At 60.3% G+C, this 45,787-nt stretch carries 44 protein-coding genes; 21 read left to right on the top strand and 23 right to left on the bottom strand.

The genetic code is table 11. The features are described from left to right. From tag to ACIOMO_RS26360, 3 genes are all read left to right on the top strand, one after another. Nucleotides 1-543: DNA-3-methyladenine glycosylase I (tag, locus tag ACIOMO_RS26370; RefSeq protein ID WP_401244401.1), on the top strand; the 543-nt coding region annotated here is incomplete at its 5' end. Between the two features lie 40 nt (nucleotides 544-583). Next, entirely contained in the window at nucleotides 584-1,471 is an 888-nt protein-coding gene (locus tag ACIOMO_RS26365) for a lysophospholipid acyltransferase (RefSeq protein ID WP_008084359.1), read from the top strand. 107 nt (nucleotides 1,472-1,578) lie between these two features. Then, nucleotides 1,579-1,818 (top strand): PilZ domain-containing protein, encoded by a 240-nt coding sequence (locus tag ACIOMO_RS26360; protein ID WP_053125318.1) that lies wholly within the window; start codon nucleotides 1,579-1,581, stop codon nucleotides 1,816-1,818. Between the two features lie 4 nt (nucleotides 1,819-1,822). Here ACIOMO_RS26360 and ACIOMO_RS26355 read toward each other — a convergent pair whose 3' ends face one another. The 5 genes from ACIOMO_RS26355 to def all read right to left on the bottom strand — a co-directional run bounded on the left by ACIOMO_RS26355 (nucleotide 1,823) and on the right by def (nucleotide 6,499). Further along, nucleotides 1,823-2,137, bottom strand: coding sequence for a tetratricopeptide repeat protein (locus ACIOMO_RS26355; protein ID WP_401244399.1), 315 nt, complete (start codon nucleotides 2,135-2,137; stop codon nucleotides 1,823-1,825). 131 nt (nucleotides 2,138-2,268) lie between these two features. Continuing rightward, on the bottom strand, nucleotides 2,269-3,645 hold the full coding sequence (trkA, locus tag ACIOMO_RS26350) for a Trk system potassium transporter TrkA (RefSeq protein WP_053125322.1): 1,377 nt from the start codon (nucleotides 3,643-3,645) through the stop codon (nucleotides 2,269-2,271). Nucleotides 3,646-3,667: 22 nt separating this feature from the next. Next, nucleotides 3,668-4,978 (bottom strand): 16S rRNA (cytosine(967)-C(5))-methyltransferase RsmB, encoded by a 1,311-nt coding sequence (gene rsmB / locus ACIOMO_RS26345; RefSeq protein WP_212545436.1) that lies wholly within the window; start codon nucleotides 4,976-4,978, stop codon nucleotides 3,668-3,670. Further along, nucleotides 4,975-5,934 carry a methionyl-tRNA formyltransferase gene (gene fmt / locus ACIOMO_RS26340; protein ID WP_401244397.1) on the bottom strand — a complete coding sequence of 320 codons (960 nt, stop codon included), beginning with the start codon at nucleotides 5,932-5,934 and terminating at the stop codon, nucleotides 4,975-4,977. Before fmt ends, rsmB begins: the two co-directional genes overlap by 4 nt. Before the next feature lie 58 nt (nucleotides 5,935-5,992). Further along, nucleotides 5,993-6,499 (bottom strand): peptide deformylase, encoded by a 507-nt coding sequence (gene def / locus ACIOMO_RS26335; RefSeq protein WP_053125329.1) that lies wholly within the window; start codon nucleotides 6,497-6,499, stop codon nucleotides 5,993-5,995. A 162-nt stretch (nucleotides 6,500-6,661) separates the two neighbouring features. Here def and ACIOMO_RS26330 point away from each other — a divergent pair, with 162 nt between their 5' ends. The 3 genes from ACIOMO_RS26330 to ACIOMO_RS26320 all read left to right on the top strand — a co-directional run bounded on the left by ACIOMO_RS26330 (nucleotide 6,662) and on the right by ACIOMO_RS26320 (nucleotide 9,481). Next, entirely contained in the window at nucleotides 6,662-7,687 is a 1,026-nt protein-coding gene (locus ACIOMO_RS26330; RefSeq protein WP_053125331.1) for a LysM peptidoglycan-binding domain-containing protein, read from the top strand. Nucleotides 7,688-7,767: 80 nt separating this feature from the next. Further along, nucleotides 7,768-8,868 carry a DNA-processing protein DprA gene (gene dprA, locus ACIOMO_RS26325; RefSeq protein WP_401244395.1) on the top strand — a complete coding sequence of 367 codons (1,101 nt, stop codon included), beginning with the start codon at nucleotides 7,768-7,770 and terminating at the stop codon, nucleotides 8,866-8,868. Between the two features lie 55 nt (nucleotides 8,869-8,923). Then, entirely contained in the window at nucleotides 8,924-9,481 is a 558-nt protein-coding gene (locus ACIOMO_RS26320; protein WP_053125335.1) for an L-threonylcarbamoyladenylate synthase, read from the top strand. Between the two features lie 100 nt (nucleotides 9,482-9,581). On the opposite strand, the gene ACIOMO_RS26315 is transcribed toward ACIOMO_RS26320, so the two are convergent. Beyond that, nucleotides 9,582-10,559, bottom strand: a complete 978-nt coding sequence (locus ACIOMO_RS26315; protein ID WP_400650289.1) for an NADPH:quinone reductase — start codon at nucleotides 10,557-10,559, stop codon at nucleotides 9,582-9,584. A 149-nt stretch (nucleotides 10,560-10,708) separates the two neighbouring features. On the opposite strand from ACIOMO_RS26315, the gene hemF reads away from it, so the two are divergent. After that, the gene (hemF, locus tag ACIOMO_RS26310; protein ID WP_401244392.1) at nucleotides 10,709-11,623 is read left to right on the top strand and encodes an oxygen-dependent coproporphyrinogen oxidase; all 915 of its coding nucleotides are present in this window, start codon (nucleotides 10,709-10,711) and stop codon (nucleotides 11,621-11,623) included. A 9-nt stretch (nucleotides 11,624-11,632) separates the two neighbouring features. Then, the gene (gene aroE, locus ACIOMO_RS26305) at nucleotides 11,633-12,454 is read left to right on the top strand and encodes a shikimate dehydrogenase (RefSeq protein ID WP_401244390.1); all 822 of its coding nucleotides are present in this window, start codon (nucleotides 11,633-11,635) and stop codon (nucleotides 12,452-12,454) included. 117 nt (nucleotides 12,455-12,571) lie between these two features. Here the strand turns inward: aroE and ACIOMO_RS26300 are convergent, their stop codons facing one another. The 3 genes from ACIOMO_RS26300 to betC form a co-directional block, all read right to left on the bottom strand. After that, nucleotides 12,572-14,140 carry a SulP family inorganic anion transporter gene (locus tag ACIOMO_RS26300; protein WP_401244388.1) on the bottom strand — a complete coding sequence of 523 codons (1,569 nt, stop codon included), beginning with the start codon at nucleotides 14,138-14,140 and terminating at the stop codon, nucleotides 12,572-12,574. Nucleotides 14,141-14,394: 254 nt separating this feature from the next. Further along, nucleotides 14,395-15,315 carry a choline ABC transporter substrate-binding protein gene (gene choX, locus ACIOMO_RS26295; RefSeq protein WP_401244386.1) on the bottom strand — a complete coding sequence of 307 codons (921 nt, stop codon included), beginning with the start codon at nucleotides 15,313-15,315 and terminating at the stop codon, nucleotides 14,395-14,397. Nucleotides 15,316-15,331: 16 nt separating this feature from the next. Next, nucleotides 15,332-16,846 (bottom strand): choline-sulfatase, encoded by a 1,515-nt coding sequence (betC, locus tag ACIOMO_RS26290; protein ID WP_401244384.1) that lies wholly within the window; start codon nucleotides 16,844-16,846, stop codon nucleotides 15,332-15,334. A gap of 114 nt (nucleotides 16,847-16,960) precedes the next feature. Here betC and ACIOMO_RS26285 point away from each other — a divergent pair, with 114 nt between their 5' ends. Continuing rightward, nucleotides 16,961-17,911 (top strand): choline sulfate utilization transcriptional regulator, encoded by a 951-nt coding sequence (locus ACIOMO_RS26285; RefSeq protein ID WP_401244382.1) that lies wholly within the window; start codon nucleotides 16,961-16,963, stop codon nucleotides 17,909-17,911. An 80-nt stretch (nucleotides 17,912-17,991) separates the two neighbouring features. Here the strand turns inward: ACIOMO_RS26285 and ACIOMO_RS26280 are convergent, their stop codons facing one another. Beyond that, nucleotides 17,992-18,657 (bottom strand): NAD(P)-dependent oxidoreductase, encoded by a 666-nt coding sequence (locus tag ACIOMO_RS26280; RefSeq protein WP_400650273.1) that lies wholly within the window; start codon nucleotides 18,655-18,657, stop codon nucleotides 17,992-17,994. Nucleotides 18,658-18,739: 82 nt separating this feature from the next. Between ACIOMO_RS26280 and ACIOMO_RS26275 the strand changes: the two genes are divergently transcribed. Further along, nucleotides 18,740-19,066 (top strand): DOPA 4,5-dioxygenase family protein, encoded by a 327-nt coding sequence (locus ACIOMO_RS26275; protein ID WP_401244380.1) that lies wholly within the window; start codon nucleotides 18,740-18,742, stop codon nucleotides 19,064-19,066. Here the strand turns inward: ACIOMO_RS26275 and ACIOMO_RS26270 are convergent, their stop codons facing one another. Further along, nucleotides 19,067-19,468, bottom strand: coding sequence for a GFA family protein (locus tag ACIOMO_RS26270; RefSeq protein WP_401244378.1), 402 nt, complete (start codon nucleotides 19,466-19,468; stop codon nucleotides 19,067-19,069). A gap of 323 nt (nucleotides 19,469-19,791) precedes the next feature. Here ACIOMO_RS26270 and ACIOMO_RS26265 point away from each other — a divergent pair, with 323 nt between their 5' ends. The 9 genes from ACIOMO_RS26265 to ACIOMO_RS26225 all read left to right on the top strand — a co-directional run bounded on the left by ACIOMO_RS26265 (nucleotide 19,792) and on the right by ACIOMO_RS26225 (nucleotide 30,385). Continuing rightward, nucleotides 19,792-21,099, top strand: coding sequence for a CitMHS family transporter (locus ACIOMO_RS26265; RefSeq protein ID WP_053125357.1), 1,308 nt, complete (start codon nucleotides 19,792-19,794; stop codon nucleotides 21,097-21,099). A 70-nt stretch (nucleotides 21,100-21,169) separates the two neighbouring features. After that, entirely contained in the window at nucleotides 21,170-21,937 is a 768-nt protein-coding gene (locus ACIOMO_RS26260) for a TerC family protein (protein WP_159813404.1), read from the top strand. Between the two features lie 464 nt (nucleotides 21,938-22,401). Next, the gene (locus tag ACIOMO_RS26255) at nucleotides 22,402-24,060 is read left to right on the top strand and encodes a Na/Pi cotransporter family protein (protein ID WP_159813402.1); all 1,659 of its coding nucleotides are present in this window, start codon (nucleotides 22,402-22,404) and stop codon (nucleotides 24,058-24,060) included. 169 nt (nucleotides 24,061-24,229) lie between these two features. Next, nucleotides 24,230-25,609 carry a pitrilysin family protein gene (locus ACIOMO_RS26250; protein ID WP_212550254.1) on the top strand — a complete coding sequence of 460 codons (1,380 nt, stop codon included), beginning with the start codon at nucleotides 24,230-24,232 and terminating at the stop codon, nucleotides 25,607-25,609. Nucleotides 25,610-25,793: 184 nt separating this feature from the next. Continuing rightward, nucleotides 25,794-26,822 carry a DUF5924 family protein gene (locus ACIOMO_RS26245; RefSeq protein ID WP_053125370.1) on the top strand — a complete coding sequence of 343 codons (1,029 nt, stop codon included), beginning with the start codon at nucleotides 25,794-25,796 and terminating at the stop codon, nucleotides 26,820-26,822. A gap of 54 nt (nucleotides 26,823-26,876) precedes the next feature. After that, nucleotides 26,877-28,025, top strand: coding sequence for an MlaE family lipid ABC transporter permease subunit (locus tag ACIOMO_RS26240; RefSeq protein WP_401244374.1), 1,149 nt, complete (start codon nucleotides 26,877-26,879; stop codon nucleotides 28,023-28,025). Then, nucleotides 28,022-28,825, top strand: a complete 804-nt coding sequence (locus ACIOMO_RS26235; protein WP_053125373.1) for an ABC transporter ATP-binding protein — start codon at nucleotides 28,022-28,024, stop codon at nucleotides 28,823-28,825. Before ACIOMO_RS26240 ends, ACIOMO_RS26235 begins: the two co-directional genes overlap by 4 nt. A 1-nt stretch (nucleotide 28,826) precedes the next feature. Then, nucleotides 28,827-29,765, top strand: coding sequence for an MlaD family protein (locus ACIOMO_RS26230; protein ID WP_401244372.1), 939 nt, complete (start codon nucleotides 28,827-28,829; stop codon nucleotides 29,763-29,765). Then, entirely contained in the window at nucleotides 29,762-30,385 is a 624-nt protein-coding gene (locus ACIOMO_RS26225; RefSeq protein WP_282351148.1) for an ABC-type transport auxiliary lipoprotein family protein, read from the top strand. Before ACIOMO_RS26230 ends, ACIOMO_RS26225 begins: the two co-directional genes overlap by 4 nt. A gap of 121 nt (nucleotides 30,386-30,506) precedes the next feature. On the opposite strand, the gene ACIOMO_RS26220 is transcribed toward ACIOMO_RS26225, so the two are convergent. From ACIOMO_RS26220 to ACIOMO_RS26200, 5 genes are all read right to left on the bottom strand, one after another. Then, the gene (locus tag ACIOMO_RS26220) at nucleotides 30,507-31,736 is read right to left on the bottom strand and encodes a nucleoside recognition domain-containing protein (RefSeq protein ID WP_159813394.1); all 1,230 of its coding nucleotides are present in this window, start codon (nucleotides 31,734-31,736) and stop codon (nucleotides 30,507-30,509) included. 190 nt (nucleotides 31,737-31,926) lie between these two features. Further along, nucleotides 31,927-33,258 (bottom strand): glutamate/aspartate:proton symporter GltP, encoded by a 1,332-nt coding sequence (gene gltP / locus ACIOMO_RS26215; protein WP_053125381.1) that lies wholly within the window; start codon nucleotides 33,256-33,258, stop codon nucleotides 31,927-31,929. A 712-nt stretch (nucleotides 33,259-33,970) separates the two neighbouring features. Then, nucleotides 33,971-34,435: an inhibitor of vertebrate lysozyme family protein gene (locus ACIOMO_RS26210; protein ID WP_401244370.1), complete on the bottom strand. Its 465-nt coding sequence runs from the start codon at nucleotides 34,433-34,435 to the stop codon at nucleotides 33,971-33,973. 2 nt (nucleotides 34,436-34,437) lie between these two features. Continuing rightward, on the bottom strand, nucleotides 34,438-34,602 hold the full coding sequence (locus tag ACIOMO_RS26205) for a DUF1328 domain-containing protein (protein WP_003177151.1): 165 nt from the start codon (nucleotides 34,600-34,602) through the stop codon (nucleotides 34,438-34,440). A gap of 78 nt (nucleotides 34,603-34,680) precedes the next feature. Then, nucleotides 34,681-34,968: a hypothetical protein gene (locus ACIOMO_RS26200; protein ID WP_053125385.1), complete on the bottom strand. Its 288-nt coding sequence runs from the start codon at nucleotides 34,966-34,968 to the stop codon at nucleotides 34,681-34,683. A gap of 430 nt (nucleotides 34,969-35,398) precedes the next feature. On the opposite strand from ACIOMO_RS26200, the gene algB reads away from it, so the two are divergent. Together algB and ACIOMO_RS26190 are read left to right on the top strand one after the other, a co-directional pair. Further along, entirely contained in the window at nucleotides 35,399-36,745 is a 1,347-nt protein-coding gene (gene algB / locus ACIOMO_RS26195) for a sigma-54-dependent response regulator transcription factor AlgB (protein ID WP_053125387.1), read from the top strand. Nucleotides 36,746-36,755: 10 nt separating this feature from the next. Then, entirely contained in the window at nucleotides 36,756-38,546 is a 1,791-nt protein-coding gene (locus ACIOMO_RS26190) for a KinB sensor domain-containing domain (protein WP_053125389.1), read from the top strand. Here ACIOMO_RS26190 and ACIOMO_RS26185 read toward each other — a convergent pair. The 7 genes from ACIOMO_RS26185 to ACIOMO_RS26155 form a co-directional block, all read right to left on the bottom strand. After that, a complete protein-coding gene (locus ACIOMO_RS26185) occupies nucleotides 38,543-40,156 on the bottom strand; it encodes an EAL domain-containing protein (protein ID WP_212545455.1) in 1,614 nt (537 codons plus the stop codon). The two genes, ACIOMO_RS26190 and ACIOMO_RS26185, sit on opposite strands and share 4 nt — an antisense overlap. Before the next feature lie 75 nt (nucleotides 40,157-40,231). Continuing rightward, nucleotides 40,232-41,014 (bottom strand): N-acetylmuramoyl-L-alanine amidase, encoded by a 783-nt coding sequence (locus tag ACIOMO_RS26180; RefSeq protein ID WP_401244367.1) that lies wholly within the window; start codon nucleotides 41,012-41,014, stop codon nucleotides 40,232-40,234. A gap of 101 nt (nucleotides 41,015-41,115) precedes the next feature. Further along, nucleotides 41,116-43,140: a diguanylate cyclase gene (locus ACIOMO_RS26175; protein WP_401244365.1), complete on the bottom strand. Its 2,025-nt coding sequence runs from the start codon at nucleotides 43,138-43,140 to the stop codon at nucleotides 41,116-41,118. Beyond that, nucleotides 43,137-44,015, bottom strand: a complete 879-nt coding sequence (locus ACIOMO_RS26170) for an endonuclease/exonuclease/phosphatase family protein (protein ID WP_401244363.1) — start codon at nucleotides 44,013-44,015, stop codon at nucleotides 43,137-43,139. Before ACIOMO_RS26170 ends, ACIOMO_RS26175 begins: the two co-directional genes overlap by 4 nt. Nucleotides 44,016-44,029: 14 nt before the next feature. After that, nucleotides 44,030-44,671, bottom strand: coding sequence for a thiol:disulfide interchange protein DsbA (gene dsbA / locus ACIOMO_RS26165; RefSeq protein WP_159813385.1), 642 nt, complete (start codon nucleotides 44,669-44,671; stop codon nucleotides 44,030-44,032). Between the two features lie 267 nt (nucleotides 44,672-44,938). Beyond that, nucleotides 44,939-45,550, bottom strand: coding sequence for a cytochrome c (locus ACIOMO_RS26160; RefSeq protein WP_008081240.1), 612 nt, complete (start codon nucleotides 45,548-45,550; stop codon nucleotides 44,939-44,941). 43 nt (nucleotides 45,551-45,593) lie between these two features. After that, nucleotides 45,594-45,787: c-type cytochrome (locus tag ACIOMO_RS26155; protein ID WP_401244361.1), on the bottom strand; the 194-nt coding region annotated here is incomplete at its 5' end.

Raw genomic sequence — 45,787 nt, 5'->3', positions numbered from 1 at the left:
TGGTGTACCGAAGATCCGCTGTACATGGCTTATCACGATCAGGAGTGGGGCACGCCGCTACGCGATGCGCAGGGTTTGTTCGAGTTGCTTTTGCTCGAAGGGTTCCAGGCTGGGCTGTCGTGGATCACCGTGCTGCGCAAACGCGAGCGTTATCGCGAGGTGCTGTTCGGCTTCGACGTGCAGCGCGTGGCGCAGATGAGCGACGCCGAAATCGACGAATTGATGCTCGATCCGGGGATCATCCGCAACCGCCTCAAACTCAACGCCGCCCGCCGCAATGCCCAGGCCTGGCTGGCGCTGGAGGATCCGGTGGCCTTCCTCTGGTCGTTCGTCAACGACCAACCGATCATCAATCATTTCAAGGATCGCAGCGAAGTCCCGGCGATCACCCCCGAAGCGCTGGCGATGAGCAAAGCCCTGAAAAAGGCCGGTTTCACGTTCGTCGGCCCGACCATTTGCTACGCGCTGATGCAGGCTTCGGGCATGGTCATGGATCACACCCGCGACTGCGACCGCTACGCGCAGCTCGTCAACGCCGGTTAGAATGGCCGCCTCGCGCACCGCACAAGATCAGGAGTGACCTGTGGAAAAGTTTAAAGGCGCCTTGCTGGTAGGCGCTCTGCGGCTGTTTGCCCTGCTGCCATGGCGGGCCGTGCAGGCCGTGGGTTCGGCGATCGGCTGGATCATGTGGAAAACCCCCAACCGCTCCCGCGACGTGGTGCGGATCAACCTCGCCAAATGTTTTCCACAGATGGATCCGGCCGAACGTGAGCGTCTGGTCGGGCAGAGCCTAAAAGACATCGGCAAGTCGCTGACCGAAAGCGCCTGCGCGTGGATCTGGCCGGCGCAGCGTTCGATCGATCTGGTGCGCGAAGTCGAAGGCCTCGACGTGCTGAAAGACGCTTTGGCCTCGGGCAAAGGCGTGGTCGGCATCACCAGCCACCTCGGCAACTGGGAAGTGCTCAACCACTTCTATTGCAGTCAGTGCAAACCGATCATTTTCTATCGCCCGCCGAAGCTCAAAGCTGTGGACGAATTGCTGCGCAAACAGCGCGTGCAACTGGGCAACAAGGTCGCCGCCTCCACCAAGGAAGGCATCCTCAGCGTTATCAAGGAAGTGCGCAAAGGTGGTGCAGTGGGCATCCCCGCTGACCCGGAACCGGCCGAATCCGCCGGGATCTTCGTGCCGTTCTTCGCCACGCAGGCGCTGACCAGCAAATTCGTGCCGAACATGTTGGCCGGTGGCAAAGCCGTCGGCGTGTTCCTGCATGCGCTGCGCCTGCCCGACGGTTCTGGCTACAAAGTGATCCTCGAAGCCGCGCCCGAAGCCATGTACAGCACCGATACCGCCGAATCCTGCGCAGCAATGAGCAAAGTCGTCGAGCGCTACGTCGCCGCCTATCCGAGCCAATACATGTGGAGCATGAAGCGCTTCAAAAAGCGCCCACCCGGCGAAGAACGCTGGTACTGACGAAGTTGGCACACTCTGTGGATAACCTGTAGGAGCTGCCGCAGGCTGCGATCTTTTGATCCTGCTTGAGGTTATCCACAGAAACGTTCAAAAAAGGGCGCACCAAGATGTCCGAACACCGCAAATCCTTCCGCATCAAAATCACCCACGACAGCTTCGGCGAATGCCTCGGGCAAACCCGCAACCTGTCGCCCACCGGGGTATATGTCCAGCATCCGAGCCTGGCTTCGTTGCCCAAAGGTGCGGTCGTCTATGGCCAGGTTCAGGATTTACCCACAGGCGCGCCACGGGTGCGAATGGAAGTGGTAACGGTCGACGCCGAAGGCATCGGTTTGCGCTACTTGTAGAACGTCACTGCGCCTGACGATCGAGTTTCTTCAAAAACACCGTCATTTCCTTCTCGGCCTGCTTGTCGCCATGGGCGCGGGCGGCTTCCAGACCTTGTTCCCACGCCTGACGTGCGGCGGCAGTGTCGCCCAGCGCCAGTTGCGCCTTGCCCAACAGTTTCCACGCGGCGGAATACTTCGGATCGAAGCCGACGCAGCGCTGGAAATGTTCGGCAGCCTTGGCGTTTTCGCCCTGATCCAGATAGCCCTTGCCCAGGCCGAAGCGCAGCAGAGAGTTATCCACACCCTTGGCGAGCATTTTTTCCAGGGATTCGAGCATTTTTGCACCCTCGCTTCAGTGATCGTTCCCACGCTCCGCGTGGGAATGCCTCAATGGACGCTCTGCGTCCGCTCTTGGGACGCAGAGCATCCCGGGCTGCATTCCCTCGCGGAGCGTGGGAACGATCAACCTCAGAAAAAGCTCAGCCCCACATGAAACAGCTTCTCCACATCGCGAATATGCTTTTTATCCACAAGGAACAGAATCACATGGTCGCCCGCTTCGATCACCGTGTCGTCGTGGGCGATGATCACTTGTTCGTTGCGGATCACCGCGCCAATCGTGGTGCCCGGCGGCAGGCCGATCTTTTCGATCGGTTTGCCGATGACCTTGCTCGATTTCGCATCACCGTGAGCAATCGCCTCGATCGCTTCCGCCGCACCGCGGCGCAGTGAGTGCACGCTGACGATATCGCCACGGCGCACGTGCGCCAGCAACGTGCCGATGGTCGCCAGTTGCGGGCTGATGGCGATGTCGATGTCGCCGCCCTGAATCAGGTCGACGTAGGCCGGGTTGTTGATGATCGTCATGACCTTCTTCGCCCCCAGCCGTTTCGCCAGTAGCGAAGACATGATGTTGGCTTCGTCATCGTTGGTCAGCGCGAGGAAGATATCGGCGTCGGCGATGTTCTCTTCCAGCAGCAAATCGCGGTCGGACGCGCTGCCCTGCAGCACCACGGTGCTGTCGAGGGTGTCGGAGAGATAGCGGCAGCGCGCCGGGTTCATCTCGATGATTTTCACCTGATAACGGCTTTCGATGGCCTCGGCCAGGCGCTCACCGATCTGTCCGCCGCCAGCAATGACGATGCGTTTGTAGGTTTCGTCGAGACGGCGCATTTCGCTCATCACTGCGCGAATATTCTCACGCGCGGCGATGAAGAAGACTTCATCGTCGGCCTCGATCACCGTGTCGCCCTGCGGCAAGATCGGCCGGTCACGACGGAAAATCGCTGCGACGCGGGTTTCGACATTCGGCATGTGTTCACGCAACTGGCGCAGTTGCTGACCGACCAGCGGCCCGCCGTAATAGGCGCGCACCGCGACCAGTTGCGCCTGACCTCCGGCGAAGTCGATTACTTGCAACGCGCCCGGATATTCAATCAGGCGCTTGATGTAATTGGTCACCACTTGCTCGGGGCTGATCAGCACGTCGACCGGAATCGCTTCGTTCTGGAACAACTGCTCTTCGCGCGTCAGGTACGAAGCTTCGCGCACTCGGGCGATTTTCGTCGGCGTGTGAAACAACGTGTGGGCGACCTGACAGGCGACCATGTTGGTTTCGTCGCTGTTGGTCACCGCCACCAGCATATCGGCGTCGTCTGCGCCGGCCTGACGCAGCACCGTCGGCAACGAGCCTCGGCCCTGAATGGTACGGATGTCGAGACGATCGCCGAGGTCGCGCAGGCGTTCGCCGTCGGTGTCGACCACGGTGATATCGTTGGCTTCGCTGGCGAGGTGCTCAGCCAGCGAACCGCCGACCTGCCCTGCCCCGAGGATGATGATTTTCATCCAGTCACTCCATTGAATCCATTTAGCCGCGTGCGGCAGCGATCTTGATCAGCTTGGCGTAGTAGAACCCGTCATGCCCGCCCTGCTGGGCCAGCAATTGGCGACCATGGGGCTGTTTGATTCCGGCCGTGGTGGCCAGATCCAGTTCGCGGGCGCCCGGTGTGCGCTCAAGAAACGCGGCGATGACTTCGGTGTTCTCGGTCGGCAGCGTCGAGCAGGTGGCATAAAGCAGAATGCCGCCGACTTCGAGGGTTTTCCACATGGCGTCGAGCAGCTCGCCTTGCAGTTGCGCGAGGGCGACGATGTCGTCCGGCTGACGGGTCAGCTTGATGTCCGGATGGCGGCGGATCACGCCGGTGGCCGAGCACGGCGCGTCGAGCAGGATGCGCTGGAACGGTTTGCCGTCCCACCATTTTTCGGTGTCGCGACCGTCAGCGGCGATCAGTTCGGCGTTGAGGCCGAGGCGCTCAAGGTTTTCCTTCACGCGCACCAGACGCTTGGCTTCCAGATCCACCGCGACCACGCCGGCCAGCGCCGCTTCGGCTTCGAGGATGTGACAAGTCTTGCCACCCGGCGCGCAGCAGGCGTCGAGCACGCGTTGGCCTGGCGCCAGGTCGAGCAGGTCGGCGGCCAGTTGCGCGGCTTCGTCCTGCACGCTGATCCAGCCTTCGGCAAAACCCGGCAGGCTTCGCACATCGGCGGCGGCTTCGAGAATGATGCCGTCGCGGCTGTAAACGCAGGGCGTTGCGGCAATTCCGGCTTCAGTCAGCAAGCCGAGGTAGGCGTCGCGGCTGTGATGGCGGCGGTTGACCCGGAGGATCATCGGCGGATGCGCGTTGTTCGCTTCGCAGATGGCTTCCCACTGTTCCGGCCAGAAAGCCTTGAGGGACTTTTGCAGCCAGCGCGGATGAGCGGTACGCACCACCGGATCACGCTCCAGTTCGGCAAAAATCGTCTCGCTTTCGCGCTGAGCGTTACGCAACACCGCGTTGAGCAGGCCTTTGGCCCAAGGTTTTTTCAGCTTGTCGGCGCAACCGACGGTTTCGCCGATGGCGGCGTGGGCCGGCACGCGGGTGTAGAGCAATTGGTAGAGGCCGACCAGCAGCAACGCCTCGACATCGGCATCGGCGGTTTTGAACGGTTTCTGCAGAAGTTTTTCCGCCAGTGCCGACAGGCGTGGCTGCCAGCGCGCGGTGCCGAACGCCAGATCCTGAGTGAAACCGCGATCGCGATCCTCGACCTTGTCCAGTTGTGTCGGCAGTGAACTGTTCAGCGAAGCTTTGCCGCTGAGCACGGCGGCGAGTGCCTTGGCGGCGGCCAGACGCGGGTTCATTGCGCGTCCACCGCTGCGCCGAGCACCGTGCCGACAGCGAATTTCTCACGGCGGCTGTTGAACAGATCGCTGAAGTTCAGCGCTTTGCCACCGGGCAACTGCAGGCGGGTCAGGCACAGCGCCTGTTCGCCGCACGCGACGACCAGGCCGTCCTTGCTGGCGCTGAGGATTTCACCCGGCGCGCCGTTGCCTTCGGCAATGGTCGCCGCCAGCACTTTCAGCGCTTCACCGTTAAGGGTGCTGTGGGTGATCGGCCATGGATTGAAGGCGCGCACCAGTCGCTCCAGTTCAACCGCCGGACGGCTCCAGTCGATACGTGCTTCGTCTTTGTTCAATTTGTGCGCGTAAGTGGCGAGTTCATCGTTCTGCACTTCGCCTTCCAGCGTGCCTGCGGCCAGACCGGCAATCGCTTGCACCACGGCCGGCGGGCCCATCTCGGCGAGACGATCATGCAAGGAGCCGCCAGTGTCTTCGCCCGTGATCGGCGTGACGACCTTGAGCAGCATCGGCCCGGTGTCGAGGCCAGCTTCCATGCGCATCACGGTCACGCCGCTTTCGGCATCACCGTGTTCGACGGCGCGCTGGATCGGCGCCGCACCGCGCCAGCGTGGCAGCAACGATGCGTGACTGTTGATGCAACCCAAGCGCGGAATATCCAGCACCACTTGCGGCAGGATCAGGCCGTAGGCGACCACCACCAGCAAATCCGGCTTCAGCGCGGCCAGCTCGGCTTGAGCGTCAGCGTTGCGCAACGTCGGCGGCTGCAACACCTGGATATTATTTTCCAGCGCGAGCTGTTTGACCGGGCTCGGCATCAGTTTTTGCCCGCGACCGGCCGGACGATCCGGTTGGGTGTAGACCGCAACGATCTCGTAAGGGCTGCTCAGCAGGGCCTTGAGGTGTTCGGCGGCAAATTCCGGGGTACCGGCAAAAACGATGCGCAGTGGCTCAGTCATGGAAGGCGTCTCTTGAAAAGAAAAAGGCTTGCCGCAGCAAGCCTTTGAAGGAGGGGCATCAAGCGTTCTGGCGGTGGAGCTTTTCCAGTTTCTTCTTGATCCGGTCGCGTTTGAGCGTGGACAGGTAATCGACGAACAATTTGCCGTTGAGGTGGTCGCATTCGTGCTGGATGCACACCGCGAGCAGGCCTTCGGCGATCAGTTCATAGGGCTTGCCGTCGCGGTCCAGCGCCTTGATCTTGACCTTCTGCGGGCGGTCGACGTTTTCGTAGAAACCCGGTACCGAGAGGCAGCCTTCCTGGTATTGCTCCATTTCTTCGGTCAGCGATTCGAACTCGGGGTTGATGAACACCCGGGGCTCGGTACGGTCTTCGGAAAGGTCCATCACGACGATACGTTTGTGCACGTTGACCTGGGTCGCGGCGAGGCCGATGCCCGGCGCTTCATACATTGTTTCAAACATGTCGTCGACCAACTGACGCACTTCGTCGTCCACTACAGCCACAGGTTTGGCGATAGTGCGCAGACGCGGGTCCGGAAATTCGAGGATGTCTAAAATGGCCATAGGCTTTGATTGCTGCACGTGTTGAGTAAAGTCGGGTCGATGGCCTGGCAGGTCCGAAGATGCAGGCTACCGTTTGTGAAGCGTAGCTTGTGCATTTTGCTCAAGCGAGCCACGGGGGCTCTGACGGTTCACGCGAACGCACATGATAAAGGGATTCACTGCATGAGGAAAACACTACTCGCCCTGCTGTTGCTGGCTTCGGCCGGCGTAGCGCAAGGGCAAGTGCAACTCAGGGATGGTTTTCCACAGCAATACACGGTGGTTACGGGTGACACACTCTGGGACATTTCCGGCAAATACCTGCGCGAGCCCTGGCAATGGCCGCAGTTATGGCGGGCCAATCCGCAAATTGAGAACCCCAACCTGATCTATCCCGGCGACACGCTGACGCTCAGCTACGTCAATGGCCAGCCGCGTCTGACGCTCAATCGCGGCGAGTCGCGCGGCACCATCAAACTCTCACCACGGATTCGCACCAGCCCGGTGGCCGAGGCGATTCCGAGCATTCCGCTGAAATCGATCAACAGTTTTCTGCTGAGCAACCGCATCGTCGACAAGGCCGAAGATTTCGACAAGGCGCCGTATATCGTCGCCGGCGATGCCGAACGAGTACTCAGCGGTACCGGCGACCGCATCTACGCGCGTGGCCATTTCGACCCGAATCAACCGGTCTACGGCATCTTCCGCCAGGGCAAGGTCTACACCGATCCGCAGACCAAGGAGTTCCTCGGCATCAACGCCGACGACATCGGCGGCGGTGAAATCGTCGCGACCGAAGGTGACGTTGCCACCCTCGCCCTGCAACGCACCACGCAGGAAGTGCGCCTCGGCGACCGCTTGTTCAGCGGCGAAGAGCGTTCGATCAACTCGACCTTCATGCCCAGCGCACCCGCTACCCAGATCAACGGCGTGATCATCGACGTGCCACGCGGCGTCACTCAGATCGGCGTGATGGACGTGGTCACCCTGAACAAGGGCAAACGCGACGGATTGGTCGAAGGCAACGTGTTGGAGGTCATGAAAACCGGCGAAACCGTGCGCGACCGTATCACTGGCCAACCGCTGAAAATTCCCGACGAACGCGCCGGGTTGCTGATGGTGTTCCGCACCTACGACAAACTCAGTTACGGCCTCGTCCTTAACGCATCGCGCTCGCTGGCGGTGCTCGACAAGGTGCGAAATCCGTAAGCTTGCTTCACAAGTTACCAACAGAGTTATCCACAGCTTGTTCCGAATGGTTCGGAGCTTATAACGATCAAGGATGATCCATGATGATGTCTGCCTCCGCGCCGGTTTCCCCGGCAGAACTGGAAGCGCGCCTGCGCCTGCACCGCTTGCCGGAAATCGGCCCGAAGCGTTTTAGCAAATTGCTCGAAGCCTTTGGCTCGGCCTCAAAAGCCATCAGCGCGCCCGCGAGTGCCTGGCGTTCGCTGGGAATGCCGGCGGCGAGTGCCGAAGCGCGGCGTTGCCCGCAAGTGCGCGATGGCGCCAGCCACGCAATGCGCTGGCTAGAGCGGCCGGAGCATCATTTGCTGATGTGGGATCAGCCGGATTACCCGGCACTGCTGGCGCAGATTCCTGATCCGCCGCCGCTGCTGTTTGTCGCGGGTGATCCACTGATTCTGGAGAAACCGCAGTTGGCGATGGTCGGCAGCCGCCGCGCTTCGCGTCCGGGAATGGACACGGCGGCGGCGTTTTCCCGCAGCCTCGCCGGGGCCGGTTTTGTCATCACCAGCGGTCTGGCGCTGGGCATTGATGCCGCTGCGCATCAAGCTGCGCTGGATGTCGGCGGGCTGACCGTCGGGGTGCTCGGCACCGGGCTGGAAAACTTTTATCCACAGCGCAATCGATGCCTCTGCGACGCGATGATCGCTTCCGGCAGCGCGGTGCTTTCGGAGTTTCCGCTGGACGCCGGGCCGACCGCGAGCAACTTCCCACGGCGCAACCGGATCATCAGCGGTTTGTCCCTTGGCGTTCTGGTGGTCGAGGCCAGCGTTGCTAGCGGATCCTTGATCACGGCGCGGCTGGCAGCGGAACAGGGGCGCGAGGTTTACGCGATTCCCGGCTCGATTCATCACCCCGGCGCGCGCGGTTGTCACCAGTTGATTCGCGATGGCGCGGTGCTCGTGGAAACCATCGAGCACATTCTCGAAGCCCTGCGCGGCTGGCAGCGTTTGCCGCTGTCCGCAGACACGCCGCAAGTCGATCATCCGCTGCTGATGTTGCTGCACGCCGCGCCGCATACCAGCGAAGGTCTGGCCGACAGCAGCGGCTGGGCGTTACCAAAAGTGCTGGCAGCGCTGACCGAACTGGAAATGGATGGCCGCGCGGTGAGTGAAAACGGCCGCTGGTTTGCGCGGGTGAGCTAGGTTTTACAAGGAAGATCGGTAAACTGCGCGAAACCTGTTTGTGGAGAGTTTTTTCATGGTTAACAGTTGGCGTGTGCAACAAGCCGCACGAGAGATTCGCGCCGGGGCGGTGATTGCCTATCCAACCGAAGCCGTCTGGGGCCTGGGTTGCGACCCGTGGAATGAAGAAGCGGTGGATCGGCTGCTGGCGATCAAGAATCGCTCGGTCAATAAGGGCCTGATTCTGGTCGCCGACAACATTCGCCAGTTCGACTTCCTGTTCGAAGACTTCCCGCAAGAGTGGCTCGACCGCATGGCCAGCACCTGGCCGGGGCCGAACACCTGGCTGGTGCCACATCAGGGCTTGTTGCCGGAATGGGTGACGGGTGTGCACGACACGGTAGCGCTGCGCGTTAGCGATCATCCGCAGGTGCGTGATCTGTGCTCGATGGTCGGCCCGTTGATTTCGACCTCGGCCAACCCGCAAGGGCGCCCGGCAGCGCGCACGCGGTTGCGTGTTGAACAGTATTTCCGTGGGCAGATTGATCTGGTGTTGGGCGGGGAATTGGGTGGGCGCAAGAACCCGAGCCTGATTCGTGATTTGGCCACGGGCAACATTGTGCGGCCGGCCTAAAACCGCGTTGCCTCCATCGCGAGCCAGCTTTGCTCCTACAAATGATTTGTGAACGACATACATCAACTGTAGGAGCAGAGCTTGCTCGCGAAGGGGCCCGTCAAGGCAACAGAATTGTCGACCCTGTCGTGCGTCGAGCCGACAACTCAGTCTGCGCCTTGGCCGCCTCAGCCAACGAATAACGCTGGCTGATATCCACCTTGATTTTGCCGCTGATGATCATCTCAAACAGCTCATCCGCCATCCGCTGCAGGTTCTCCGCGTTATTGGCATAAGTCGCCAACGTCGGCCGGGTCACGTACAGCGAACCCTTCGCCGCAAGAATCCCCAGATTCACGCCGTCCACCGCGCCCGACGCATTACCGAAACTCACCAGCAAACCACGCGGTGCAACGCTGTCCAGCGACGTCAGCCACGTGTCCTTGCCCACACCGTCGTAAACCACCGGGACTTTCTTGCCATCGGTCAGCGCCAGCACGCGTTCGGCAACGTTTTCGTGGCTGTAATCGATGGTCGCCCAAGCGCCATTGGCCTTGGCCAGCTCAGCCTTCTCTTTCGAGCTGACGGTGCCGATCAACTTTACGCCCAGCGCCTTGGCCCATTGGCAGGCCAGCGAACCGACACCACCGGCAGCGGCGTGGAACAAAATGGTTTCGCCACCCTTCAATTCATAGGTCTGGCGCAGCAGGTACTGCACGGTCAGGCCCTTGAGCATCACGCCGGCGGCGGTTTCGAAACTGATTTCATCCGGCAGTTTCACCAGATTGGCTTCAGGCAAAACGTGCAACTCACTGTAAGCCCCCAATGGGCCACTGCCATAGGCCACGCGATCGCCGACCTTGAAGCGGGTGACGCCGCTGCCGACCGCGTCAACCACGCCTGCACCTTCGGCGCCTAGGCCGGATGGTAAGGCTGGCGGCGCATACAGACCGCTGCGGTAATAGGTGTCGATGAAATTCAGGCCAATCGCCTTGTTCGCCACGCGCACTTGATTCGGGCCGGGCGCGGCGGGTTCGTAATCAACAAATTCGAGCACTTCGGGGCCGCCGTGGGCGCGGAACTGGATACGCTTTGCCATCTGCCTGCTCTCCTTGGGTCTTTCGTGAGCCCCCTATCCAACTCCCATGCTTGATCTTCGTCAACTGCGGCGCGCTGTTCTGCGGTGGTATGCTACGCGCCCATTTGCGTCGCCCGCCTGCGGGGCGCCGCCCGATTCAAGGTGAAGCCATGACGACCCGCACCGACGCCGTAAAGGCCTATCTGCTCGACCTGCAAGACCGCATCTGCGCCGCACTCGAAAGCGAAGACGGCGGCACGCGCTTCGTCGAAGACGCCTGGACCCGGCCTGCCGGCGGTGGCGGTCGCACCCGCGTGATCGAGAATGGCACGCTGATCGAAAAGGGCGGCGTCAACTTTTCCCACGTCTTCGGCAGCGGTCTGCCGCCATCGGCCAGCGCCCATCGCCCGGAATTGGCCGGTCGCGGTTTCGAGGCCCTCGGCGTGTCGCTGGTGATCCACCCGCACAACCCGCATGTGCCGACGTCCCACGCCAACGTGCGCTTTTTCATCGCTGAGAAAGAAGGCGAAGAGCCGGTCTGGTGGTTCGGCGGCGGCTTCGACCTGACCCCGTATTACGGCAACGAAGAAGACTGCATTCACTGGCACCGCGTCGCCGAACAGGCCTGCGCGCCGTTCGGGTCGGACGTCTACCCGCGCTACAAGGCCTGGTGCGACACCTATTTCCACATCAAGCATCGCCACGAACCGCGCGGCATCGGCGGGCTGTTCTTCGATGACTTGAACGAGTGGGACTTCGACACCAGTTTCGCTTTCATGCGCGCCATCGGCGACGCCTACATCGATGCTTATCTGCCGATTGTGCAGCGCCGCAAAAATGATGTGTTCACCGCGCAGCAGCGTGAGTTCCAGGAATTCCGCCGTGGCCGTTACGTTGAGTTCAACCTGGTTTATGACCGTGGCACGTTGTTCGGCCTGCAATCGGGCGGACGTACCGAGTCGATCCTGATGTCGCTGCCACCACAAGTGCGCTGGGGCTATGACTGGAAGGCTGAACCGGGCAGCGAAGAAGCGCGCCTGACCGAGTACTTCTTGCAAGACCGCGACTGGTTGGCCGAGGCCTGAGGATTTTTGATGGATCGTTACGTCGTTTTCGGTAACCCGATCGGCCACAGCAAATCGCCGATGATTCACAAATTGTTCGCCGAACAGACCGGCCAGAGCCTCGACTACAGCACCCTGCTGGCGCCGCTCGACGATTTTTCCGGCTGCGCTAAAGCCTTTTTCGTACAAGGTCGCGGCGCCAATGTGACCGTGCCGTTCAAGGAAGACGCCTATCGTCTGGCCAACAGCCTGACCGCCCGAGCAGAACGTGCTGGCGCGGTGAACACCTTGAGCAAACTCGCCGACGGTTCATTGCTCGGCGACAACACCGACGGCGCCGGGCTGGTGCGGGATCTGACGGTGAATGCCGGGTTCAGCCTGACGGGCAAACGCATCCTGTTACTCGGCGCTGGCGGCGCGGTGCGCGGGGCGCTCGAACCGTTGTTGGCGGAGAAACCGGCGTCGGTGATCATCGCCAATCGCACGGTGGACAAGGCTGAGTTGCTGGCCGAGTTGTTCTGCGATCTGGGGCCGGTCTCGGCGAGCGGGTTTGACTGGTTGCGTGAGCCGGTGGACGTGATCATCAATGCGACGTCTGCGAGCCTGACCGGTGATGTACCGCCGATTGCGCCGAGCCTGATCGAGCCAGGCAAAACCCTGTGCTACGACATGATGTACGGCAAGGAACCGACGGCGTTCTGCCGCTGGGCCAGCGAGCATGGCGCGGCGGTGTCGATGGATGGTTTGGGGATGTTGGCCGAGCAGGCCGCCGAGGCGTTCTTTTTGTGGCGGGGTGTGCGTCCCGATACGGCGCCAGTATTGGCCGAACTGCGCCGCCAGTTGGCCCAATAAATAACCTTGTGGGAGCGAGCCCGCTCGCGAAAGCGGTCTGTCTGACACATTAATGTTGGATGTGCCGCAGTCTTCGCGAGCAGGCTCGCTCCCACAAGGTATGTGCTGATCTCGAAATCAATCCTCAAACCGGATCGGACATTTCTCCGGCCCTTCCAGCTTGCGTAACTCTTCTACCACCTGCGGCCGCGCCCGGCGCAAGGTCAGGCTGCGATTCTGGCTCAACAAGCGCCGCGCCTCCTGATGCAGCATCTCCACCCCCGAATAATCGATGAAGTTGATCTGCTGCGCCTCGATCACCACCCGCGCGCCGTGCATCCGCTGCAAGCGCACTTGCAGGTAATGGCTGGCGCCGAAAAAGATCGAGCCGCCGACCCGCAGCACATCATCCTCACCGTCGCGCCAATGCTGCACGCGCGGCTGCGAGGTGCGCTTGAGATAGAAGAACAGCGACGCCAGCACCCCGGCATAAATCGCCGTCTGCAATTCCAGTAACAATGTCGCGAGGCAGGTCAGCGCCATGACCACGAACTCGGCACGGCTGACCCGCAGCAATGCGCGGATGCCGCGATGATCGACCAGTCCCCAGGCAATCAACAGAATGCTGCCGGCCATGGCGGGAATCGGAATGTGTGAAATCAGCCCCGCACCGAAAATCGCAAACAGCGCCACCCAGATCGCCGAAAACACCCCGGCCAGTGGCGAACAGGCGCCCGCCTCATAACTCAATCCCGAGCGGGTAAACGATCCGGCCGACAACGACCCGGAAAAAAACGCCCCGACAATATTCGATAGACCCTGCGCGCGGACTTCCTGATTGGCGTCGAGCAACTGTTGTGACCGAGCGGAAATCGAGCGGGCTATCGACAGGCTGGTGACCAGCCCGAGCATGCCTACCGCCACGGCGCTCGGCAGCAGACGCAGGATCAAATCCAGATCCAGCGGCAACGCACTGAACGGCGGCAATCGCCCGACGAAGGCGCTGACCAGATGCACATGGCCAAACATCGCCGGCCACAACCACACCAGCAGGCTGGCCAGCACCAGCGTGATCAACAGCGTCGGCCAGCGCGGCAGCAGTTGTTTGAGCACCACGCCGACCACCACTGTGGCCACGCCGAGAACGAGTGAAGGTTTATCCACAGCCCTGAGGTGTTGCAGCAGATCCATCAGACTCGCCAATGCCGTGGCTTTCGCCGGTAACTCCAGCCCCAACAGGTTCGGCAATTGGCCAATGGCGATCACCACCGCCGCACCGAGGGTGAAGCCGAGCACCACTGAATGCGAGACGAAATTCACCAGCGCGCCGAAGCGCAGCAGGCCGAGCAGCCACTGGAAAATTCCAGCGAGGAAGGTCAGTAGAAGAATGAGGGTGATGTAGTCCTGCGACGCCGGCACGGCCAAAGGGCTGACGCTGGCGAACAGCACGATGGAAATAGCGGCGGTCGGTCCGCAGATCAGGTGCCACGATGAGCCCCACAGGCAGGCGATCAACACCGGAATGATCGCAGCGTAGAGACCGTATTCGGGTGGGAGACCGGCAATCAGTGCGTAGGCAATCGACTGGGGTAACGCGAGAATTGCGCCGCTGAGGCCGACGATCAGATCCCGTCCTACGCTGGCGCGGGATTGCCGCGGGAGCCAGGTGAGGAAGGGGAAGAGAGAGTGGCGGCTGGGGAAGGCCATGGATCCTCGCGGTTGGGGTTTTGTTCAAGGTTATCAGGGTGTCAGGGAAAGGGCCCTCACCCTAGCCCTCTCCCGGAGGGAGAGGGGACTGACCGAGGTGTTTGGTGGAGATGCACCGACCTGCAATTTCGGAGTTGAGCGCAAGTTTAGAATCCAACAACGATCGGCTCCCTTTCCCCTCGCCCCCTTGGGGGAGAGGGCTGGGGTGAGGGGGCAAAAATCTCAAGCCGATCACTCATCCAGCCACCCCACAATCAAAGCTTCGCCTTAACCGCCGCCAACGCATCCTTCCCGTCTACCGTCTTCACCCCGTCCAGCCACTTGTCCAACACCGCCGGATTCGCCTTGATCCACGCCTTCGCCGCCGCGGCATTAGTGATCTTCTTGTTCACCACCTCAGCCATGATGCTGTTCTCCATCTCCTGAGTGAACGACAGATTGGTCAGCAATTTACCCACATTCGGACACGACTCGGCATAACCCTTACGCGTCAACGTAAACACGCTGCCAGTGTCTCCGAAGTATTTCTCGCCACCCTTCAGGTAATGCATCTTCAACTGCACGTTCATCGGGTGCGGCGTCCAGCCAAGGAAGGTGACGAATTTCTGTTTCTTCACCGCCCGCGACACTTCGGCCAGCATCGCCTGTTCGCTGGACTCGATCAGCTTCCACTGCCCCATGTCGAAGTCGTTCTTTTTGATGATTTCCTGCAACGAGATGTTCGCCGGCGCACCCGAGCCGATGCCGTAAATCTTGCGATCAAACTTGTCGGCATACTTATTCAGGTCGGCAAAGTTATGCACACCCGCGTCCCACACGTAGTCCGGCACGGCGAGGGTGAATTCGGTGCCGTCGAGGTTTTTCGCCAGTTGCGTGACGTCGCCGGTGGCGACGAACTTGTCGTAGAAGCCCTGCTGCGCCGGCATCCAGTTGCCGAGGAAGACATCCACCTGGCCGTCCTTCAACCCGCCAAAGGTGATCGGCACCGCGAGGGTGTCGACTTTGGCCTTGTAGCCCATGCCGTCCAGCAGAAACCCGGTGATCGCATTGGTCGCGGCGATGTCGCTCCAGCCCGGGTCGGCCATTTTCACCGTGTCGCAACTTTGCTCGGCGAAAGCCGCAGCGCTGCTCAGTGCGAGCAGTCCAACCGTCACTACTGTGGATAACTTACGCATGGACTTCCCCTTAACATTATTGGTTTTGGCAGGGTTGTGGATAACGTGCTTTGCGTTCCAGATCATCGAGGTCGATGTGGTTGCGCATGTACTGCTGACTGGCGTCAACCAGCGGCTGGTGGTCCCAGCTCTTCAGCTTGCCGATCGTTAGTGCGTCGGCGACAAAACGGCGGCGGCGCTGGCTGGCGAGCACCTCTTGGTAAATCGCCGGAATGTCCCATTTGGCCCGCGCCTCGGCGAGAAAATCGTCGAACAGCTGGCGATGTTGCGGCGATTGACTGAGTTCTTCCAGTTCGCGCGGATCGTTGCTTACGTCGAAGAGTAGGCAAGGGTCGCTTTCACTGTAGATAAATTTGTAGGCGCCGCGACGGATCATCATCAACGGGCTGACAGTGCCTTCGGCCATGTATTCGCCGAACACTTCGTCGTGACCGCCCTGCCCTTGCAGATGCGAGACCAGCGAGCGGCCATCCAGTGGCAAGCCCGGCTCCAGGGTGCCGCCGGCCAGTTCCACGAAAGTCGGCAACAGGTCAGCGGTAGACACCGCCGCGCTGACCCGACCGGCACCAAATTGGCCCGGCGCACTGATCAACAGCGGCACGCGGGCGGCCATTTCGTACCAGTGCATTTTGTACCAGAGGCCTTTCTCGCCGAGCATGTCGCCGTGGTCACCGGAGAACACAATGATGGTGTCATCGATCAGCCCGGTTTCCTCGAGGGTTAGCAGAAGTTTGCCGACGTTGGCGTCGATATAACTGCACGCCCCGAAATACGCCCGACGCGCATCGCGAATCTTATCCACAGGCAGCGGTTTATCCCACAGGTCATAAACCTTGAGCAGGCGCTGCGAGTGCGGATCGAGCTCGTGTTGATCCGGGGTTGTAGGCAAAGGGATATCGGCATCGTCGTACAAATCCCAGAACGCTTTGGGAATCGTGTACGGGTCGTGTGGGTGAGTCATCGATACGGTCAGGCAAAACGGCTGATCGCCATCTTCGCGGATGTGATCGAACAGGTACTGCTGCGCCTTGAACACCACCTCTTCGTCGAAATCGAGTTGGTTGGTGCGCACGCACGGCCCGGCCTGCAATACCGAGGACATGTTGTGATACCAGGTCGGCCGCACGTCCGGCTCATCCCAGTTCACTGACCAACCGTAATCGGCCGGATAAATGTCGCTGGTCAGACGCTCTTCATAGCCGTGCAACTGATCCGGGCCGCAGAAATGCATCTTGCCCGACAGCGCCGTGCGGTAGCCGAGACGGCGCAAGTAGTGGGCGTAGGTCGGCACATCGGCAGGGAAATCGGCAGCGTTGTCGTAGGCGCCGATCTTGCTCGGCAACTGGCCACTGACCAGGGTGAAACGCGACGGCGCGCACAACGGGCTGTTGCAATAAGCGGCATCGAACACCACGCCTTGTTCGGCGAGGCGGGAAAGATTCGGCAGTTTGATTGGCGAAGGGCCGTAGAACGGCAACATTGGCGCGGCCATCTGATCGGCCATGATGAAAAGAATATTCTTGCGCTTCATGTGATCGCGGCATTCCATAGTGAATATTTATGCGACATTGCTGCGATCGAGCATGGAGTCCATGCTCTGTCGGGTAAAGCCCGCGCCGGGCAATGACTAGGATAAGCACAGCTTATGTATGAAGCCTTGGGCGATCTGTCGCTCGACCTGCTACGCGCCTTCGAAGCCGCCGCTCGTCATCGCAGTTTTACTGCGGCAGCGGTCGAACTGGGCACCACGCAACCGGCCATCAGCCAGCAGATCAAACGGCTGGAGGAACAACTCGGCACGCGGCTGTTTGATCGCATCTACCGTGGTATCGAGTTAACCGAAGTCGGTGCAATCCTTTTCGAGCAAGTTAGCCTCGGTTTGCAGAATATCGATGCAGGGTTGAGCGCAATCAGCGCACAGCAACAACATGAAGTGCTGCAAGTTGCCACCGATTTCGCCTTCGCCGCGTACTGGCTGATGCCGCGTCTGCACCGCTTCCATGAGGCCAATCCCCACGTCGACGTCAGCCTGGTCACCAGCGAACGCAACCACAACATGCTGCGCACCGACATCGACGTGGCGATCCTGTTTGGCGACGGGCGCTTCAAGCAGGGCGAGAGCCATTGGTTGTTCAGCGAAGAAGTATTCCCAGTGTGCAGCCCGCAATTGCTCAAGGAACGCTCCCTGCCCTTGCCCGCTCAGGCGTTGCTTGAGTTGCCGTTGTTGCACTTGCGTGGCGAAAACAGCAGCAACTGGTTTGACTGGAGCGGACTGTTTCGCGAGTTAGGCATCAGCACGCCGCCTGCGCCGGGGCAGTTGCGTTTCGACAATTACACGCTGTTGATCCAAGCGGCGATTGGCGGGCAAGGTGTGGCGATTGGCTGGCGGCACCTTGTGGATAACTTGCTGAGTCAGGGATTGTTGTGTCGGCCAATTGCTGAAACGACGCTGTCGCGGTTGGGTTATTACGTGGTTTTGCCGCAGCGAAAACGGCGTGGGATGTTGATTCAACAGTTTGTCGATTGGTTGATGGCGGAGCAGGCGAGTAGTGCCGAATCCCTTGATGGACTCGCACTGCCTTCGATCGCGGTTTGAAAGTCAAAAGATCGCAGCCTGCGGCAGCTCCTACATTAAGAACGCGATCCCCTGTAGGAGCTGTCGAAGGCTGCGATCTTTTACGAGTCTGAAGCCGCCACAAAATTTACATGCTGACCCACATGCAAATTCAGCCGCAGTTCATCAGCAATGCCCACCGCCACGCGATTCAGTCTTTCCAGGGGCTCCGCCAATCCCGGTTCCAGATTGCCGCCAACCTGACTGAAATGCTCAATCGTCAGCCCGGCCACGCCATGCGGCGCATTGACCAGCGTCCACTGCAGCGGGCTGCTTTGCAGCGCTTCACGGATTTCCTCGGCGGCGTGGCGTTGCAGGCGATCATCCAGTTCCGGTTCGTCGAGCACCGAGAACTCTCCTACCAAAAACAGCCGCGAAACATTCGCCGCTTGCAGACCGTCGACCAAAGCATCTACGGCAAGTACCTGCTCCACCGGCCCGAGCACCACTGAGCGTTCAACGTGGTCGCTACTGAACGGCAACCCCGGCGCATCCAATAAACAGATGACCGCCGAACTGCCTGCCACACTTTGATTAACCCGCTCGGAATCGAACAGATCACCGCTTTTCGTACGTAGACCCGGACGCGGCGCGAGCGCGGTGAGGTCGTCGAGGATGGCGATGACTTCGTGCTGGCGACGCAGCAACTCAGCCATCAACGCACCGCCCAGGCTACTCATGGCACCATAGAGCACCACTTTTACCGCCGGGGTTTCGGCATTTTTCATGGCTGATCCCTTTTGTTATCCCTTGTATGGCGTGTGACATACGGGTAACGCCGAGGGTTCGAACCGATTCAGAGGCTTTCAGATGCAAGCGATCAAGGGTTATCACGCCCACGTCTATTTCGACGCCAGCACCATTGAGCAAGCGCGGACATTGTGCGAGCAGGCCGCGCAGTTGTTTCCGTTGAAAATGGGCCGCGTCCACGAACGCCCGGTCGGCCCGCACCCGGACTGGAGCTGCCAACTGGCCTTCGGCCCCGAGCTGATTGCCGATGTGCTGCCATGGCTGGCGCTGAACCGCAAAGGCCTGGTGGTGTTTCTGCACCCGGACACGGGGAATGACTTGCTCGACCACACGGAACACGCGATCTGGATGGGCGCGATTCGCCCGCTGAATCTGTCTATTTTCTAATCAAAGCGTTTCTTCGGCTTCACCCGGTAGATGTTCGTCCAGATGCAGCCACGGCAATTGGCTGTCCGTCCAGATATGCCGCTCGGCCGGGGCCAGCTCCGGCTGATCCAGCGTGGCGATGGTCACGTCGATGCTCTCGGGGCTGAGCAATGTGACCAACGCCAGTTGCGCGCCACAGGTCGGGCAGAAGTATCGCGCGCAACTTGGCGATGAGTCATACCGCGACGGCGTCCCGGCCAGCCATTGGAAATTCGCCGCCGGCACGCTGATCCACGTCGTGACAATCCCGCCGCTGACCTTGCGGCAGATCGAACAATGGCAGTGGGCGATGTCATGCAACGGCCCGCTGAACTGATAACGAATGTTTCCGCAATGGCAGCCGCCGCTGTGCAATTGGCTCATGTTGAACGCCCTCCTCCCGTGTTTATTGACTCAAGTTCGCATCCGACGGCCGGTTGACCGTTCATTCAAAGCTTTCATCAGCGAAAGGTAGCTGAAAGCTTCCGCGATTAGGATCGCCTCCACTTCCGGCAACAGACCGGTTGGCCAATGCGTGTGATGTCTCGCTCGCGCGGCCCAATTAACAACAACAATGGTGATTCTGATGTCCTCTGTAGCCCGCCTCCTCGCTGTAACTCCGCCCGTACGCCTCGTGCTTGCCGTTCTGCGCTGATCCCTCGCCGATCCGCTCACCTCACTAGCCGCGCTACGCTTGGAGTATTCCCATGCTGACTTTCCTTGGCTTTGCCATGGTCATCACGTTCATGTTCCTGATCATGACCAAGCGCTTGTCCGCGCTGATCGCTCTGATCGTGATCCCGATTCTGTTCGCTCTGTTCGGTGGTTTTGCACCGAAGATCGGCCCGATGATGCTCGAAGGCATCACCAAGCTGGCGCCGACCGGCGTGATGCTGATGTTCGCCATTCTGTATTTCGCCCTGATGATCGACTCCGGCCTGTTCGACCCGGCCGTGCGCAAGATCCTCAAATTGGTCAAGGGCGACCCGCTGAAAGTTTCGGTCGGTACCGCCGTGCTGGCGCTCGTGGTTTCCCTCGATGGTGACGGCGCGACCACTTACATGATCTGCGTGGCCGCCATGCTGCCGCTGTACAGCCGCATCGGCATGAGCCCGCGGATCATGGCCGGTCTGATCATTCTTGCCGGTGGCGTGATGAACATGACCCCGTGGGGCGGCCCGACTGCCCGTGCGGCGAGTGCATTGCATGTCGATCCGTCGGACATTTTCGTGCCGATGATCCCGGCCATGGCCGCCGGTGTGGTGGCCATCCTGATCATTGCCTACTTCTATGGTAAACGTGAGCGTGCGCGCCTCGGTGAATTGCACCTGATCGGCGATGAAATGGATCACAGCGAAATCAGCGTCTCGCAGTTCCCGGATGCCCGTCGTCCGAAGCTGATCTGGTTCAACGGTCTGCTGACGTTGGTGTTGATGTGCACCCTGATCGCCGGCCTGTTGCCGCTGCCGGTGCTGTTCATGGTGGCGTTCAGTATCGCGATGATCGTCAACTACCCTTGCCTGCAAATGCAGAAGGATCGTGTCGCAGCCCACGCCGGTAGTGTGCTGTCGGTGGTCAGTCTGATTTTCGCTGCGGGTATCTTCACCGGTATCCTCTCCGGAACCGGCATGGTCGACGCCATGTCGAAAAGCCTGTTGGCAGTGATTCCGGATTTCCTCGGCCCGTACCTGGCGGTGATCACGGCGCTGGTGAGCATGCCGTTCACGTTCTTCATGTCGAACGACGCGTTCTACTACGGTGTGTTGCCGGTGTTGTCCGAAGCGGCCAGCCATTACGGCATCACCGCGGTGGAAATGGCACGTGCCTCGATCGTCGGTCAGCCCGTCCACTTGCTCAGCCCGTTGGTACCGTCGACGTACTTGCTGGTGGCGTTGGCCGGTATCGAGTTCGGTGACCATCAACGTTTCACCCTGAAGTGGGCAGTGCTGGTCTGCATGTGCATACTTGTGGCGGCATTGCTGTTGGGGACTTTCCCGCTGTTCAGCACTTTGTAACGGCATCAACTCACCAACACGCCAGCTGCTTGCTGGCGTCTTGGTTTAACACACGCTCAAAGGAATACACATGGAATGGCTGACCAACCCCGAAATCTGGGTTGCCTTCTTCACCCTGACCGCCCTGGAAATCGTCCTCGGCATCGATAACATCATCATGATTTCGATCCTGGTCAGCCGCATGCCCAAGCACATGCAGCAGCGCACCCGGATCTTCGGTCTTGGCCTGGCCATGATCACGCGGATCCTGTTGCTGCTGTCGATCACTTGGGTCATGCGCCTCACCGCCGACCTGTTCGAAGTGTTCGGCCAGGGCATTTCCGGTCGCGACCTGATCCTGTTCTTCGGTGGTCTGTTCCTGCTGTGGAAGAGCTCGCAGGAGATGTATCACGCGCTGGAAGGTGAAGACGAAAGCGACGACACCCCCGGCGGCAAGGGCGGTAACTTCCTCTACACCATCATTCAGATTGCGATTATCGACATCGTCTTCTCGCTGGATTCGGTGATCACTGCTGTCGGCATGGTTTCCCATGTACCGGTGATGGTCGCGGCGATTGTTGTGGCGGTGCTGGTGATGATGCTGGCGTCGGGCAAGATCAGCGAGTTCATCGACAAGCACCCGTCGCTGAAGATGCTGGCGCTGTCGTTCCTGCTGGTGGTCGGTACCGTGCTGATTGCCGAGTCGTTCGACGTGCACGTGCCGAAAGGCTACGTCTACTTCGCGATGGGCTTCTCGCTGGCGGTTGAGGCGATCAACATCAAACTGCGCGGCGCGATTGCCCGCAAGAAAAAGCAGCAAGACCCGGTGAAACTGCGCAAGGACATCCCGGGCCAGTAACCCGGTAGTCCGGCAATACGCATTACCCCTGTGGGAGCGAGCCTGCTCGCGAAGACGGAGTGTCAGCCGACAGCAATGTTGGCTGACACTCCGCATTCGCGAGCAAGCTCGCTCCCACATTTGTTTTGGGCGATATCCAGACTTTTTTGTACCCGCAAAAACCTGTGGCGAGGGGATTTATCCCCGATGGACTGCGCAGCAGTCCCCTGCTTTTGGCTTAAACAACGGGGGCCGCTGCGCGACCCATCGGGGATAAATCCCCTCGCCACAGGATCATTGGTGGATTGGAAATCTGAGAGGTGGATGAACCCATTTTCATGACACTTTTGTTTCAATCAACACTTTAGCTGTGCAATGCTGGCGCCCAGTCCGTTAGCCAACTACAGCTTAAGTATCAAAAACGTAGAAACCGCGCGGTACCGTCAACTTGCTCCTTTGGGGCACTGCTATTACAGGGGGTCTGCATGCTCACCCTGCTCAATCTGCTTTCCGCCGTCGCCCTGCTGATCTGGGGCACGCACATCGTTCGAACCGGCATCCTGCGGGTGTACGGCACCAATCTGCGCCATGTGATTGGCCAGAACATGTCCAAGCGCTGGCTCGCGTTCGTGGCCGGCATCCTCGTGACCGCCATGGTGCAGAGCAGCAACGCCACCGCCATGCTCGTCACCTCCTTCGTCGGCCAGGGCCTGATGGCGCTGACCCCGGCGCTGGCGACCATGCTCGGCGCCGACGTCGGTACCGCGCTGATGGCGCGGGTGCTGACCTTCGACCTGTCGTGGCTGTCGCCGCTGCTGATTTTCCTCGGGGTGATTTTCTTTCTGTCGCGCAAACAGACGCGGCTCGGGCAAATGGGCCGGGTGTCGATCGGTCTCGGCCTGATCATTCTCGCGCTGCAACTGATCGTCGAGGCCGCCGCGCCGATCACCCATGCTCAAGGCGTGAAGGTAATTTTTGCTTCGCTGACCGGCGACATCCTCCTCGACGCCTTGGTCGGCGCGCTGTTCGCGATGATTTCCTACTCCAGCCTCGCCGCCGTGCTGCTCACCGCGACGCTGGCCGGCGCCAGTGTCATCAGTCTGCCGGTGGCGATCGGTCTGGTGATCGGCGCCAACATCGGCAGCGGCGTGCTGGCGTTCATGAGCACCAGCATGCAGAACGCCGCTGGCCGGCAAGTGGCGCTGGGCAGTCTGTTGTACAAACTGATCGGCCTGCTGCTGATCATCCCGGTGCTCGACCCGCTGGTGCACTGGATCGACAGCCTCGATTTCAGCCCGCAGGAAATGGTCATTGGCTTCCACTTGCTCTACAACACCGCGCGCTGTCTGATTCTGTTGCCGAGCGTCGGCCCGATGGCGCGACTCTGCGCCTGGCTGCTGCCGGAGCGGCCGGAGCTCAACGGCACCGCCAAACCGCGTCACCTCGACGCCACCGCGCTGGTCACACCGAGTCTGGCGCTGGCCAACGCCGCGCGGGAAACCCTGCGCATGGGCGATCTGCTGGAGAACATGCTCGACGCCACTCTCGATGTGCTGCGCGGCAAGCAAACCGCCGTCACTCAGGAAATCCGCCGGCAGACCGACGACATCGAATCGCTGTACAGCGCGATCAAGCTCTACCTAGCGCAGATGCCGCGCGAAGACCTCGGCGAGCAGGACAGTCGACGCTGGGCCGAGATCATCGAACTGGCGATCAACCTGAAACTCGCCAGTGATCTGATCGAACGCATGCTGCGCAAGATCCAGCAGCAGAAAACCTCGCAGCGCCGCTCGTTCTCCGAAGAAGGTCTGGAGGATCTGGCGGGGCTGCAGCAGCAATTGATCTCCAACCTGCGTTTGGGGCTGTCGGTGTTTCTCAGCGGTGATCGTGAAAGCGCCCGGCAATTGCTGCGTGAAAAACGCCGTTTTCGCGCGCAGGAACGGCGTTTGGCCCACGCGCATGTCAGCCGTTTGCAACGCAAGATCGTGCAGAGTATTGAAACCAGTTCGCTGCACCTGGAGTTGATTGCTGACATGAAGCGTTTGAATTCGCTGTTTTGCGGCAGTGCGTATGTGGTGCTGGAAACGGCGGACACCGGGGCGCTGGCGTCGGATGATATTGCCGACATCACGCATTCGCCTTGAACGTTTTACGGCTGGGTTTAGTCAGTTACATTGATTCAGCCTTCAGGCCGCTATCGCGAGCAGGCTCACTCCTACAGGGGGACGCATTCCAAATGTAGGAGTGAGCCTGCTCGCGATGGGGCCCTGACTGACGACACGGATCTCCAAATCAGCCGTATGGAAGCCTGTTATGCGTTGCCTGTTGTTCGCCTGTCTGTTGCTCGGTTCCCTGCCCGTCTTCGCCCTGGATCGCTTTCAGGTCGAAGGCTATGCGCTGCCCAATGGTTTGCAGTTGCTGCTCAAGCCCGGCACTGAACGCGGACATGTGGCGATCCGCTTGGTGGTCGGCGTTGGCCTCGACGATTTCGATTGCGACGACAAAGAGCTGCCGCACCTGCTCGAGCATCTGCTGTTCAGCGGCATCGACGCCACCGGCGAAGGTGGTTTAGAGGAACGCATGCAGGCACTGGGCGGTGACTGGAACGCTTTTACCAGCAACGCCGACACCACGTTCGTTATCGAAGCCCCGGCGAAGAACCAGCGCAAGGTGCTCGACCTATTGCTCGATCTGCTCACGCAAACACGCATCGACGAAAACGCGATCAACGCCGCCAAACGCGTGGTCGAGCGCGAGGACGGCGGCCATTACACGCGTCTGCAACGCTTCCTCGACCGCCAGGATCTCGGCCACACCGCGAGCAATCAGCTCGCCGTCGAACTGGGCCTGAAATGCCCGCAACGCGCCGAGGTCGGCCACCTGACCCAAGAGCAGCTGGAGAAGGTGCGCAAGGCCTGGTACGCGCCAAACAACATGACCCTGATCGTCGTCGGTGAACTCGACAAACTGCTGCCGGCCTATCTCGAACGCGCCTGGGGCGCGCTCGAAGCGGTTGAGCCGAGCGAACATCGCCCATTGCCGGACATCCGCACCAGCGCCGCCCATGAACGCACCCTCACCCGTGGCTTCATCGGCGACAGCGCCAAGCTGCACTGGCTGGTGCCGGAGCCGGTGATTGACGATCAGTACGATGAGACGTTCGACATCCTCAAGGATTATCTGGACTGGGCGCTGTACCGGCAGATTCGTCTCAATCACGGTTTGTCGTACGGGCCGTGGGCTGAGCGCGAAGTGTTTGGTGGTGTCGGCTTCATGAGCCTGAACGCCGACCTGGATCGCGATGACGTCGACGAAGCCATCCAGGTGCTCGAAGACCTCAAGGCCGACCTGCTGAAAAACGGTCTCGACCCGGCGACTTTTGCCCGCATCAAACAGGCATCCATCGCCCATCAGGCGTGGGCGGTGCAGGGTAATAGCGCGATGGCGGATTATTACTGGAGTGCCCTGAGCGATTACGAGGACGGCCGCTTCGCCAACCCGGCGCGCGAGCTGCAAGGCGTGACGCTGGAAGCGGCGAACAAAGCCATGCGTGAGTTGCTGCTGCAGCCGGGGTATTTGCGCATTGAAAAGCCGTTGATCAGTGATGATCAGGTGTTGTGGTTGAGTGCGGGTGGAATCGGTGTGTTGATGCTGATTCTGATCGGCTGGCGTTTGCATCGTAAGCGGGGTTGAAGATCAAAAGATCGCAGCCTTCGGCAGCTCCTACAGGGGGTTGCATTCCAAATGTAGGAGCTGCCGAAGGCTGCGATCTTTTGAGGCCCTGAAATACACCGAATAAGTGACCGGCAGCCTCGCCACAGCGCCCGGCGGGCGCTACTCTGTCGAGGATTTTTCCTACAGCGTTGTGAACCCCGACATGCCGAAAATACAGCTCCTGATCCAGCGCATTCTCGAACTGATGAAGCGCTATCCCGGGGTCATTGCGCTCGGTGGTTTCATCTCCGGGGTCGGCAGTTTCATCATGGTCGATCGTCAGCAAGGGCTGGCGAGCTGGATCACGGTGATCATGTTGCTCAGCTGGATCTGGCTGATGCTGGAAAACACCCTCACCGGCCTCTTCACCCGCATCTTCAAACGCGAGATTCCCCAGCCGCTGCTGCGTTACGCCACGCAGATGATCCATCAGGAAAGCCTGTTTTTCGTCCTGCCGTTCTTCTTCATCACCACGACCTGGAACAGCGGCCAGTTGGTCTTCACCGGCCTGCTCAGCGTCGCGGCACTGATCTCGATCGTCGATCCGCTCTACTACAAATGGCTGGCGCCGCGGCGCTGGGCGTTCCTCGCGTTGCACACCCTGACCCTGTTCGCCGCCCTGCTCACCGCGTTGCCGGTGATCATGCACCTGACCACCTCGCAGAGCTTCAAGTGGGCGCTGGGCATTGCCGTACTGTTGTCGTTCCCGAGTCTGGCGTCGATTTTCCCGATCCGCACGGTGCGTAACGCGCTGGCGATTCTGTGCATCACCGTCGGCATCGGTGGCGTCGGTTGGGTGCTACGTTCGTGGGTGCCGCCGGCGACGCTGTGGATGACCGACGTGGCGATCAGCACGCAATTGCAGGATCGCACCCCCGGCGCCAGCCTCGACACGGTCAGCGCCGAGCAGATTCGTGGCGATGGCCTCTACGCCTACACCGCGATCAACGCGCCACGCGGGCTCGATGAGCGGATTTATCACGTCTGGCAGTTCAACGGCAAAGAGGTCGATCGCATCCCGCTCGACATCCATGGCGGGCGCAAGGAAGGCTACCGGGCGTGGACGCACAAGCAGAATTTCCCCGGTAACCCGGCGGGCAAATGGCAGGTGCGCGTGTTGACCGAGGATGGCCAGGTGATCGGCGTGCTGCGCTTCGAAATCACTGACAGCACAGCGATCAAAGAAAAGTAGTCCGGTTCGTGCTATTACCTATCCCAGCGTAATCAGCCGAAAAGCACGGAGCTTATGACCAGCAGTTCGATCAGCGGCAATGCCCAACTGGACACGTCGATCAGCCCTGCCCGCCTGCGCGTGACCGGGGACTGGACGCTTGCCCATTACGCCGAGCTCAAGACCCTCAGCGAAAAGCTCCACGGCCAGTACGACGCCAACACCCCGATTGACCTCAACAGCCTCGGCTCCCTTGATACCGCTGGCGCTTCGCTGCTGGTCGAACTGCTCGGCTCCGAGCGCCTCGGTAAATCTGCCGAGCACCCTGATTGCACGATTTCCACCGCCGACCGTGCGCTGCTGCAAACCGTGTATCGCTCCATGACCGACTTCTGCGTACCGATAAAGGAAGCGGAAATCAGCGTCAGCGTGCAATTGCTCACGCGCATCGGTCGTGCGGTCGATACGGTCTGGCAGGACACCCTGCAACTGCTCGGCTTCGTCGGCCTGATTCTGGAAACCATCGCTCGCAACCTGTTCCGGCCCAAGCGCTGGCGCATCACGCCAATGATTGCGCACATCGAACAGACCGGCCTCGACGCCGCACCGATCGTGGCGTTGCTGACCTTTCTGGTCGGCGCGGTGGTGGCGTTCCTCGGCGCGACGGTGCTGGCCAGTTTCGGCGCGACGATTTTTACCGTGGATCTGGTCGGTTTCTCGTTCCTGCGTGAATTCGGCGTGCTGCTCACCGCGATCCTCATGGCCGGGCGCACCGCCAGTGCCTTCACCGCGCAGATCGGCTCGATGAAGGCCAACGAAGAAATCGACGCGATCCGCACCCTCGGCCTCGACCCGATGGAGTTGCTGGTGGTGCCGCGCGTGCTGGCGATGTTGGTGGCGCTGCCGATGTTGACCTTTCTGGCGATGCTCTGCGGGATCATCGGCGGCGGCGTGGTGTGCGCGGTGTCGCTGGATATCTCGCCGGCGATGTTCCTGACGCTGTTGCAGTCGGACATCGGCGTGCAGCACTTTCTGGTCGGCTTGGTAAAAGCGCCGATCTTCGCCTTCATCATTGCCGCGATTGGTTGCCTGGAAGGCTTCAAGGTCAGCGGCAGCGCCGAGTCGGTCGGCGCGCACACGACGTCTGCCGTGGTGCAGTCGATTTTCGTGGTGATCGTGCTCGACGCGGTCGCCGCACTGTTCTTCATGGAGATGGGCTGGTGAGTCGTCTACCCCGCGCGCCCTCGGAGGCGGTGATCGAAGTCCGTGGCCTGTGCAATCGCTTCGGTAGCCAGAGCGTGCACGAAAACCTCGATCTGGATTTATACAAAGGCGAAATCCTCGCCGTGGTCGGCGGTTCCGGCAGCGGCAAATCGGTTTTGCTGCGCAGCATTGTTGGTCTGCGTCGGCCCAGCGAAGGTATCGTCAAAGTGTTCGGCAAGAATCTGCCGAGCCTGTCGGAGCACGAGCGTTCGATGGTTGAACGACGCTTCGGCGTCTTGTTCCAGAAGGGCGCGCTGTTTTCCTCGCTGACCGTCACCGAGAACGTCGCCCTGCCCCTCATTGAACACGCTGGCCTCAGTCGCAACGACGCCGAACACTTGGCCGCCGTGAAGCTGGCGCTGGCCGGGTTGCCATTGTCGGCAGCGGATAAATATCCTTCGTCGCTGTCCGGCGGCATGATCAAGCGCGCCGCTCTGGCCCGGGCCTTGGCGCTGGATCCGGACATTCTTTTTCTCGATGAACCCACCGCCGGCCTCGATCCGATTGGCGCCGCGCAATTCGACCAATTGATCCTGACCCTGCGCGATGCGCTCGGCCTCAGCGTGTTTCTGGTGACCCACGACCTCGACACGCTCTACACCATCACCGACCGCGTTGCGGTGTTGGCGCAGAAGAAAGTGCTGGTCGCCGGCCCGATTGACGTCGTCTCGGAAACCGACGACGCGTGGATTCACGAATACTTCCACGGCCCGCGCGGCCGCTCGGCGCTGGACGCCGCCAAATTGCTCAACGAGGTCTGACATGGAAACCCGAGCGCATCATGTGTTGATCGGCCTGTTCACGGTGATTGTGGTGGCAGGCGCCCTGCTCTTCGGTCTGTTTCTGGCCAAGTCCAGCGTCGACACCGAATTCAAGGATTACGAAATCGTCTTCAACGAGGCGGTTAGCGGTTTGTCCAAAGGCAGTTCGGTGCAGTACAGCGGGATCAAGGTTGGCGATGTGGTCAGCCTGCGCCTCGACCCACAGGATCCACGGCGGGTGCTGGCGCGAATTCGTCTGGCCGGTGACACGCCAGTCAAAGAAGACACCCAGGCGAAACTGGCGCTGGCCGGGATCACTGGCACCTCGATCATCCAGCTCAGCGGTGGCACGCCGCAGAGCGCGAAACTGCGTGGGCATGACGGTAAGCTGCCGCTGATCGTCGCCTCGCCTTCGCCGATCTCGCGTTTGCTCAATGACAGCAACGATTTGATGACCGGCATCAGCGCGCTGCTGCAGAACGCCAATCAGATGTTTTCCCCAGAGAACGTCGAGCGCGTCAGCAAAACCCTTGCGCATCTGGAGCAAACCACCGGCACCATCAACGATCAACGCGGCGACATCAAACAGGCGATGCAGCAACTGGCGACGGTCGGCAAACAGGCTGGCAGCATGCTCGAACAGACCTCGTTGCTGATGCGCAACGCCAACGGCTTGCTCAACGATCAGGGCAAACAAGCGCTGGGCAGCGCCGAGCAGGCGATGAAATCGCTGGAGCAAAGCACGACGACGATCAGCGCCCTGCTCAACAAAAACGAAAACTCCCTCGACAACGGCATGCAGGGCCTCAATGGCCTGGCCCCGGCGATCCGCGAACTGCGTGAGACGCTGACCTCGCTGCGCGCCATCTCGCAACGGCTTGAGGCCAACCCTAGCGGTTACCTGCTGGGCCGTGACAAGAACAAGGAATTCACGCCATGAAGCTGACTCGCCTCGCCCTCCTCGTTGGCTTCACCTTGATCAGTGCGTGCTCGATCCTGCCCAAGTCCGAACCGTCGGATGTGTATCGCTTGCCAGCCGCACAGGCGCCCGCCTCGACCCGTTCGGCGGCGGCTCAGACCTGGTCGTTACGCTTGAATAAACTTCAGTCCAGCGAAGCGCTGAACCGCTCGAACATCGCGGTGATTCCGCAGGGCGATGTGATCAGCAGTTACAAAGCTTCACGCTGGAGCGATCCGGCACCGGTGCTGGTGCGTAATCGCTTGCTCGACGGCTTTCAGCGTGATGGACGGGTGACGTTGCTGAGCACGGATGACAGCAACTTTGCTGCGGATCTGGAACTGGGCGGGAGTTTGCAGGCGTTTCAGACCGAATATCAGGGCACGCAGGCCAGCGTTGTGGTGCGGGTCGATGCGTTGCTGGTGCGCGGTTATGACCAACGGATTCTCGCCAGTCGCCGCTTTGAAGAGCGCCAGCCGCTGAGTGATGTGCAGGTGCCGGCGGTGGTCGCCGGGTTTGGCCAGGCCAGTGATCGCTTGACCGCCAAAGTCGTGGCCTGGGCCGTCGACCAAGGCCAGAAACTGGCCCCGCCAAAACCCTAACCCCCACACAGAACCCCTGTAGGAGTGAGCCTGCTCGCGATAGCGGTGTATCAGTCAACATTACTGCTGGCTGACCCACCGCTATCGCGAGCAGGCTCACTCCTACAGTTTGGAATTGTGGTTAGCCGAAGAACCAGTAGCAGACGAAGATCGCGCCAACTACGCCGGCAAACTCCGCCAACAACGCACACCCCACCGCATGCCTTGCGCGCTGGATCCCCACCGCGCCGAAATACACCGCCAACACATAGAACGTCGTTTCGGTACTGCCCTGAATCGTCGCCGCGACCAACGCCGGGAAGCTGTCGACGCCCGAGGTTTTCATCGTCTCGATCAACATCGCCCGTGCCGCACTGCCGGAGAACGGTTTGACCATCGCCGTCGGCAGCGCATCGACAAACCGCGTGTCCCAACCGGCCCATTCGACCAGATGTCGAATACCGTCCAGACCAAAATCCAGCGCCCCGGAAGCACGCAGCACGCCCACCGCGCAGAGCATCGCCACCAGATACGGCAGCAGATTCTTCGCAACGTCGAAACCTTCTTTGGCGCCTTCAACGAACGCTTCGTAAACCTTCACTTTCCTCAACGCGCCGATGATCAGAAACAACATGATCAATCCGAACAGCGTGAGATTGCCGAGGATCGACGACAATCCCGCCAACGCCGTCGCCGACAGCGTGCCCAGCAGCGCCATAAAGCCACCGAGAACCAGCGCGCCGGGAATCAGATAAGCCAACACCACCGGATCCCAGATCCGCAGGCGCTGCATGAATGCTACCGAGAGGAAGCCGACAATCGTCGAGCAACTGGTCGCCAGCAGGATCGGCAGGAACACCAGCGTCGGATCCGGCGCGCCTTGCTGGGCGCGGTACATGAAGATCGTTACCGGCAGCAGGGTCAGGGAGGAGGCGTTGAGCACCAGGAAGAGGATTTGCGCGTTACTGGCGATGGTCGCGCTGGGATTGAGCTCCTGCAGCGCCTTCATGGCTTTCAGGCCGATGGGCGTGGCGGCGTTGTCGAGGCCCAGACCGTTGGCGGCGAAGTTCAGGGTGATCAGGCCAAGGGCAGGGTGACCGGCCGGGACTTCTGGCATCAGCCGCAGGAACAGCGGGCCGAGGACTTTCGCCAACCAGTCGACGATCCCGGCCTTCTCGGCGATGCGCAGGAAACCCAGCCACAGGGTGAGGGTGCCGAACAGCAGCACCATGACTTCGACCGAGAGCTTGGCCATGGCGAAAATGCTTTCCACCATCGCCGCAAAGATCCCGGCGTTACCGCCGATCAGCCACTGCGCCAGCGCCGATACGGCTGCCACGATGAAGAAGCCAAGCCACAGGCCATTAAGCATCAGTCAAATCCCCCGAAGAATGCCGCGAATGATAACGGCGTGGCCAGAAACGACAAACCCCGGATTTCTCCGGGGTTTATTTGTACCGCTCTTGTGGGAGCAAGGCTTGCCCGCGAAGGGGTCGCTGCGGTCTTACTGTTGCACAGCGTTATCGTTCTTCGCGGGCAAGCCTTGCTCCTACAGGGGGGTGTCAGTTCTTCGAGATTTCGCCCGCTGGCAGTTTGGTCTTGGTGCGCCAGTGTGGCAGGGAGTTCCAGTAGCGCTCGCCCTTGGCGTCGTCGTACATGCCTTCCCAGCGCGAGATAACCAGCACGGCCAGCGCGTTACCGATCACGTTCAGTGCGGTACGGGCCATGTCCATGACGCGGTCGACACCGGCGATGAACGCCAGACCTTCCAGCGGAATACCGACGCTGCCCAAGGTAGCCAGCAGCACCACGAAGGACACGCCCGGTACACCGGCGATGCCTTTGGAGGTGACCATCAGGGTCAGCACCAGCAACAGTTGCTGGCTGATCGACAAGTCGATGCCATACAGCTGCGCGATGAAGATTGCCGCGATCGATTGGTACAGAGTCGAACCGTCGAGGTTGAACGAGTAACCGGTCGGCACCACGAAGCTGCAGATGGCTTTCGGCGCGCCGTAGGCTTCCATCTTCTCGATCACGCGCGGCAGCACGGTTTCCGAAGAAGCGGTGGAGTAGGCCAGCACCAGCTCATCCTTGAAGATGCGCATCAGCTTGAACACCGAGAAACCGAACATCTTGGCGATCAGACCCAATACCACGAAGGCGAAGAAGGCGATGGCGAAGTAAACCAGGATCACCAGTTTGGCCAGCGGCACCAGCGAGGCGAAACCGAAGTTGGCCACGGTCACCGCGATCAGAGCGAATACGCCGATTGGCGCATAGTTCATGATCATGTGGGTGACTTTGAACATGCTTTCCGAGACGCCCTGGAACATCTTCACCAGCGGCTCGCGCAGATCCGACTGCAGGCTCGACAGACCGAGACCGAACAGCACGGAGAAGAAGATGATCGGCAGCATTTCGCCGCGAGCCATGGCCGCGAAGATGTTCGACGGGATCAGGTTAAGGATGGTCTCGATGAACGCGTGTTCATGCTGTACCTCGGCGGCAGTCGCCTGGTACTTGGAGATGTCCACTGTGCCCAGCGTGCTCATGTCGATGCCGGCACCCGGATGGAACACGTTGGCCAACAGCAAGCCGACAACGATCGCGATGGTCGTGACGATTTCGAAGTAGATGATGGTTTTCAGGCCGATACGCCCGAGTTTCTTGGCGTCGCCCACGCCAGCAATGCCGACGATCAGGGAAGAGATGACGATCGGAATCACGATCATCTTGATCAGACGGATAAAGATATCGCCTGCCGGTTGCAAGACATTGCTGATCCACCAGGCCTTTTCGGCACTGAAGTGGTTGAGCAACGCCCCAATTGCAATCCCCAAAACCAGACCGATGAGGATCTGCCAGGCGAGGCTGAGTTTTGCCTTCTTCATTATCTTTACCCTTACTTGCGTTTGACTCAGGCACATGCAGGAACTGGAACGCTTTTTAGCGGAAAAGTCTGTGCATCTGCCTCCGTATAAGGTGCCCCGAAGCGCGTATTTACGGCTCTCCGGCAGGCGAAAAAAGGCGCAACTATTCCGATGCAAGGTCGCGCCGTCTAATGCCGTAAACGCCTACCCTATGCCGAATCGGCATGAGCTTTTTTAAATGAAACTGGCGTCCCAACCGGTTCGATTGCGACATTTCGGCCGGCATAACTGCCGTGAACCGGCCATCACAGCCTGGGTTGGTGGTTTTTTAATCAGGAAAAATAGACGGAAATTTGAGGAAAAAGCCTACGCAGGAAGACTAGAAGTCCTCTTGAATAGAAGTCTTCTTTCTCGATATACGGTCGCCCGGAAACACCGCGTAATGTTTTCGCGCACAGTCTGGTCGCTAAAAAGCATGAGCAGGTCGCTCTGGATCAATGTTTTGATGGTTTTTTGCTGAGGATGAAGCTCAGCGCAAGTCCGTCGAACCACTGGGGGTTGGCGAACCTGCGTCGCAGCTTTGACGTGCCCTGACCCGGCCCTCTCGCAGGCACTCCCTGTACCCGTAGGTCACTCCGACCCTGCAACAGTCAGAACGTCCCGGCCCCTTGGTCATGCGCCGAGCCTCCTCGGCTCGGTGCAAAGGAAGGCAGCAGGGCTGCTGCCTTCATGTTCAATACCAGTTCGGATCTTTCTTCAGGGTTTCCATCAGCAGATCCTGCATACCTTGATCGGGTTTGCCGAGGAAGCGGTAGGTGGCATGTCGCGTGGGCGACTTGTCGGCCGGCAGTCCTTCGGGCACATCGACGAGCATGGCGTATGCATCTTTCTTGTCGAAACTGAACGCGACGATCAAGCGGTGGTTCAGGCACTTGTCCTGCGATTCGCAGAGCGGCCCAACCAGATACTTGTCGCCGTCTTCGGTGACGGCATTCATCTGTTGGTCAGGTGTACCGGAGAGGTTCATCACCCATTCCGGCAGGCGCTCTTCCTTCTTCACCACGCCTTCCCACGTTTCCCGATACTGCGGGTCGGAACTCAGCAGTTCGTTGACCCGCGTCTGGCCGTCGTTGGCCGCCAGCGCCATGGCACTACCGCCCAGAAGCAGGGCGGCTGCCAATGCTTTTAAAGCATTCATCGTTAACCTCGGCCGCGACGGCCAAAGAAGAAGGAAGCGATGAACATCACCAGGAACACGACAAAGAGAATCTTGGCGATACCCGTGGCGGTGCCCGCGATACCACCGAAGCCCAGTACTGCAGCGATGATGGCAATGATCAAGAATGTAATTGCCCAGCTCAACATGGTGATTCTCCTTACTTCTCTATTTAGGGGTGTGGCGTGTTCCGGCGCTGCGCGCCCGAATTTGTAAAATCAGATCGATCAGAAAACCCAGCGCTCTTCGCGTGGCAGCTGATCCAGTGGCTCCGCTTGGTCGACCGACATCATGCGCATCGGCGCACTGTCTTCCTGGGCGCTGCTGACAGCGCTGAAATGGCTCTGTGTCGCGTGCTGCATCGAGATCAGCGGTGCCTCTGGCTGCTGGGCGTTTTCCCAGCGCAGGTATTGCTGGCAAGCGATCAGGGTGATCAGCAGCGCAAGTACGCCAAACAGACCTTGCTGGATATGCAGTGGCGAGATACGCACTTGGGCGGCACGTTGGCGAGTCATCCTGGGTTCCTCACTCTCTTATTCGGTTGGGGCAGTTCTGATCTGCCCGGGCTGATAGAGATATTGCAGACTGCATGCCAGTTTTTTAATTGATTAAAAAACCAATAAAAACAATAGGTTACGATCGATCTGAAAATCTTTCGCGACGCATCCTGCACGATGGGTCTTCCACGGTCGTGCAAACCGCACGATTATTTCGTAGGAGAATTCATTCTTATGGAATTGAGTTGAGGTCTTGGATGTCAGAAAAGGACGCAGGGAATCCCCTGCAAATCGCTGTTTGTTTAAAAAATCAACAAAATCAACGTATTGGCCCTGAAGGCTGGAGAGAGCTACCCTCCTATGGCTCGCATCGTTCAGAATCAACCATGCAACTTGCCCGATTTTTCCGGGACTAACCCAAGACCAATCTTTATGGAGCGTAGGAAAAATGGAATCTGCCACTGAGCAACAAGGCCGCATTCTGCTGGTGGATGATGAATCCGCCATCCTGCGAACCTTCCGTTATTGCCTCGAAGACGAAGGCTATACGGTGGCCACGGCCAACAGCGCCGCTCAGGCCGACGCACTGCTGCAACGCCAGGTCTTCGACCTGTGCTTCCTCGATTTGCGTCTGGGTGAAGACAACGGACTCGATGTACTCGCGCAAATGCGCATTCAGGCGCCGTGGATGCGCGTGGTGATCGTCACCGCGCATTCTGCTGTTGATACCGCTGTGGACGCGATCCAGGCCGGTGCTGCCGACTATCTGGTCAAACCGTGCAGCCCTGATCAGTTGCGTCTGGCCACCGCCAAACAACTGGAAGTGCGCCAACTGTCGGCGCGCCTCGAAGCCCTCGAAGGCGAGATCCGCAAGCCGAAGGACGGGCTCGATTCCCACAGCCCGGCGATGAAAGTCGTACTGGAAACTGCACGCCAGGTCGCGGGCACCGACGCCAACATTCTTATTCTCGGCGAGTCCGGTACCGGTAAAGGTGAACTGGCCCGCGCCATTCACGGCTGGAGCAAACGCGAGAAGAAATCCTGCGTCACCATCAACTGCCCGTCGCTGACCGCAGAATTGATGGAAAGCGAGCTGTTCGGTCACAGTCGCGGTGCGTTTACCGGCGCCAGTGAAAGCACGCTGGGTCGCGTCAATCAAGCTGACGGCGGCACGCTGTTTCTCGACGAGATCGGCGATTTTCCCCTGACGTTGCAACCCAAGTTGCTGCGCTTTATTCAAGACAAGGAATACGAGCGGGTAGGGGATCCGGTCACCCGTCGCGCCGATGTACGAATTCTCGCGGCGACCAACCTCAATCTGGAGGACATGGTGCGCGACGGTCGCTTCCGTGAAGACCTGCTCTATCGCCTCAACGTCATCACCCTGCATTTGCCGCCGCTGCGTGAGCGCGCCGAGGACATCCTCACCCTGGCCGATCGCTTTCTGGCGCGCTTCGTTAAAGAGTACGCGCGTCCTGCACGCGGTTTCAGCGACGAGGCTCGTGAAGCACTGCTGGGTTATCGCTGGCCGGGCAACATTCGTGAGCTGCGCAACGTGGTCGAGCGGGCGAGCATCATTTGCCCGCAGGAGCGCGTGGAAATCAGCCACCTCGGCATGGCCGAGCAGCCAGCCAACAACGCACCACGGGTTGGCGCCGCGCTGAGCCTTGATGAGTTGGAAAAAGCCCACATCGGCGCGGTTCTCGCCACCGCCGGCACTTTGGATCAAGCAGCGAAAACCCTCGGCATCGACGCCTCGACCCTGTATCGCAAGCGCAAGCAGTACAACCTGTGAGTGCCGGGCGATGAAACTGGCGATGAAGTTGCGCACACGGTTGTTCCTGAGCATTTCCGCCTTGATCACCGTGGCGTTGCTCGGGCTTCTGCTCGGGCTGGTCAGCGTGATGCAGATGGCCGGCTCGCAGGAAGCGCTGTTGCGCAACAACTTCGTCACCCTTGATCTGGGCCTGAAGATGCGGCAAACGCTGGGTGATCAACTGATCCTCATGTTGGCCGAAAAGCCGGATGACGCCGCGTTCGAAGCGTCCAAACAGCATTACTTCGAGCTGCTCGATGAAGGCATCGCCCAGGAACGCGGTGATGATGATCGCCAGTACGGCTTCAGCCAGGCCAAAGCGGATTACATAAGTTTTCTGCAAGCGTTTGACCTGTCCCGTGACCCGGCGACCGCGTTGAGCAGCAATGCCAACTTCAGGGAACGCTTCAATGCGCTGCGCAACGGTTTGATCACCGAGCACAAGCATGCGCTGGACAACATTAATGCCGTGCAACACGCCGCCCGCGAACGGGCGCTGCTGGTTGCCGGCCTGCTGGGGCTGGTCGGGCTGGCGGTGTTGATCATCGGTTTCGTCACCGCTCACGGCATTGCGCGACGCTTCGGTGCGCCGATCGAGGTGTTGGCGAAAGCTGCCGATAACATCGGGCAGGGCAACTTCGAAGTAACCCTGCCGATTTCCTCGGCGATGGAAGTGAACCTGTTGTCCCGGCGTTTCGGGCTGATGGCCGAAGCACTGCGCGAACATCAAGCGACCAACGTCGACGAGCTTCTGGCCGGCCAGCAACGTTTGCAGGCGGTGCTCGACAGCATCGACGACGGCTTGTTGATGATTGACCGTCAAGGCCATCTGGAACACCTCAACCCGGTGGCGCAGCGCCAATTGGGCTGGGAGGACGATCGTCTCGGCCAAGGCCTCGGCACCGCGCTCGGAAGGCCTGAGCTGGACGCTCAGCTGCAACTGGTGCTGCGCGGCGGCACGCTGGAGCGCGCACCGGAAGATTTGAGTATCGAGGTCGATGGCGAGTCGCGTCTGCTGACATACAGCCTGACACCGGTCAGCCACACCCAAGGGCATATCCTCGGCGCGGTGATGGTGCTGCACGACGTCACCGAGCAGCGTGCGTTCGAGCGGGTGCGCAGTGAGTTCGTCTTGCGCGCTTCCCACGAATTGCGCACGCCGGTCACCGGCATGCACATGGCGTTCGGCCTGTTCCGCGAACGGGCGAAATTTCCGCCGGAGTCGCGCGAGGCTGATCTGCTCGACACCGTGAACGAAGAAATGCAGCGCCTGATGCAGTTGATCAACGACTTGCTCAACTTTTCGCGCTACCAGAACGGTTTGCAGAAACTCACGCTGGCACCATGCTCAATCGAAGATTTGCTCGAGCAGGCGCAGCTGCGGTTCGCCGATTCAGCGGCGGCGAAGGGCATTGCCCTCAATGTCGAGTTGCAAGGCCCGTTGCCGCGTTTGCAAGCCGATCAGGCGCAACTCGATCGCGTGCTCGACAACCTGATCGACAACGCCTTGCGCCATACCGCCCGCGACGGCCAGATCCGTTTGCAGGCCCGTCGACATGGCGAGCGGGTGATCATCAGCGTCGAAGACAACGGCGAAGGGATTGCCTACGGCCAGCAGGGGCGGATCTTCGAACCGTTCGTGCAGGTCGGGCGCAAGAAGGGCGGCGCCGGGCTTGGTCTGGCGCTGTGCAAGGAAATCGTCCAGCTGCATGGCGGGCGCATGGGCGTTTATTCGCGGCCGGGGCAGGGCACGCAGTTCTACATGGCGTTGGCAGTCTAGGCTTCGTCATCCATTCGGCGGCCAGCGAGTCGTCGGCCTCGGGTGATCAGTTCGATAAACTGCACCGCGCTCAAGGCATGGGCGAACAGCCAGCCCTGACCAAATTTCACCCCTTCGCTGCTGAGCAACTCGGCTTGCGATTCCAGTTCGATGCCTTCGGCAATCACCTTCAGATCCAGCGCCTGCGCCATGTGAATGATGTGCGGGGCAACGCCGCTGCTGGCGGCATCATGGCCGAGCGCGTCGATAAAGGCTTTGTCGATTTTCAGGCAGTCCACCGGCAGGGTTTGCAGGTAGGCGAGGCTGCAATAGCCGGTGCCGAAATCGTCGATCAGCACTTGGTGGCCGACGTCACGCAGGGCTTGCAGGTTTTCTCGCGCCACCACCACATCGATCAAACCACGTTCGGTCACCTCGAAAGCAATCTGCCGCGCGGCCACCCGGTGCAATGTCAGCAGGCGCGCCATGACCTGGCCGATGCGCGGCACCATCACATCGCACGCTGCGAGGTTCACCGAGATATACAGCTGTGGGTTGGCGCGCAGGAGCTGACCGAGTTGCTCCAGCAATCGCTGGAGAACGAAGTCGGTCATCTGCCTGATCTGCCCAGTGTTCTCCGCCATCGGGATAAACAGGTCAGGGCTGGTCAGCGTGCCGTCCGGGCGACGCCAACGCAGCAAGGCTTCAGCGCCGACGCAGTTGCGACTGTCGAGGTCGAAGATCGGTTGATAGAGCACCTGCAACTCGCCGCGGCGAATCGCGCCGTGCAGCTCGGCGTCTATCGACTGACGCTGGCGCACCAGCAAAAACACCAGGAACCCGGCCAGTGCGCCGAGCAAGAGGCAGGCTGGCACCATCCACCACCAGACGGCGGGAATGTGCATGCCGCTGCGCGGCGAGATCAGCACCAATTGATATTCCGGGTTGTCGGTGGGCATGCGGTAGACGAGGCGGGTTTGCGTGACTTGCAGTGCTTCGCGGTTTTTCGGTGGCCAGTGCTCGGTTGGCGGCCAGGCCTGCTCTGTGCCGAGTACCGGGATTGCCCGCGTGCCGTGATCGAGCACCACCAGCAGGCTGCTGCCGGGTGACAGGTCGACCATGTCGGTCAAATGTCCGCGCGAAGTGGCCACGCGAAAATTGCCGCGACCCAGCATCAGTGCGGCGCGGTTTTCATCGGGTTCGGTGGTGGTGTTCAGCCAATAGCTGTAGGTCGGGCCTTTGATGTCGGGTTGGCGAGCAACCGTCAAACCTTCCTGACGCGGACGGTTGGAACAGGTTCGGGTGCCATCGCTGTAGGCGGCTTCATAGACGAAGCGATAGTTGAAGGTGACTTGCTGCAGGGTGGCAATCATGTCGCCGTCACAACTGCGCAACGGCTGTGCTTCGAGGTCGTCGAGACTTTCCCGCAACTGGCCGAACAATTGTTCGAGGCGGGCGAGGAAACGTTCGCCTTGCGCGTTCATTTCGCGGCTCTCGCTTTGCTCGACCTGATGCATCGCAAAGAACATACCGCCGGCGATCAGCAGGCTGGCACTGAGGACAGCCGCGATCGTCGCCAAAAACCAAGGGCGATAAAACCAGCTACGCAGCGTCTCTCGGGTAGCAACCATATGGAATATCCGAAGAATTACCAATGAGTTATAGCTGCTGATTGCGATTTCGCCCTGACCGTCGGGCGGGCGTCATTATTTTGTCTGATTAAGTACCAACAACAACGCCGCCGTTTGCGCGTCCGGGGTGCCGTCGAAGCGCGAAGGGCGATAGTGCATCTGGAACGCGGCGAGGACGTGACGAGTGGCGACGTCGAGTTCGCCGGTCTGCGGTGTGTCGTAACCAAGGTGCGCAAGTTGCCCCTGGAACCAGCTGATGCTTGGCAGCTCGCCGCTGTTGAACAGCGCCTGCTGGCGCGCCACCGCTTGTTCATTGGGCCACAGGCCCAGGCCTGCGTCAGCCAGACGCTTCCACGGAAACAGCGGGCCCGGGTCGAGTTTGCGCAACGGCGCGATGTCGCTGTGGCCGATGATGTGGCGCGGGCTGATGCCGTTGCGTTTGCTGATGTCTTTGAGCAGGGCGATCAGCCCTTGGATCTGCGCTTCGCTGTACGGATACCAGAGGCGGCCGGTTGGCGTGTCTTTGAAGCCTGGGTTAACGATTTCGATGCCGATCGAGCTGGAGTTGAGCCAGGTGCGGCCCTGCCATTGGCTTTCGCCGGCGTGCCAGGCGCGCTGGTTTTCATCCATCAGCTTGTAGACGGTCGCGCTCTTGTCATCGCTGATCAGGTAATGGCTGCTGACTTCGCCGTGGGTCAGCAATTGCAGCGAACGCTCCAGCGAAGCCGAGGTGTAATGGACGATCACGAATTGAATGCGGCTGTCGTAATTGGCCGAAGGGTGGCTGGTGTCGTAACGCGGGGCGCTGGCACAACCGGCCAGAACGAGCAGCGACGCGAGGAGGGCAAAAAATTTCATGGCTGAGGGCAATACACGCAAGACAGTAATGCAACAGTGTAACGTACTGCCTTGCGTCTCGACGGTCAGCGGGCGGATTTAAACAAAATGGAACAAATTGCTCAGCCGAGCTCGACCCGATTGCGTCCTGCATTTTTTGCCCGGTACAGCGCCTGATCGGCTCTTTTCAGCACCAGATCGCTGTGTTCTCCGGCCTTGAACGATGCCAGTCCCATGGAAATGGTGATGGTCACGCGTTCCCCCTTGAAGTGGAACGGGCAGGCCTCGATCGCTGCGCGCAGCGTTTCCAACAGTTTCGCGCCGAGCGCTGGCGGCGTGGCCGGCAACAACAGCACGAACTCTTCTCCGCCAAAACGCGCAATGAAATCGGAACCGCGCAGGCGTTTGCGCAACACGGTGGCGATGATCTTCAGCACTTTGTCGCCGGCCAAGTGGCCGTAGTTATCGTTGATGCGCTTGAAGTGATCGAGATCGAGCATCGCCAGGCTCAGGGTGTTGCCGTGCTGCTGCCACTGCTTGATTTCGTGCTCAAGCCGTTCGCTCCACGCGGCGCGGTTGGGCAGGCCGGTGAGCGGGTCGATCAGGGCTTTCTGGCGTTGTTCCTCAAGGTGTTCGCGGAAGCCTTGGGCTTCCTGTTCCATGTGCGCCACGCGCTCGGACAGGCCTTTGAGCCGCGTCGCCACTTCCTGCTCGCGGGCGTCGCGCTGCTTCTGGTGCTGATCCATGGTGCCAAGCAGGCCTTCCAGATGATTCTCCAGCACTTGCTTGAGGTCATCCAGATCCGCCGCTTCCTGCACGCTGGTCTGCAAACCGTCGACCTGCTCACGGATTTGCGTGTCCATCGCCCGCGCCGCCGAGCTGTTATCGGCATGGCCGTCACTGGCGGCTTGCAGATTGCTCTGGAACGCTTCGAGGCGTTCGTTGAGTTGTTGCAGATAGGCTTCGAATTCGTGCTGGCCGCTGTCAGTGATCGCCAGCATCAACGTCGCCAGATCGTCGAGGATCGGGATCAGTTCGTACCAGTTCAAGCCGTGTTTCAGCCGCTCGCGCATCGCCTCGGCTTGCGGGCGATGGCGTTCGGGCAGGGTCAGGTCGTCGAGCAAGCCGATCAGGGTGTCTTCGATGTGTTTGGCCACGGAGCTGTAGGACGGCTCCGGGGTGTCCGGCAGAGAAAAGAGAATGTCTTGCTCGGGTTGTTCCGGGTCGATCGCGGCCAGTGCCTGGGCGATGGGTTCGGGCAGCGGCAGGCTGTCGAGGATCAGCGGGGACGGATCGCTGTGGTGGATCAGCTCGTCGGGGTTGAAGGCAACGTGGGGGGCAGGGGCGGCAATGACCTGCGATTCCGGCTCGACGGCGATGACTTCTGCTGGAGCGCTGACGGCTTCGCTGGCGACGGTTGGCGGTACGAAGGCGAAGACTTCCGGTTCTGCCTGAATCGCCGTAGCGGGTGTTTCAGTGATCGCAACGCAAGGGGCTTCCTGGATCGGAAGCGCAGCTTTTACCGGTTCAATGGTTGCGGCAGGCGCAACCGGTTCGGGTGCAGCAACCGGTTGAGCAGCCTGAACCGGGGCGGGCGCTTCTGGTGTCGGCGCATCATCGCTGTCACGACCGCCAAACAGACGCTGCAACAACCCCGGTCGCTCAGGTTCGGCAGGCGCGTCCAACTGACTCAACGCCTTGCCCTGCAAACCACTGAGCTCACTCAGCAGCAGCGGCATTTCCCGCGCTGAACCGACGCGGCCATCCAGTTGCTTGGCGAATTTTTTCAGCGGTTGCGCGACTTCGCGAGGCAGCGGCAAGGCTTGCAGTTGCGTCACCAGCGCTGTCAGCGCGGTGCTGACCTGATCAATGCGGGTTTCGCGGCGTTGCTCGGAGTCGAGCACGGCTTTTTCCAGGCGCGGTAGCAGGGCGGCGAGGCCGGCGTCCATGTCGTCGGTGCGCACCACGTCGCGCATCTCTTTCATGCACTGATCAACGACTTTGTCGGTGCCTTCGGCGGCCAATGTGCTGCGCACCAGCCCGCGACGCAGCAGGTCGAGCCTGGCGGCCCAGCGGCGTTCGAGTTTGTCCTGTTGTTCGATGCTTTTGAGGTATTTCTCTTTCCAGCGCTGGGCTTCGTCGCTCATTCAGGGGTTCCGCGAGGGTCAGGACTCAACGCGGGCAATGCATCAGCCGTGAGCGAACCCGGCAGACGAATCTCTACCGCGACCGGCAGGTGATCGGAAATGGGATGCGCCAGCACTTCGACCTTTTCCAGGGTCAGGGTCGGGCTGAGCAAAATATGATCAAGGCAACGCTGAGGACGCCAGCTGGGGAATGTCGCTTCCACCTGCGGGGCCAGCAGGCCGAGATCGCGTAACGGGGAATGTTGTAGCAGATCGCTGGCGTGGGTGTTCATGTCGCCCATCAACACCTGGTGTTTGTAGCCACCGATCAGTTCACGAATATAGGCCAGTTGCAGGCTGCGGGTTCGCGCGCCAAGGGCCAGATGCATCATCACCACCACCAGCGCTTCCGGGCCTTCGCCGAAGCGCAGCAGAATCGCGCCGCGACCTTTCGGGCCGGGCAGCGGGTGATCTTCAATCGCCGACGGTTTCAGACGACTCAGCACGCCGTTGCTGTGCTGGGCCAGTCGGCCGAGATTGCGATTGAGTTGTTGATACCAGTAAGGAAAGGCGCCGAGCTGGGCCAGGTGTTCGACCTGATTGACGTAGCCCGAACGCAGGCTGCCGCCATCGGCTTCCTGCAAGGCGACCAGATCGAAGTCGCCGAGCAAGTCGCCGATCTTTTGCAGATTGCCTGAGCGACCGTTGTGCGGCAGCAGGTGCTGCCAGCTACGGGTCAGGTAATGCCGATAGCGCTCGGTGCTGATGCCGACCTGGATATTGAAACTGAGCAGGCGCAGACGTTGGTCTGCGGGCAGGCCCGTGGACTCCAGGTGATGCTCGTTGACCTGCGGATCATGCAGGCCAACGATGCGTCCAGACTTCCAGCGGCGCATGGCGGGGGCGGCGCTTAGTTGGCTGCAGCCTTGGTTGCCGCTCGCTCTTTGGCGACCAGTTGGTCAGCCAGTTGCAGCGCTTGTTCGGCACCACCGGCAGAGCCGATGTCAAAGCGGTACTTGCCGTTGACGATCATGGTTGGAACGCCAGTGATTTCATATTTCTTGGCCAGTTCGCGAGCTTTTACGATCTGACCTTTGATGGCGAACGAGTCGAAAGTGGCGAGGAACTTGTCCTTGTCCACGCCTTGGGTGGCGAGGAAGTCAGCCATCTCGTTCTTGTCGGTCAGCTTTTTGTGTTGTTTCTGGATGGCTTCGAAAACCGCCGCGTGAACCTTGTGCTCGACACCCATCGCTTCCAGGGTCAGGAACATTTGGCCGTGAGCGTCCCACGGGCCGCCGAACATCGCCGGGATACGCACGAAGTTGACGTCGGACGGCAGTTTTTCAACCCACGGGTTGATCACTGGCTCAAAGGCGTAGCAGTGCGGGCAGCCGTACCAGAACAGCTCGACCACTTCGATCTTGCCAGGCTCTGCAACCGGTACCGGGTTGGCCAGTTCCACGTAAGGGGCGGCTGGGGCTTCGGCGGCTTGGGCGGTGACGCCGAACAGGCTGGCAGCGACGAGAGCGGCGCTGATGATCAGATTACGCATGCTTTACTCCTGGACAATTTTGGTCGCCTCGCGCGACCTGTTTTCAGACAGATCCTGGCGGGCATGAGTTCTGTAGTGTAACGGCAGCGGCCATAAAAAAGGGCGGCCAAAGCCACCCTTTTTATACTTGCTGCGACGGATTAATCGAGCGTTAACATTGCAGGAGATATCAACGCCTGCAACGGATCACGCGACCCCCCCTGTAGGAGCTGCCGAAGGCTGCGATCTTTTGATCTTCACCCTCGCTCAACGCCCGCCACAACGCGCTTAGTGCAGACCCTGAATGTAGCTGGAGACCGCAGCGATATCTTCGTCGCTCAAGCGCTTGGCGATGGTCTGCATGGTCATGGTGTCGCCGTCGTTGGTACGGCCGCCTTCTTCCTTGCGGAAATCGGTCAGCTGCTTGGCGATGTATTGAGCGTGTTGGCCACCCAGGTGCGGGAAGCCGGCAGCGGCGTTGCCGGCGCCATTCGGTGAGTGGCAACCGGTGCAGGCTGGCAGGCCTTTGGCGAGGTTGCCGCCACGGAACAGCGCTTCACCGCGAGCGACGATCTTCGGATCGGCGGCGCCGACGCTGCCTTTCTGGCTGGCGAAGTAGGCGGCGATGTCGGCCAGATCCTGATCGCTCAGGTTGGTCAGCAGCCCGGTCATTTCCAGAACGGTGCGCTTGCCCGACTTGATGTCGTGCAGTTGCTTGGTCAGGTAGCGTTCACCTTGACCGGCCAGTTTTGGAAAGTTTGGCGCCATGCTGTTGCCGTCCGGGCCATGGCAGGCTCCGCAAACGGCGGCTTTTGCCTGGCCCGCTGCGGCATCACCGGCAGCATGGGCGAAGCCTGAGATTCCCACGGTCAACAGCAGACTCACGATCAATTTGTTCATCAGCTAATCCAACTACGGCTAAGGGTTAAGTTATGGACCGGGTTTACTCGCTCATCCAAAGGATGATGGCTTGGTAATCCTCGGCACTGCAGTCCATGCACAAACCACGCGGCGGCATCGCCTTGAAACCCTGGGTCACGTGTTGCACCAGCGTCTCCATACCTTTCGCCAACCTCGGCGACCAAGCTTCCTCAACGCCTCTTTTGGGCGCCATCGGTAGTTGTCCGGACTTACATG

This window comes from Pseudomonas sp. NPDC087804 (genome assembly GCF_044742965.1).
Lineage (GTDB): Bacteria > Pseudomonadota > Gammaproteobacteria > Pseudomonadales > Pseudomonadaceae > Aquipseudomonas > Aquipseudomonas rustica.
This window is presented reverse-complemented; position numbering and strand designations above follow the sequence as displayed.

Bases quoted from the DNA above. Each gene is read 5' to 3' on its own strand.
- ACIOMO_RS26360 (WP_053125318.1), top strand. From the start codon at position 1,579: ATGTCCGAACACCGCAAATCCTTCCGCATCAAAATCACCCACGACAGC.
- ACIOMO_RS26355 (WP_401244399.1), bottom strand. From the start codon at position 2,137: ATGCTCGAATCCCTGGAAAAAATGCTCGCCAAGGGTGTGGATAACTCT.
- trkA (WP_053125322.1), bottom strand. From the start codon at position 3,645: ATGAAAATCATCATCCTCGGGGCAGGGCAGGTCGGCGGTTCGCTGGCT.
- rsmB (WP_212545436.1), bottom strand. From the start codon at position 4,978: ATGAACCCGCGTCTGGCCGCCGCCAAGGCACTCGCCGCCGTGCTCAGC.
- fmt (WP_401244397.1), bottom strand. From the start codon at position 5,934: ATGACTGAGCCACTGCGCATCGTTTTTGCCGGTACCCCGGAATTTGCC.
- def (WP_053125329.1), bottom strand. From the start codon at position 6,499: ATGGCCATTTTAGACATCCTCGAATTTCCGGACCCGCGTCTGCGCACT.
- ACIOMO_RS26330 (WP_053125331.1), top strand. From the start codon at position 6,662: ATGAGGAAAACACTACTCGCCCTGCTGTTGCTGGCTTCGGCCGGCGTA.
- dprA (WP_401244395.1), top strand. From the start codon at position 7,768: ATGATGATGTCTGCCTCCGCGCCGGTTTCCCCGGCAGAACTGGAAGCG.
- ACIOMO_RS26320 (WP_053125335.1), top strand. From the start codon at position 8,924: ATGGTTAACAGTTGGCGTGTGCAACAAGCCGCACGAGAGATTCGCGCC.
- ACIOMO_RS26315 (WP_400650289.1), bottom strand. From the start codon at position 10,559: ATGGCAAAGCGTATCCAGTTCCGCGCCCACGGCGGCCCCGAAGTGCTC.
- hemF (WP_401244392.1), top strand. From the start codon at position 10,709: ATGACGACCCGCACCGACGCCGTAAAGGCCTATCTGCTCGACCTGCAA.
- aroE (WP_401244390.1), top strand. From the start codon at position 11,633: ATGGATCGTTACGTCGTTTTCGGTAACCCGATCGGCCACAGCAAATCG.
- ACIOMO_RS26300 (WP_401244388.1), bottom strand. From the start codon at position 14,140: ATGGCCTTCCCCAGCCGCCACTCTCTCTTCCCCTTCCTCACCTGGCTC.
- choX (WP_401244386.1), bottom strand. From the start codon at position 15,315: ATGCGTAAGTTATCCACAGTAGTGACGGTTGGACTGCTCGCACTGAGC.
- betC (WP_401244384.1), bottom strand. From the start codon at position 16,846: ATGAAGCGCAAGAATATTCTTTTCATCATGGCCGATCAGATGGCCGCG.
- ACIOMO_RS26285 (WP_401244382.1), top strand. From the start codon at position 16,961: ATGTATGAAGCCTTGGGCGATCTGTCGCTCGACCTGCTACGCGCCTTC.
- ACIOMO_RS26280 (WP_400650273.1), bottom strand. From the start codon at position 18,657: ATGAAAAATGCCGAAACCCCGGCGGTAAAAGTGGTGCTCTATGGTGCC.
- ACIOMO_RS26275 (WP_401244380.1), top strand. From the start codon at position 18,740: ATGCAAGCGATCAAGGGTTATCACGCCCACGTCTATTTCGACGCCAGC.
- ACIOMO_RS26270 (WP_401244378.1), bottom strand. From the start codon at position 19,468: ATGAGCCAATTGCACAGCGGCGGCTGCCATTGCGGAAACATTCGTTAT.
- ACIOMO_RS26265 (WP_053125357.1), top strand. From the start codon at position 19,792: ATGCTGACTTTCCTTGGCTTTGCCATGGTCATCACGTTCATGTTCCTG.
- ACIOMO_RS26260 (WP_159813404.1), top strand. From the start codon at position 21,170: ATGGAATGGCTGACCAACCCCGAAATCTGGGTTGCCTTCTTCACCCTG.
- ACIOMO_RS26255 (WP_159813402.1), top strand. From the start codon at position 22,402: ATGCTCACCCTGCTCAATCTGCTTTCCGCCGTCGCCCTGCTGATCTGG.
- ACIOMO_RS26250 (WP_212550254.1), top strand. From the start codon at position 24,230: ATGCGTTGCCTGTTGTTCGCCTGTCTGTTGCTCGGTTCCCTGCCCGTC.
- ACIOMO_RS26245 (WP_053125370.1), top strand. From the start codon at position 25,794: ATGCCGAAAATACAGCTCCTGATCCAGCGCATTCTCGAACTGATGAAG.
- ACIOMO_RS26240 (WP_401244374.1), top strand. From the start codon at position 26,877: ATGACCAGCAGTTCGATCAGCGGCAATGCCCAACTGGACACGTCGATC.
- ACIOMO_RS26230 (WP_401244372.1), top strand. From the start codon at position 28,827: ATGGAAACCCGAGCGCATCATGTGTTGATCGGCCTGTTCACGGTGATT.
- ACIOMO_RS26225 (WP_282351148.1), top strand. From the start codon at position 29,762: ATGAAGCTGACTCGCCTCGCCCTCCTCGTTGGCTTCACCTTGATCAGT.
- ACIOMO_RS26220 (WP_159813394.1), bottom strand. From the start codon at position 31,736: ATGCTTAATGGCCTGTGGCTTGGCTTCTTCATCGTGGCAGCCGTATCG.
- gltP (WP_053125381.1), bottom strand. From the start codon at position 33,258: ATGAAGAAGGCAAAACTCAGCCTCGCCTGGCAGATCCTCATCGGTCTG.
- ACIOMO_RS26210 (WP_401244370.1), bottom strand. From the start codon at position 34,435: ATGAATGCTTTAAAAGCATTGGCAGCCGCCCTGCTTCTGGGCGGTAGT.
- ACIOMO_RS26205 (WP_003177151.1), bottom strand. From the start codon at position 34,602: ATGTTGAGCTGGGCAATTACATTCTTGATCATTGCCATCATCGCTGCA.
- ACIOMO_RS26200 (WP_053125385.1), bottom strand. From the start codon at position 34,968: ATGACTCGCCAACGTGCCGCCCAAGTGCGTATCTCGCCACTGCATATC.
- algB (WP_053125387.1), top strand. From the start codon at position 35,399: ATGGAATCTGCCACTGAGCAACAAGGCCGCATTCTGCTGGTGGATGAT.
- ACIOMO_RS26190 (WP_053125389.1), top strand. From the start codon at position 36,756: ATGAAACTGGCGATGAAGTTGCGCACACGGTTGTTCCTGAGCATTTCC.
- ACIOMO_RS26185 (WP_212545455.1), bottom strand. From the start codon at position 40,156: ATGGTTGCTACCCGAGAGACGCTGCGTAGCTGGTTTTATCGCCCTTGG.
- ACIOMO_RS26180 (WP_401244367.1), bottom strand. From the start codon at position 41,014: ATGAAATTTTTTGCCCTCCTCGCGTCGCTGCTCGTTCTGGCCGGTTGT.
- ACIOMO_RS26175 (WP_401244365.1), bottom strand. From the start codon at position 43,140: ATGAGCGACGAAGCCCAGCGCTGGAAAGAGAAATACCTCAAAAGCATC.
- ACIOMO_RS26170 (WP_401244363.1), bottom strand. From the start codon at position 44,015: ATGCGCCGCTGGAAGTCTGGACGCATCGTTGGCCTGCATGATCCGCAG.
- dsbA (WP_159813385.1), bottom strand. From the start codon at position 44,671: ATGCGTAATCTGATCATCAGCGCCGCTCTCGTCGCTGCCAGCCTGTTC.
- ACIOMO_RS26160 (WP_008081240.1), bottom strand. From the start codon at position 45,550: ATGAACAAATTGATCGTGAGTCTGCTGTTGACCGTGGGAATCTCAGGC.